The organism is Guyparkeria sp. WRN-7 (genome assembly GCF_001641825.1).
Lineage (GTDB): Bacteria > Pseudomonadota > Gammaproteobacteria > Halothiobacillales > Halothiobacillaceae > Guyparkeria.
On sequence record NZ_LRFH01000017.1, the window covers coordinates 1 to 57,671 of the forward strand.

General features: G+C 65.5%; 48 protein-coding genes and 1 tRNA gene (1 of these 49 running past the window's edge). 17 read left to right on the top strand and 32 right to left on the bottom strand.

Annotated features, from left to right (window positions below):
- The 3 genes from AWR35_RS09810 to AWR35_RS09820 all read left to right on the top strand — a co-directional run.
- Positions 1-1,181: nucleoside-diphosphate sugar epimerase/dehydratase (locus tag AWR35_RS09810; protein WP_156413989.1), on the top strand; the 1,181-nt coding region annotated here is incomplete at its 5' end.
- A 122-nt stretch (positions 1,182-1,303) separates the two neighbouring features.
- On the top strand, positions 1,304-2,587 hold the full coding sequence (locus tag AWR35_RS09815; RefSeq protein ID WP_082664059.1) for an O-antigen ligase family protein: 1,284 nt from the start codon (positions 1,304-1,306) through the stop codon (positions 2,585-2,587).
- A gap of 137 nt (positions 2,588-2,724) precedes the next feature.
- Complete coding sequence (locus AWR35_RS09820; protein WP_058575792.1) at positions 2,725-3,333, top strand: superoxide dismutase; 609 nt, start codon at positions 2,725-2,727, stop codon at positions 3,331-3,333.
- 121 nt (positions 3,334-3,454) lie between these two features.
- Here the strand turns inward: AWR35_RS09820 and AWR35_RS09825 are convergent, their stop codons facing one another.
- Entirely contained in the window at positions 3,455-4,819 is a 1,365-nt protein-coding gene (locus tag AWR35_RS09825; protein WP_058575793.1) for an outer membrane protein transport protein, read from the bottom strand.
- A gap of 669 nt (positions 4,820-5,488) precedes the next feature.
- Between AWR35_RS09825 and AWR35_RS09830 the strand changes: the two genes are divergently transcribed.
- Positions 5,489-6,346 (top strand): fumarylacetoacetate hydrolase family protein, encoded by an 858-nt coding sequence (locus AWR35_RS09830; protein ID WP_231723592.1) that lies wholly within the window; start codon positions 5,489-5,491, stop codon positions 6,344-6,346.
- 25 nt (positions 6,347-6,371) lie between these two features.
- On the opposite strand, the gene AWR35_RS09835 is transcribed toward AWR35_RS09830, so the two are convergent.
- Together AWR35_RS09835 and AWR35_RS09840 are read right to left on the bottom strand one after the other, a co-directional pair.
- Positions 6,372-7,757, bottom strand: coding sequence for an MBL fold metallo-hydrolase (locus AWR35_RS09835; RefSeq protein ID WP_197408196.1), 1,386 nt, complete (start codon positions 7,755-7,757; stop codon positions 6,372-6,374).
- A gap of 130 nt (positions 7,758-7,887) precedes the next feature.
- Positions 7,888-7,974, bottom strand: a tRNA-Leu gene (locus AWR35_RS09840).
- Between the two features lie 135 nt (positions 7,975-8,109).
- On the opposite strand from AWR35_RS09840, the gene AWR35_RS09845 reads away from it, so the two are divergent.
- Both AWR35_RS09845 and AWR35_RS09850 read left to right on the top strand, forming a co-directional pair.
- Positions 8,110-8,445 carry a DUF3301 domain-containing protein gene (locus AWR35_RS09845; RefSeq protein WP_058575795.1) on the top strand — a complete coding sequence of 112 codons (336 nt, stop codon included), beginning with the start codon at positions 8,110-8,112 and terminating at the stop codon, positions 8,443-8,445.
- Positions 8,446-8,457: 12 nt separating this feature from the next.
- Positions 8,458-8,799: a DUF3024 domain-containing protein gene (locus AWR35_RS09850; protein WP_058575796.1), complete on the top strand. Its 342-nt coding sequence runs from the start codon at positions 8,458-8,460 to the stop codon at positions 8,797-8,799.
- A gap of 73 nt (positions 8,800-8,872) precedes the next feature.
- Here the strand turns inward: AWR35_RS09850 and AWR35_RS09855 are convergent, their stop codons facing one another.
- On the bottom strand, positions 8,873-10,603 hold the full coding sequence (locus AWR35_RS09855; protein ID WP_058575797.1) for a DEAD/DEAH box helicase: 1,731 nt from the start codon (positions 10,601-10,603) through the stop codon (positions 8,873-8,875).
- Between the two features lie 313 nt (positions 10,604-10,916).
- Between AWR35_RS09855 and AWR35_RS09860 the strand changes: the two genes are divergently transcribed.
- Complete coding sequence (locus AWR35_RS09860) at positions 10,917-12,824, top strand: mechanosensitive ion channel family protein (protein ID WP_082664061.1); 1,908 nt, start codon at positions 10,917-10,919, stop codon at positions 12,822-12,824.
- An 88-nt stretch (positions 12,825-12,912) separates the two neighbouring features.
- Here the strand turns inward: AWR35_RS09860 and grxD are convergent, their stop codons facing one another.
- From grxD to AWR35_RS09880, 4 genes are all read right to left on the bottom strand, one after another.
- Complete coding sequence (grxD, locus tag AWR35_RS09865) at positions 12,913-13,251, bottom strand: Grx4 family monothiol glutaredoxin (RefSeq protein WP_058575875.1); 339 nt, start codon at positions 13,249-13,251, stop codon at positions 12,913-12,915.
- Between the two features lie 118 nt (positions 13,252-13,369).
- Complete coding sequence (locus AWR35_RS09870) at positions 13,370-14,974, bottom strand: diguanylate cyclase (protein ID WP_058575799.1); 1,605 nt, start codon at positions 14,972-14,974, stop codon at positions 13,370-13,372.
- A gap of 165 nt (positions 14,975-15,139) precedes the next feature.
- A complete protein-coding gene (locus tag AWR35_RS09875) occupies positions 15,140-16,909 on the bottom strand; it encodes an N-acetylglutaminylglutamine amidotransferase (protein WP_058575800.1) in 1,770 nt (589 codons plus the stop codon).
- Between the two features lie 60 nt (positions 16,910-16,969).
- The gene (locus tag AWR35_RS09880; RefSeq protein ID WP_058575801.1) at positions 16,970-17,704 is read right to left on the bottom strand and encodes a SprT family zinc-dependent metalloprotease; all 735 of its coding nucleotides are present in this window, start codon (positions 17,702-17,704) and stop codon (positions 16,970-16,972) included.
- 91 nt (positions 17,705-17,795) lie between these two features.
- On the opposite strand from AWR35_RS09880, the gene AWR35_RS09885 reads away from it, so the two are divergent.
- Entirely contained in the window at positions 17,796-18,251 is a 456-nt protein-coding gene (locus AWR35_RS09885; RefSeq protein WP_058575802.1) for a TerB family tellurite resistance protein, read from the top strand.
- Between the two features lie 55 nt (positions 18,252-18,306).
- Here the strand turns inward: AWR35_RS09885 and AWR35_RS09890 are convergent, their stop codons facing one another.
- From AWR35_RS09890 to guaB, 5 genes are all read right to left on the bottom strand, one after another.
- Positions 18,307-20,223, bottom strand: a complete 1,917-nt coding sequence (locus tag AWR35_RS09890; protein WP_231723593.1) for a methyl-accepting chemotaxis protein — start codon at positions 20,221-20,223, stop codon at positions 18,307-18,309.
- 624 nt (positions 20,224-20,847) lie between these two features.
- Positions 20,848-22,731, bottom strand: a complete 1,884-nt coding sequence (locus AWR35_RS09895; RefSeq protein ID WP_058575803.1) for an ATP-binding cassette domain-containing protein — start codon at positions 22,729-22,731, stop codon at positions 20,848-20,850.
- Positions 22,732-22,756: 25 nt separating this feature from the next.
- Positions 22,757-23,212, bottom strand: a complete 456-nt coding sequence (gene tadA / locus AWR35_RS09900) for a tRNA adenosine(34) deaminase TadA (protein ID WP_058575804.1) — start codon at positions 23,210-23,212, stop codon at positions 22,757-22,759.
- Positions 23,213-23,237: 25 nt separating this feature from the next.
- A complete protein-coding gene (gene guaA, locus AWR35_RS09905; protein ID WP_058575805.1) occupies positions 23,238-24,839 on the bottom strand; it encodes a glutamine-hydrolyzing GMP synthase in 1,602 nt (533 codons plus the stop codon).
- A 112-nt stretch (positions 24,840-24,951) separates the two neighbouring features.
- Positions 24,952-26,406, bottom strand: coding sequence for an IMP dehydrogenase (gene guaB, locus AWR35_RS09910; RefSeq protein ID WP_058575806.1), 1,455 nt, complete (start codon positions 26,404-26,406; stop codon positions 24,952-24,954).
- 213 nt (positions 26,407-26,619) lie between these two features.
- Between guaB and AWR35_RS09915 the strand changes: the two genes are divergently transcribed.
- Entirely contained in the window at positions 26,620-26,958 is a 339-nt protein-coding gene (locus AWR35_RS09915) for a hypothetical protein (RefSeq protein ID WP_058575807.1), read from the top strand.
- 126 nt (positions 26,959-27,084) lie between these two features.
- Positions 27,085-28,593 carry an exodeoxyribonuclease VII large subunit gene (gene xseA / locus AWR35_RS09920; protein ID WP_058575808.1) on the top strand — a complete coding sequence of 503 codons (1,509 nt, stop codon included), beginning with the start codon at positions 27,085-27,087 and terminating at the stop codon, positions 28,591-28,593.
- A gap of 16 nt (positions 28,594-28,609) precedes the next feature.
- Here xseA and AWR35_RS11000 read toward each other — a convergent pair whose 3' ends face one another.
- The 5 genes from AWR35_RS11000 to AWR35_RS09945 form a co-directional block, all read right to left on the bottom strand.
- Complete coding sequence (locus AWR35_RS11000; protein WP_058575809.1) at positions 28,610-31,465, bottom strand: EAL domain-containing protein; 2,856 nt, start codon at positions 31,463-31,465, stop codon at positions 28,610-28,612.
- 2 nt (positions 31,466-31,467) lie between these two features.
- Positions 31,468-32,427, bottom strand: a complete 960-nt coding sequence (locus tag AWR35_RS09930) for an ABC transporter substrate-binding protein (RefSeq protein ID WP_058575810.1) — start codon at positions 32,425-32,427, stop codon at positions 31,468-31,470.
- Between the two features lie 131 nt (positions 32,428-32,558).
- The gene (locus AWR35_RS09935; protein ID WP_197408198.1) at positions 32,559-33,125 is read right to left on the bottom strand and encodes a C40 family peptidase; all 567 of its coding nucleotides are present in this window, start codon (positions 33,123-33,125) and stop codon (positions 32,559-32,561) included.
- 67 nt (positions 33,126-33,192) lie between these two features.
- A complete protein-coding gene (rlmKL, locus tag AWR35_RS09940; protein ID WP_066185142.1) occupies positions 33,193-35,430 on the bottom strand; it encodes a bifunctional 23S rRNA (guanine(2069)-N(7))-methyltransferase RlmK/23S rRNA (guanine(2445)-N(2))-methyltransferase RlmL in 2,238 nt (745 codons plus the stop codon).
- Between the two features lie 73 nt (positions 35,431-35,503).
- Positions 35,504-36,208 (bottom strand): hypothetical protein, encoded by a 705-nt coding sequence (locus AWR35_RS09945; protein WP_058575813.1) that lies wholly within the window; start codon positions 36,206-36,208, stop codon positions 35,504-35,506.
- Between the two features lie 267 nt (positions 36,209-36,475).
- Here AWR35_RS09945 and AWR35_RS09950 point away from each other — a divergent pair, with 267 nt between their 5' ends.
- Entirely contained in the window at positions 36,476-36,931 is a 456-nt protein-coding gene (locus tag AWR35_RS09950; RefSeq protein WP_058575814.1) for a hypothetical protein, read from the top strand.
- A gap of 170 nt (positions 36,932-37,101) precedes the next feature.
- Positions 37,102-38,763, top strand: coding sequence for a dipeptide ABC transporter ATP-binding protein (locus AWR35_RS09955; RefSeq protein WP_231723594.1), 1,662 nt, complete (start codon positions 37,102-37,104; stop codon positions 38,761-38,763).
- 96 nt (positions 38,764-38,859) lie between these two features.
- Here the strand turns inward: AWR35_RS09955 and fabB are convergent, their stop codons facing one another.
- Both fabB and fabA read right to left on the bottom strand, forming a co-directional pair.
- A complete protein-coding gene (gene fabB, locus AWR35_RS09960; RefSeq protein ID WP_058575815.1) occupies positions 38,860-40,077 on the bottom strand; it encodes a beta-ketoacyl-ACP synthase I in 1,218 nt (405 codons plus the stop codon).
- A 7-nt stretch (positions 40,078-40,084) separates the two neighbouring features.
- Entirely contained in the window at positions 40,085-40,603 is a 519-nt protein-coding gene (fabA, locus tag AWR35_RS09965) for a bifunctional 3-hydroxydecanoyl-ACP dehydratase/trans-2-decenoyl-ACP isomerase (RefSeq protein WP_058575816.1), read from the bottom strand.
- A gap of 141 nt (positions 40,604-40,744) precedes the next feature.
- Here fabA and AWR35_RS09970 point away from each other — a divergent pair, with 141 nt between their 5' ends.
- Positions 40,745-41,212: a cytochrome c gene (locus AWR35_RS09970; protein ID WP_197408199.1), complete on the top strand. Its 468-nt coding sequence runs from the start codon at positions 40,745-40,747 to the stop codon at positions 41,210-41,212.
- Positions 41,213-41,289: 77 nt separating this feature from the next.
- Here AWR35_RS09970 and AWR35_RS09975 read toward each other — a convergent pair whose 3' ends face one another.
- The 8 genes from AWR35_RS09975 to AWR35_RS10010 form a co-directional block, all read right to left on the bottom strand.
- Positions 41,290-41,613, bottom strand: a complete 324-nt coding sequence (locus tag AWR35_RS09975) for a DUF423 domain-containing protein (RefSeq protein WP_197408200.1) — start codon at positions 41,611-41,613, stop codon at positions 41,290-41,292.
- A 129-nt stretch (positions 41,614-41,742) separates the two neighbouring features.
- Entirely contained in the window at positions 41,743-41,922 is a 180-nt protein-coding gene (locus tag AWR35_RS09980) for a hypothetical protein (protein WP_058575819.1), read from the bottom strand.
- 367 nt (positions 41,923-42,289) lie between these two features.
- Positions 42,290-42,592 (bottom strand): helix-turn-helix domain-containing protein, encoded by a 303-nt coding sequence (locus AWR35_RS09985; protein WP_058575878.1) that lies wholly within the window; start codon positions 42,590-42,592, stop codon positions 42,290-42,292.
- A gap of 83 nt (positions 42,593-42,675) precedes the next feature.
- On the bottom strand, positions 42,676-43,734 hold the full coding sequence (dusB, locus tag AWR35_RS09990; protein WP_231723595.1) for a tRNA dihydrouridine synthase DusB: 1,059 nt from the start codon (positions 43,732-43,734) through the stop codon (positions 42,676-42,678).
- The gene (locus AWR35_RS09995) at positions 43,721-45,106 is read right to left on the bottom strand and encodes a TRAP transporter large permease subunit (protein WP_058575820.1); all 1,386 of its coding nucleotides are present in this window, start codon (positions 45,104-45,106) and stop codon (positions 43,721-43,723) included. Before AWR35_RS09995 ends, dusB begins: the two co-directional genes overlap by 14 nt.
- Before the next feature lie 3 nt (positions 45,107-45,109).
- Positions 45,110-45,673, bottom strand: a complete 564-nt coding sequence (locus AWR35_RS10000; protein ID WP_058575821.1) for a TRAP transporter small permease subunit — start codon at positions 45,671-45,673, stop codon at positions 45,110-45,112.
- Positions 45,670-46,647: a homoserine kinase gene (locus tag AWR35_RS10005; RefSeq protein WP_058575822.1), complete on the bottom strand. Its 978-nt coding sequence runs from the start codon at positions 46,645-46,647 to the stop codon at positions 45,670-45,672. Before AWR35_RS10005 ends, AWR35_RS10000 begins: the two co-directional genes overlap by 4 nt.
- 42 nt (positions 46,648-46,689) lie before the next feature.
- Positions 46,690-47,409 carry a TIGR00730 family Rossman fold protein gene (locus tag AWR35_RS10010; RefSeq protein WP_058575880.1) on the bottom strand — a complete coding sequence of 240 codons (720 nt, stop codon included), beginning with the start codon at positions 47,407-47,409 and terminating at the stop codon, positions 46,690-46,692.
- A gap of 182 nt (positions 47,410-47,591) precedes the next feature.
- Between AWR35_RS10010 and polA the strand changes: the two genes are divergently transcribed.
- Positions 47,592-50,306, top strand: a complete 2,715-nt coding sequence (gene polA / locus AWR35_RS10015) for a DNA polymerase I (RefSeq protein WP_058575823.1) — start codon at positions 47,592-47,594, stop codon at positions 50,304-50,306.
- Positions 50,307-50,414: 108 nt separating this feature from the next.
- Here polA and AWR35_RS10020 read toward each other — a convergent pair whose 3' ends face one another.
- The 4 genes from AWR35_RS10020 to AWR35_RS10035 all read right to left on the bottom strand — a co-directional run bounded on the left by AWR35_RS10020 (position 50,415) and on the right by AWR35_RS10035 (position 55,293).
- Positions 50,415-52,991 (bottom strand): EAL domain-containing protein, encoded by a 2,577-nt coding sequence (locus AWR35_RS10020; RefSeq protein WP_058575824.1) that lies wholly within the window; start codon positions 52,989-52,991, stop codon positions 50,415-50,417.
- A gap of 78 nt (positions 52,992-53,069) precedes the next feature.
- Positions 53,070-53,531, bottom strand: coding sequence for an HIT family protein (locus AWR35_RS10025; protein ID WP_058575825.1), 462 nt, complete (start codon positions 53,529-53,531; stop codon positions 53,070-53,072).
- Positions 53,528-54,457, bottom strand: a complete 930-nt coding sequence (locus AWR35_RS10030; protein WP_058575826.1) for an OmpA family protein — start codon at positions 54,455-54,457, stop codon at positions 53,528-53,530. The genes AWR35_RS10025 and AWR35_RS10030 overlap by 4 nt, the downstream gene beginning before the upstream one ends.
- Positions 54,454-55,293: a MotA/TolQ/ExbB proton channel family protein gene (locus AWR35_RS10035; RefSeq protein WP_058575827.1), complete on the bottom strand. Its 840-nt coding sequence runs from the start codon at positions 55,291-55,293 to the stop codon at positions 54,454-54,456. The genes AWR35_RS10030 and AWR35_RS10035 overlap by 4 nt, the downstream gene beginning before the upstream one ends.
- Before the next feature lie 148 nt (positions 55,294-55,441).
- On the opposite strand from AWR35_RS10035, the gene AWR35_RS10040 reads away from it, so the two are divergent.
- From AWR35_RS10040 to AWR35_RS10050, 3 genes are all read left to right on the top strand, one after another.
- Positions 55,442-56,257 carry a TatD family hydrolase gene (locus AWR35_RS10040; protein ID WP_058575828.1) on the top strand — a complete coding sequence of 272 codons (816 nt, stop codon included), beginning with the start codon at positions 55,442-55,444 and terminating at the stop codon, positions 56,255-56,257.
- A gap of 15 nt (positions 56,258-56,272) precedes the next feature.
- Positions 56,273-57,010, top strand: coding sequence for a ThiF family adenylyltransferase (locus tag AWR35_RS10045; RefSeq protein ID WP_231723596.1), 738 nt, complete (start codon positions 56,273-56,275; stop codon positions 57,008-57,010).
- A 451-nt stretch (positions 57,011-57,461) separates the two neighbouring features.
- On the top strand, positions 57,462-57,671 hold the start of the coding sequence (locus tag AWR35_RS10050) for a methyl-accepting chemotaxis protein (protein ID WP_058575829.1). The gene runs 1,935 nt beyond the window's last position; only the first 210 of its 2,145 coding nucleotides appear in the window; it begins with the start codon at positions 57,462-57,464; the stop codon falls past the right edge of the window.

The following is a 57,671-nucleotide window of genomic DNA, read 5'->3' on the forward strand; positions in this document are numbered from 1 at the left end:
CCATCAACGACATCCTCGCCGGCAAGGCGACGCTCGACCAGATCCAGGAGATCGATATCGAGGACCTGCTGGGGCGGGAACCGGTGGCTCCGGATGTCGAGCTGATGCACCGCTGCATTACCGACAAGACGGTACTGGTGACCGGGGCGGGCGGGTCGATCGGCTCGGAGCTGTGCCGGCAGGTGATCGCGCAGGGTGCCAAACGATTGATCCTGTTCGAGGTTTCGGAGTTCGCGCTCTATCGGATCGACCAGGAACTGCGCGCTTTGCCGGGGGTGGCCAACGGTGAGATCGAGGTGATCGCGGCACTGGGCAGTGTGCTCGACGAACGTCGCCTGGCGAGGCTGTTCGACCGGTTTGCGGTCGACACGGTCTATCACGCGGCGGCCTACAAGCATGTGCCGCTGGTCGAACACAACCCGGTCGAGGGGCTGTCGAACAATGCGCTGGGTACCCTGATCGCGGCACGGCTCGCGGCGGCATCGAGCGTGTCCCATTTCGTTCTGATCTCCACCGACAAGGCGGTCCGGCCGACCAACATCATGGGCGCGAGCAAGCGTCTTGCCGAGATGGCGTTGCAGGCGCTCCAGCCAAACTCGCCCGACACCGTCTTCAGCATGGTGCGCTTCGGCAATGTGCTGGGATCCAGTGGCTCGGTCGTGCCGCTGTTCCGTCGGCAGATTGCCGACGGCGGGCCGATCACGGTCACGCACCCGGACATTACCCGTTACTTCATGACCATCCCGGAGGCCGTCGAGCTGGTCATCCAGGCGGGCAGCATGGCGCAGGGCGGGGACGTGTTCGTGCTCGACATGGGCGAGCCGGTCAAGATTGCCCAGCTTGCCCGTCGCATGGTGCACCTCAGTGGCCTCGAGGTGCGTGACGAGCGCAATCCGGACGGCGATGTCGAGATCGTCTATACCGGCCTGCGCCCGGGCGAAAAGCTGTTCGAGGAACTGTTGATCGGGGAGGCGGTAAGCGGCACCGCCCATCCGCGCATATTGCGCGCCAGCGAGGATTGTCTGCCCTGGAGCGTGTTCGAGAAACGCCTGGCTCGCTTGCGCAAGGACATGGACCGTTTCGACCTTCCGGCGGTGCGCACTCACCTCGCCGATGTCGTGAGTGGTTACGAGCCTCACCATCGCATCGAGGATCACTGCTGGCAGGACGAGCCGAGCTGATTCCGCCAACCGTGACGGGCCACGGTTGCCCGTGGGGCGCGATTCGCCGCGTGGCACGCGTGCAAATCCGGTGCACGGTACAATGCCTCGTTTCTCCTCTTGTTCACGGACGACCCTGATTCATGCCTTTCCTGCCCAAAAATGACGCTCGGATGCCTTCGGACTGGGACGGCTGGACGTGGGGTATCGTCACACTCTTCTCACTGACGATCTTCGCCTTGCCGTTCGGGCGGAGCGTCAATGCCCCGCTGGCTCTCCTGGCGCTCCTGGCCATCTGGCTGCTCGCGACCCGCGGGAAGGAAATCATCGGCCGACCAGCGATACGCTGGCTGCTTGTCCTGCTGACCGCGATCTGGCTGCCCCAGCTGCTGGCGCTTGCCGGGGCGGCGAATTTCGAGCGGGCATCGAACACGGCCGCCTACTACCCGTTTTACGCGCTGGCCGCATTGCCGGTGATCTGGGCCGCTTATCGGCATGACATCACGCCCTTTCTGCTGAACGTGGTGCTGGGCGTGTGTCTTGTCTGGGCGATCGATGGGCTGATCCAGTTCTTCCTCGGCTCGAATCTGTTCGGTTTTCCGTACAACGAGCGGCGACTGACCGGGATGTTCCACCCCAATCTGACCATGGGCGTGGTGATGGCGCAGTTGCTGCCGCTCGTACTGGAGGCCGTTCGGCGCCTCATGCACCGTCGTCTGGTCTGGGGGCTCACGCTTCTGCCGATCCTGATGACGATCGTGTTGACCGGCTCGCGGTCCGCCATGCTGGTCATGGGCCTTGCCGTGCTCGCCTATGGCGGGCTTGTCGTCTGGCGGTATCGGGTGCGCTGGCAGTGGATGCTCGCGGCATTGCTCGGTCTCGTGCTTGCCATCAGCGCCGTCCTGACGGTCTCCCCGCAGACCCGAGATCGGGTGATGGTCACCGCCAAGGTGTTCGATTTTGACCGCGAGGCATTCAATGCGGCGACGGCCATGCGGGGGGATGTCTGGACTGCCGGTTGGCAGCTGGCCCAGGATGACCCCTGGCTGGGCGTGGGCGTGCGCGGTTTCGAGGCGCTGGCGGTCGATCGTGGATACAGCGAGGTCCGCTACACGCATCTTCATCTGTTTGCTCTGGACGTGCAGGTCAGCACCGGCCTGATCGGCCTGTCGGCCTATCTGCTTGGCTACGTGCTTTTTCTTGTGTTCCTGTGGCGATATGGCGGGCGGGACATGATTGCCGGAGCCGGCGCTCTCGCTGTCGGGCTGGCGCTCTGGCCGCTGAATACCCATTTTGGCTTCTATGCCTCGTACACACTCGCGGTCGTCTGGCCCGTCATCGGCCTTGCGACCGCGCTTGTGGTGGCCGGAGAGCGACATAGGGCGATCGTGAACTCATCGTTGGGTGCTGGTACTGGCGCCGATTGACCCAGTCCACTGCTGGGTTTTTGCATCTAGCCCCGCCAGAGAGCGCCATCGCCTGCTATCCTTTGGTCAGATTTGCACCTCCCGGCTCCGGTCGGGAGGCCGTCTTTTTGTTGAGCAACCAAGAAGGAGATCTCGATATGGCTTTCCAACTGCCTGATCTGCCGTACGGCTACGGTGACCTGGAGAAGTCCATCGACGCACAGACGATGGAACTGCACCACTCCAAGCACCACAACACCTACGTCACCAAGCTGAACGACGCCATCAAGGACACCGAGTGGGACGACAAGCCCATCGACGAGATCATGGCGAACATCTCCAAGCTGCCGACTGCCGTGCGCAATAACGGTGGCGGTCACTTCAACCACGACATGTTCTGGAAGATGATGTCGCCGAACGGTGGCGGTAAGCCGAGCGGTGTGCTGGCGGACGACATCGCCTCGACCTTCGGCTCGTTCGATGACTTCGTCGAGAAGTTCAACAATGCCGCACTTACCCGTTTCGGCTCCGGCTGGGCATGGCTGGTGGTCGATGGCAGCGGCAATCTGCAGGTCACCTCCACGCCGAACCAGGACAACCCGGCCATGGACATCGCCGAGGTCAAGGGCAGCCCGATCCTGGGCCTGGACGTCTGGGAGCATGCCTACTACCTGCGTTACCAGAACCGCCGTCCGGACTACGTCAACGCCTTCTGGGACGTGGTCAACTGGGACGAGGTGGTCAAGCGCTACGACGCGGCCAAGTAAGCCGTCTCACCGCCGCAACGAGAAAAGCCGGGCTTGCGCCCGGCTTTTTTTATGCCGGACTCGTGGTTTCCGGCACAAAAAAACCGCCCCGAAGGGCGGTTCTGTTCGAAGCGGTCGTGGCTTAGAACTTGTAGGTGTAACCCACGGTTGCCTCGTACTGCTTCATGCGGATGGTGAGGTCCTGGGTCGTGGTGCCACCACTGAGCTGGGTCAGGAGCGGGTTGGAGCCGTTGACCTCGACCTCGGGGGCGTACATGAATGCACCGTGCAGCTCGTGGTTCTTGTTGAACGCGTAGCTGAAGCCGGCGGTGTAGTGGTTCTCGACCACGCCCGGAGCGATGGTGTTGAACAGCGCGTCTTCCGAGCTGATCGGGTTGTCGCCACGGTTCCAGCCGGCGCGCAGCTGCAGCTGCGGAGTGGCTTGCCACTGAACGCCCAGCTTGAATACGTCGACATCGCTCCAGCCGAAGCCGGCGCCATCTTCGCCGCCCAGACACTTGCTGGTGTCGCCGCCCATGCACATGAACAGGTATTCATTGGACGGGTTGGAAATCGCCTTCACGCCGTCGTAGTTGATGCGCTGGTAGTCGAAGGTGACGGTGACGTCCTCGTGCACGTCGGCCGCGATGCCGAGAGTCCAGGTGGCCGGGATGTCGAAGTCGCCACCCTCGGCAAACAGGCCGGAGTACTTGTCGAATTCGTCGGTGTCGATCTCGGACTGGTAGCTGGCTGCCAGGGCGATCTTGTCGGTCGGCTTGAAGGTGACGCCGATCTTGCCGCCGTAGCCCCAGACCTTGTCGTGACCGTTGTTGGTCATGTTGGCCGGGTCAACAGTGAACGGCGGCAGCGGGTAGGCCTGTGCGACCGGGCCGGTGCCGTTGAAGTTGCCCAGGCCCTTGGCCTTGAACTTCTGACGGGCGATGACGGCGCTGATGCCGACAGTCAGCTTGTCTTCCATGAACTGACGGGAGTAGGTCGGCGTGATGAACAGCTGCTCGAGGTTCACGCCGGCAGGGCCGTCACCGTAGGGGCCGTCGGCCGGGACGCCCGGGAAGCCCAGGTAGTTGCCGGAAATCGCCGGGAAGTCGGTGTTCATGCCACCGTTGCCGTAGACCGCGATACCGATGCTGTCGTCCTCGGTGAGGGCGTAGCTCATGCCCAGGCTCGGGATGTAGAACGCTTCACGGTCACTGTCGCCTTCGCCGGACAGAGTGCCTGCCGGGCTGGTGGTTTCGAACTCGTAACCACGAACCGGCTTGAACCACGAGACGTCGAAGTGAACCTGATCGCTCACGTCCGCGAGGGCGGCCGGGTTGCTGGCGATTGCCATGACGTTGTCGTTGGCGAAGGCAACGCCGCCGCCTGCCATGCCCATGCTCTTCACGCCGTAGCCGTGCGAGAAGTAGCCGTTGGTGGCGTGGGCGGTGCCGGCGGCGAGAGTCGCGCCGGTGATGGCTGCTGCTAGCAGGGTCCTTTTGAAGGTCATTCCTCTTTCCTCTCCTGTCGTCAATTCCATTGCCTGAAATCGTTGTTGTTTAAATCCATGTCGCCGACAGTCCTGTCGGCATGCAGAGCACGTTGATCGGGCCTGGCTATTTCCTTGCCAAGGCAATCCTTGCGGCCGTCTGCATCGGCCCGCCCGGATCAGCGACGATGATCAACGTATCAGAACCCGTTAATTTTCCCATTCAAAAACATTAAGTGATGATTAAAAAACCTAGTGCCGAGCTGGGAGAGTGATTTCCATATATTAGAGGTCGCTTAATCAGAGTCATTGGTGCATAGGTAAGCTGCTGAATATGCAGTGGTAGTTAGGTATTTTCCGTGGCATTCACGATTCGCGGGGTGGTTTTCTGCAAAACCGTGAATCCTTGAACGACGTGCCTGCAAGAAAAATTCGCAGAGTCGGCTCCATTGTGGCGGACCGCATTGGCGCCCAACGGGCGACGTGGAGCGTGAGGGGGGCGCAACCGGTGAAACGTCGTGATGAGCCGGCGACGTCAAGAGCGCCAACTTGGCGGCCAGCCGGTGTAGGCGGGCCTGCTGCACGGCCGTCTGTGCGATACCGGAACACGTTCGTGGGGCGAATTGCGCTAGGGTTCTCCAGAGGGATCTCATTTTCTCGGATCGAAGCGTGGAGGAACGGATGAAGTTGATGACCTGTTCGATCGATGGTCGGCAACGGATCGCCATGTACGTCGGGGGCGCGACCGTGGCCGACCTGGCTGCGACAACGGATTGTTTTCCCGAATCGATGGTGGCGTTGATCGAGCAGTGGGACGACTGGAAGGGCTCGATCGAGAGTCTGGCCGAGCAGGCGCCACGACGATCTTTGTCGGATGTTCGCGTCGAGGCACCTGTTCCTGTGCCCAAGCGCGATATCTTCTGTGTCGGCAAGAACTACGCGGATCACGTCAACGAAGTGAAAGCGCTTGGCTACGGCTCCATCCCGAGCCACCCGATCGTCTTTTCCAAGGCAACCACGACGGTCAATCGTCCGGATGGCCTGGTGGATCTGTCCGCCGACCCAACCGAGACCACGGACTACGAGGGCGAGCTCGCCGTGGTGATCGGCAAGGGCGGGCGTTATATCGACGAGCGCGATGCCCGTGATCACGTCTTCGGCTACACGCTGATCAACGATGTTTCCGCGCGTGACCTGCAAGGACGTCACGTGCAGTGGTTCCTCGCCAAGAGCATTGACGGCTATGCCCCCATGGGGCCGGTGATCCTCACCGAGGAGGCGGCCGGGAATGTGCGCGACTGGCGGCTGCAGACCCGCGTCAACGGCGAGTTGCGTCAGGACGCCTCGCTCGACCAGATGATCTTTTCCGTGCCCGAGATCATCGCGACGATCTCCCGCTACGTCACGCTGCAGCCGGGGGACATCATCGCCACCGGCACACCTGCCGGGGTCGGGGCAGGGCACGAGCCGCCGGTCTACCTCAAGCCGGGCGACGAGGTGCGGGTCTCGATCGAGGCAATCGGTGAACTGGTGAGCCGCTTCGTCTGAGAGGTGGCGGGTGCCGCCAACGCTCCTAGAGCTCGATCATTTCGCCCTGTTCGGGCATCAGCACCTCGGTGCCGTGCAGGGTCTCGCCAAAGGCCGCCATCACCTCTTCCTCGCCGTGGACCAGGATGGTCCGGTCCGGCTTGATCGCGCCATGCCACGCGAGCAGTTCGTCGCGATCGGCGTGGGCGGAGAAGCCGTTGATGGTGTGCAGTTGTGCCTTGATGGGGATGTCGTCGCCGAACAGGCGGATGCGCTCGGCCCCGTCGATCAGGTGCCGTGCAAACGTGCCCGGTGCGGCCCAGCCGACGAAGATCACGCTCGCCTCGCGTCGCCACAGGTTGTGGCGCAGGTGGTGGCGTACGCGCCCGCCGGTACACATGCCGGACCCCGCCATGATCACCGCGCCGCCACTCAGGCGATTGAGGGCCATCGAATCGGCGGTCTCGCGGGTGAAGTGCACGCCGGGCAGCCAGAACGGGTCGTCGCCGCGCTCGAATAGGGCGCAGGCATCCTCGTCGTAGCACTCGGGGTGGTGGCGGAATATCTCGGTGGCCGAGATGGCCATCGGCGAATCGAGAAATACCGGCAGGGTGCGGGGGATGATGCCCTGTTCCACGCCTTCGCGCAGGTGATAGAGGAGCTCCTGGGCCCGCTCGAGCGCGAACGTGGGGATGATCACGTTGCCGCCACGCGCCATGGTCTCGTTGATGATGTCGTACATCTCCTGGACCGACGGGGCGAGCGGCTTGTGATCGCGGTCGCCATAGGTGGTCTCCATCACCACGGTTTCGGCCGGCGGTGGCGGTACCGGGTCGCGCAGGATAGGGCGATTGCTGCTGCCGATGTCGCCCGAGAAGATGATCGCCTTTTCGTCCGCGCCATCGCGGTAGGTCAGGCGGATGCTGGCTGAGCCGAGGATGTGGCCGGCATCGTAGAAGGTCGCCGTCACACCGGGCGCCAGTTCCAGTTCGCGCTCGTAATGCGCCTTGCGACCGAAAAGATCCATGGTGTTGAGGGCATCGAGTTCGCCATAGAGCGGTTCAAGCGGCTTCTTGCCGCGCCGTTTGGCCTTGCGCGCATGCCGTTCGGCCTCTTCTTCCTGAAGATGGGCCGCGTCCAGCAACACCACGCGGGCGAGTTCTCTAGTGGCCGGGGTGGCGATGATCTCGCCCTCGAAGCCGCGCTTGACCAGCAACGGGATGCGACCGCAGTGGTCGAGGTGGGCGTGGGTGAGCAGGAGGAGGTCGATCTCGGCGGGATCGAAACCGAACGGCGCGGTGTTTTCCTCGTCGATCTCGTGGCCGCCCTGGAACAGCCCGCAGTCGACAAGCACCTTGAGCCCGTCGAGCTCCAGCAAGTGGCAGGAGCCGGTCACGCCCCGGTTCGCACCGTGAAAGGACAAGCGCATCATGGTCGACCTCCCTGGCCGTCGCCGCATCGGTTGATGCCTCTATTCAAGCACGTAAACGTGCTCGTTGTTGCTGCGCCTGAAACGAAAAAAGGCGACACCTGGATGTCGCCTTCAATCGTCGAGTCGGTTCTGGTGCCGAGGGTCGGACTCGAACCGACACGGGTTTTACCCCGGCGGATTTTGAATCCGCTGCGTCTACCAATTCCGCCACCCCGGCAGGGAGGCGAAAGGTAGCGCACCTGTGGTACAAAGGCAAGATGCCGGGCGACCTCGGATGGCGCCGGCAAGCCGACTCAAGCTCATTCGATGACCCCGACCGCTCGGGGTCGTCTCGTCAAGGAACCGTCAATCGATGTGGACCCTCGGGGACCTTTTCATCCTGATCCTGGTGATCGCCGCCGTGGGCATCTGGGTGCGGCACGATCGCTTTCGACGCCGCGCCCTGGCCCTGGCCCGACAGGCGACCGACAAGGCCGACGTTCAGCTGCTCGATCAGACGGTCAGCCTGCGTCGCGTCGGCCTGGCGCGCGATGACCGGGGATGGCCGCACTTGACCCGTCGGTTCGGTTTCGAATTCTCCAAGAGCGGTTACGACCGCTTTCGCGGGCATGTCGATTTTGCGGGCGACCGGCTGGCCGACCTCGAGCTGGACCTGGGCGACCCGCACTGGCGTCACGAACGCGACTGATCGGTGACGGTGATGGCCTGGAACGAACTGGACCGCCGACGGGCGGAGCGGCAGGTGGCGGACTTCGTCGAGTCGAGGCGTCCGCCGGTCGCCCTGCGCGAGCAGCTGGATATCGGCTATCGGCTGGACGGTCGCGAGATCGAGCTGTTCGAGTTCCGTCGTTCGATGCGCGGGCACCGGATCGAGGAGGATTTCGCCCGGCTTGTTTACGTGATGTCGCGCTCGGTGTGGAAGCTCTACTGGAAACCGTCAGGCGCGCGCTGGCGGCGCTATTCCCCGATGCCGGAAGCGGCGCGGCTCGAGGCTTTGCTGCAGGAAATCGACGAGGATCCGAACGCCTGTTTCTTTGGCTAAGGGCCCGTTCGCATGTGGTAAACAAGAAAGGCCGTCCCGGAGGACGGCCTTTTTCGTTGTTCGGTGGCGACTATCAGCGCCGATCGAACTTGCGCTTGGGCGGACGCCCCTTGCCCGGGTGGCCGCCGGGGCGCGGCCGGCGGCGCGGTCGTCCTGCCGGTGCCGGGCCCATGTTCTGCAGGGCCAGCTTGATGCCGAACAGGTGGATGTTCGAAAGCTGCTGGATCAGGCGATCCGGCATGCCCGCCGGCAGGTCGACGAAGGTGTGATCGGACTCGATCTCGATCGCGCCGATCTGCTTGCCGTGGATGCCACCCTCGTTGGTCAGTGCGCCGACGATGTTGCCCGGCGAAACGCCGTGCTCGCGGCCGACGCTGATGCGATAGCGGACCTTGTCGGAATCGTCGCGCGGTCCTCGCTCGCCGCGGTCCCGCTCGCGCATGGCCGGCGGCGGGGTCATCTCCTTGATCTGCTCGGCAATGACCGGACGGTCCTTCTGCAGCAGGAAGGCGAGCGCACCGGCGACCTCGGCCATCTCGATGTCGTGCTCGTTCTGGTACTCGTTGAGCAGCTCGACGAACGGCGTCAGGTCCTCGGCCTCGCGTACCGCGGTGATCTGGTCCTTGAGCTGCGCGCTGCGACGGCTGGCGATGTCGGTCGCGCTCGGCAGACGCATCTGCTCGATCGGCTGGCGCGTGGCCCGCTCGATCGCCTTGAGCATGCGCTTCTCGCGCGGGGTGACGAACAGGATCGCCTCGCCCGAGCGACCGGCACGGCCGGTCCGGCCGATGCGGTGGACGTAGGCCTCGGTGTCGTAGGGGATGTCGTAGTTGATCACGTGGCTGATGCGGGGCACGTCGAGGCCGCGGGCGGCCACGTCGGTGGCCACGACCAGGTCGAGCTGGCCGTTCTTGAGCTTGTCGACGGTCTTCTCGCGCTCGGCCTGACCCATCTCGCCCGACAGGGCTGCGGCGGAGTAGCCGCGCGCGGCGAGGCGCTCGGCCAGCTCGTTGGTGGCCTGACGGGTGCGGACGAAGATGATGCCGGCATCGAAATCCTCAACCTCGAGGATGCGGGTCAGCGCGTCGGGCTTGTGCATGCCCGAGACCGGCCAGAAGCGCTGGCGGATCGACGAGACGGTGCTGGTGGTCGCCTTGATCTTGATCTCCTGCGGCTCACGCAGGTGACGCTGGGCGATCCGGCGGATCGGCTCGGGCATGGTGGCGGAGAACAGCGCCACCTGGCGCTCCGGCGGCACCTCGGCAAGGATGGCGTCAACATCGTCGATGAAGCCCATCCGCAGCATCTCGTCGGCCTCGTCGAGGACGACCATGCGGATCTGGTCGAACTGCAGCGTGCCGCGGCGCAGGTGGTCCTGGATCCGGCCGGGTGTGCCGACGACCACGTGCACGCCGCGGTCGAGCAGCTTGCGCTGCTGGAACATCGCCTGGCCGCCGTAGATCGGCGCGATGTGGAAGTCGGGCAGGTGGCGGGCGTAGTTGGCCATCGCCTCGGCGACCTGGATTGCCAGCTCCCGGGTCGGAGCCAGCACCAGCATCTGCGGGGCGCGGATCGAGGTGTCGATGCGGCTCAAGAGCGGCAGCGAGAACGCGGCGGTCTTGCCGGTGCCGGTCTGGGCCATGCCGATCAGGTCACGGCCTTCCAGCAGCGGCGGAATGCTCTGTGCCTGGATCGGGGAGGGGGTTTCGTAGCCGACGTCCTGGATGGCCTGCTGGATGGCAGGGTTCAGACCAAGATCGGCAAAGCGGACCGAGGCTTGCTCGGCGGCGGGAGTATCGGACATGGGATGCTCACAATGGGCGGCAGGTGCCGCGGGGAACTGGCGGGCGCGGGGCCCTCACACATCAAGAGCGGATCCCGAGTTGTCCGGGGGCTCTTCACTGGCGGGCTCGTGGCTCGGCGGAATCCGGGGGCGCGATTTGGCCGTCGAGGCCGTGCGGTAGTCCCGGGTAGCCGGGCATCATACCCCGGCTGGCCCGTAATGTCCCGGTTTTTTGCGTACTGCCGTCCGGGATCGGGTCCTGCCGGTCGGGGTGCTGCTATGTTGGGGAGGCGTGGTGCCGCTTGCGGCGCCCGGGACCACACAGGAGCTCGTGATGCCCAATGGACTCGACCCGTTCCCCTTTCCGGGGAGGCGAATGATCGCGCACTCGGGGTGCATGGCCCTGAACGCAAGGCGGTTGATCGCCGGCATGACCGTCCTGTTGCTGGCAATCGCGCTCGTCTCGCCAATCGAGGCAGCGCCGGCCGGTGCGCTGTCCTCCGGGGCTGCGCAGGAATCGGTGAGCAAAGAACAAGGCGAGTCGCCACCCAAGCCCGACCTGGACTCCCGCTTGTATGGACCGGATGGGGAATTGCGTCGGGCGGCGATCGGCGATCTCGGCAATCCGCGCGGAACGTTGACGAACCTTCTCGTGGCTGCTGGCGGCGGGGATTATCAACAGGCGGCCAAGTCCCTGCAGTTGCCCGGTGACATGAGTCACACCGAGGCCGCTGACATCGCCGGCAAGCTCACCTACGTGCTGCGGCAGCGGCTCAAGCTTCGAGAGAATGTGTTGCCGGACGAGTCCGACGGGCTTCGCGAGGCGGAGCGCGAGGAGGGGCGGGCGCCACGCCAGTCGATCCTGTTGAGTGCGTTCGAAGTCGATGGCGAAGAAATCCCCGTTCGGCTGGTGCGAACGACCACGGATGACCAGGTCCGCTGGCTGGTCGATGCACAGACCGTGCAGGGCACCGAGCTTTTGTATGACAACACCGGCATGGGTCGGATCGTCTCGGTGTTCCCCTTCTACCGGGTGAAGTACGAGCTGCTCGGCACGGGGGCGTTTCGACTGGCGTTGGCGGGGGCGGCGCTCATGGCCAGCGTGCTTTTGGCGCTGCTGATCCGGCGTGCGGGTTTGCGACTGACCGGGCGCCTCCTGCCCAGCCATGTGGTCAAGAACTGGTTGCCGTTTCTGCAGCGCTATATCGGCCGAGGCTTTCTGTCGTTGGTCTTCTTTCTCCTGCTTGGGTCGGTCTTCCGCCCGGTGATCCTGTTGCCGCCGCAGTGGAACGATCTGTTCGACTCGCTGGTGTTCGTCGGCGTGGTCGCCTCGATCACCTGGCTGCTGATCAATGTGGTGCGGATGTATCTCTCCGCCTACGGGAAGCGCAAGCTGCGGCGGTTGGAGGACAAGAGCGTGTTCCTGGCGCGCACCTACCACACCAAGATGACGGTGCTCAGCCGGTCGCTGATCGGCGTGATCTTCTTCATCGGTGCCGTCGTGGCCCTCTCGACGTTCGACTGGTTCGCCTCCCTGGGGCTCTCGCTGCTCGCCTCGGCCGGTCTGATCAGTGTGGTGATCGGCATCGGCGCGCAGCGCACGATCGCCAACCTGTTCGCCGGACTTCAGGTGGCGCTGACCCAGCCGATGCGCATCGGCGACATGGTGATATTCAAGGGGGAGTGGGGCTACATCGAGAACATCACTTACACCTACGTGGTGATACGCATCTGGGACCTGCGCCGCCTGACCGTGCCGACCACCATGCTGATCGACGAGCCGGTCTACAACTACTCGTATGCCGACGAGGAGGGCGACCTGAACATCTACGGCGAGGTGTATCTCTATCTCGATTACACCGTGCCCATCGAGCGCCTGCGTGAAAAGCTGGCGGAGCTGGTGCGGGACGATGACAATCACGACGGCGAGGTTGCCAGCGTCCTGGTCACCGGGTGTCGTGACTGGACGATCGAAGTGCGGGCACTGGTCAGTGCGACCGACGGGCTCGCGGCGTGGTACCTGCGTTGCAAGGTGCGCGAGGGCCTGATCGCGTACCTGCAGGAGCTTGACGGCGGTCGGTATCTGCCGCGTTCGCGCGTGCTGCTGGAGCGCAGGTCGGACGAGGAGGTGTCGGAAGGCGACACGTCAATGGCCCCGTCGGACTCGCAGCAGCCGCTACGGTCCCAGGAGGAGGAGCAGGGTGTGGGCGAGCGCCCCGAGGACCTGGGCAGGAACGCCTGAGGGGAGTCACGAGTCGCGTGACGGCGGGGCGGACATAAAAAACCCGGCGATGACGCCGGGTCGCGGTGGCTGATTTGCCGTCGGGCAGTTACTCGCCCTTGTCCTGCTCGGCCTTGGCCGCGGCTTCCTCGAACAGCGGCTTGAGCTCGCCGCGCTCGTACATCTCGATGGTGATGTCCGCGCCGCCGATCAGCTCGCCGTTGACGTAGACCTGCGGGAAGGTCGGCCAGTCCTGGTAGCTCGGCAGGGCCTGCATGATTTCCGGGTCGGCCATGACGTTGACGTAGCCAAACGGCACGCCGCAGGCCTTCATCGCCTCCGCGGTGCGGCTGGAAAAGCCGCAGGTCGGAAATTGCGGGGTACCCTTCATGAAGATCAGGATCGGGTTTTCCTTGACGAACTGGTCGATGCGCTCGAGAGCATCCATGGTGATGGCCTCCAAATCGGTGTCGCTGGGAACGAAGTCTTTCGTTGGTCCATATAGGACCATATTGGTACCGATTTGACAAGGCGTCCGGCCCCGTATGGCTTTTATGGCCGGAGGCTCAGTCCGCCTCGTAGTGACGGACGTCGACGCGGTTGCGGCCGGCCTGCTTGGCGCGATACAGCGCACCGTCGGCCGCGTTGATGATTTCCTGCGGCGTGATGTGCTCGGGGTAGCCGGCCACGCCGGCGCTGAACTGGCAGTGGATGGTATCGCCCGCCTCGGTCGTGATGGCCGCCTCGGCGAACTGCTCGCGCAGCCGGTCGATCAGCTGGGCGGCGGCATCGACCGTGGTCGCGGGCAGGACGACCATGAACTCCTCGCCACCGTACCGACCCACGCCGTCATACTTGCGCAAGCGGGTGTTGAGCAGCGTCGAGAGTCGACGGATCACACGGTCGCCGCTGGGGTGGCCGTGCGTGTCGTTGATGTGCTTGAACTTGTCGATGTCGATCATGACGACCGAGAGCGGCTGTTCCTGACGGATCGCGCGGTCGAGCTCGCTGTCGACCCTTTCCGTGATGGCACGGTGATTCAACAGTCCGGTGAGGGAATCGGTTCGCCGCTCGGCGCGCGCCTGGCGGTAGCGCTGGGCGCGATAGCGCACCATGCGGATCAGGTCCTCGCCGGCGATCGACTTGTTGAGGAAATCGTCGCCGCCCTGAAGCTTGGCTTCCAGTCGGTGCTGGTCGCGCTCCTCGGTCGACATGAACAGGATCGGCACGTCGGACAGCTGCGGGTGCTCGCGGAAGATGCGCGCCAGGTCCACGCCATCCATCTCCGGCATGTACAGGTCGAGCAGCACCACGTCGGGTGCCTCGGAAAGCGCCGTGTCGAAGGCCGCCTCCGGACGGGTCTCGAACAGCAGGCGCACGTTGGCGCGGGCGAACTGCTTGCGCCAGTACATGCCGGCCGTGGCCATGTCGTCGACCAGCAGCACGGTGATCTGCTCGTCGTCGCATTCGTAGGCGCGTGCGCCGGAGAGCAGGCTGTTGAGGCGGGCCGAGTCGATCGGGTAGGTGATCACGTGGTCGATGCCGGCCCGGACCGCGGCTGCACGAATGGCGAAGTCGTCGCGCTGGCTGATCATCAGCGACTGCGCGCAGGACGACATCCGCTTCTTCAGTTCGCGAAGCCGTTCGAGCTCCCGCTGATGGTCGGCGCCGTTGGTGGCCAGGTAGATCAGCAGACCGGTGTGCTCCAGCAGGGCCGGATCCGGATTCTCGAGGTTGATCGGATGGGCGCCGAAACCGCTGCGTCGAAGCGAATCGTCCAGCAACTCGGGGACGTCGCGGCTGCCGGTGTACAGCGCGATGGCCTCGGGGGTCTCATCCTCGGTGCGCTCGAGATGATGCACCAGCCGGTCGAAGTAGCGGATCAACCGATTGAGCCGGGAGAGATCGGCGGAACCGCGCGTGTGCTCCTGGTCGATTTCCTGGTCGATGCGATTGAGGGCTCCGAGCAGCACGCGCAACTGCTGATGCCGGGCGCGCTGGATCAGTTCGCGCACCTGGTTCTGCAGGTCGGCGAGACGGGTCGCGCGTCGCGCTGTCGGGTCGTCGATGGTCGAGCGAAGCGAAGCGGCCGCCATGGGCCAGTCAGTCGGGCCGGTCTCCCGATCGCGGGGGTCCATCGTATCGGACTCTGACTGGGCATTCTCGGGCATGGTGGGCTCGTTCCGGTGAGTCGTTTCAGCAAATCCCTGAGCTCGACTCTACCGCAATCGATACCCAACCGATAGGCCGGCAATTTGATCGCACATAAGCATTTGCAGATATTCTGCAAGCAATTGCTTTTCTTATATTTGCCTGGGCGATTGGAACCGGATTGTTCAGTTGATTCCTTGTTCCTGCAGCCACAGCTCGAAGACCGCCAGGTGCCAGATCTTCGCTCCCTGCAGTCGGGTGAAATGCCGGTCGGGTTCGGCGAGAAGTTTGTCCACGTAGGCCGGTTCGAACAGTCCACGTGAGCGCGCAATATCCGAGGAGAGGATCTCGCGCATGAATTCCAGGAACGGTCCGCGCACGAACTTCAGCGCCGGTACCGGGAAGTAGCCCTTGGGGCGATCGATCACGGAGTCGGGAATCCGGCCCCGGGCAATGGACTTGAGAATCCCCTTGCCACCCTGAGACAGTTTCTGGTCCGCCGGCACCCGCATGGCCGTTTCGATCAGCTGGCTGTCGAGGAACGGTACCCGCGCTTCCAGTCCCCAGGCCATGGTCATGTTGTCGACCCGCTTGACCGGATCGTCGACGATCAGGGTGCTGGCATCGAACCCCAGAACCCGGTTGGCGAACGAACCCTGTCCGTTGCCGGCAAGCCCTCGCTTCACCAGCTCGCTGGTCGCGTCCGGGCCGCGAAAACGCTCGGTGACCATCGCCATCAGCTCCTCGTGGCTGCGGTCGAAATAGTAGGGCGCAAAGCGCTCGAGGTCGGAGCCCTCCGCCTCCGCCATCTTCGGGTACCAGAAGTAGCCGCCGAAGACTTCGTCCGCGCCCTGGCCGGACAGCACCACCTTGACCTCGCGCGCCACCTGCTCGGACAGGAGATAGAAGGCCACCGCGTCCTGGCCGAACATCGGCTCGTTCATCTCGCGCACCGCCTCGGGCAGGCGGGTGAGTACCTGCTCGTTGGGCACGTGGAAGCGGAAGTGCTCGGTCTGATAGCGCTCGGCGACCGGGTCGGCGTACTCGAACTCGCTGCCTTTCTCTTCCGGCTGATCCTCGAAGCCGATGGTGAAGGTCTTGGGCGTGACGCCGGCCTCGTGGGCCAGGGCGACGATCAGCGAGGAGTCGAGACCGCCGGAGAGCAGCACACCCACCGGGACGTCACTGATCGAGAGGCGCTTTTTCACCGCATCGAGCAGCCGCTGGTGGATGATTTCCGGCCACTCCTCGGCCGGGACGTCATGATCCTCGGCGGTATCGATCGACCAGTAGCGTTGCAGCTGGCGATTGCCGTTGCGGTCGATGCGCATCCAGTGCCCCGGCGGCAGCTTGTTCACGCCGCGGAAGATGGTGCGCGGCGCGGGCACCACCGCATGCAGGGTGAACTGGTGGTGCAGGGCGGCCGGATCGAAGGCGGTGTCGACGTTTCCTGCGGCGAGCAGGGCGGGGATGCTGGAGGCGAACCGCAAGGGGCCTTCGCCGACGGTGTGGTAGAGCGGCTTGATCCCCTGGCGGTCGCGGGCGAGAAAGAGCGACTCGTCGCGCATGTCCCAGATGGCGAAGGCGAACATGCCGTCGAGTCGTTCGACCGCCGCCGGCCCCCACTGGCGGAAGGCGGTCAGGATCACCTCGGTGTCACCGGTGGAGGCGAAGCGATGACCCAGGCCCTGCAATTCCTCGCGCAGGGCGGGGTGGTTGTAGATGGTGCCGTTGTAGACGATCGCCAGCCCGCGCTCGCGGTCGACCATCGGCTGGTGGCCGTGAAACGAGAGATCGAGGATCGACAGACGGCGGTGGCCGAAGGCCAGCGGGCCGTCCGAGAAGCTGCCCTCGTGGTCCGGCCCGCGGCGTTCCAGCCGACTCATCATCCGCCGTACCGCGGTCAGGTTGCCGTCACGATTGCCGGTTTCCAGCCATCCGCAAATGCCACACATCGATTCGTTCGCCTGTCGTCTGGGTGTTGGGGGAAGGGGAGTCTAGCGCACCCGCGCTTGCTAGAGGCCGATGATGCCGTACTCCGAGAGGCTCGCCTCCCAGTGACGCCAGTCGGGATAGGCCCGGTCCATCACGGCGTAGAAGCGGCGGTTGTGACCGCGCTCGATCAGATGCGCCAGCTCGTGGACGATGACCAGATCGATCGCCCCGACCGGCATGCGTACCAGCTCGAGGTTGAGCCAGATGCGGCACGCGCCGATGTTGCAGGTGCCCCAGCGAGACCTCATCCGCCGTATCCGCGTCTCGGGACGGGGCAGGCCCATGTGATCCGCCCACTGCGGCACGCGAGTGTCGAGCAGCGTCTGAAGCCGGCGACGACAATCCCGGCGCAGGAGATCACGGGCCTTGTCGGTGTAGGCGCAGCGGATGCGGATCGTCCCGTCACCCCGCGTCACCGTTCCGCCACGTGTACCGTCGGTCGCCTCATGGATCAGCGCATGCGCCTCGCCCAGCAGGTGTAGCTGGTCGGGCAGGCGGTCGCCGGTCACCATCGGGGGGCGCTGTGCCAGGCGGTGGCGCTGGCGGTCGATCCAGTCGGCGCGGGCCGTGACGAATGCCCGGATGGCCCGATCGGAGGTACGGCGCGGGGCGTTTACCCGCAGGGCGCCGTCGCCGGGATCGAGTCGCAGGTAGAGGTGCCGGATCGCCTTGCGCTGCACACGGATCTCGCCCAGCGGGTGGTCGAGATGGCTGACAAGTGTCTTGGCCGATCGGTTGGGGAGCAGGCGTTTCATCGTGGGACAAGTCTACCGGAGCGTGATGGCCGGAACGGCAAGGTTCTATGCTGGTCCCAGGTTCATTTCATCAAGATCACGCGTTTCACCCATGCTGAAGACACTGCAATCCCTGTTCTTTCCCGACCAACCGGCCACCGAGGAGGCCCTCGAGACCCGGGTCGATGCCGCGGTGGCCATCCTGCTGATGGAGGTGGCTCGGGCCGACTTCGATGTCGCCGAGGAGGAGCTCGACGTGATTCGTCGCACCCTTGTCGACGATTTCGGCATGGAGGAGGCGGCGGCGGACGAACTGGTCCACCGGGCCGCCGCGGAGGTGGACGACTCGACTGGATTCTTCCCCTTCGTCCGGCTGCTCAACGAACGCCTTGATCAAACGCAGAAACGCCAGGTGATCGAGACACTCTGGCGTGTGGCCTATGCCGATGCCGGCAAGCATCACCTGGAAGAGTCGGTCATCCGCCAGATCGCCGACCTGCTGTACGTGCCGCACAGCGAGTTCATCCGCGCCCGCGTGCGTGCCGAGGAGGCGAGCGCCTCTTCCTGACGGGCACAAAAAAGCCCCGCGGAAAGCGGGGCTCGGTAACAGGCGTAATACGTGATCAGGTGCGGAACTGATCGACCAGTGCCTGAAGCTGGGAGGCCAGTCGGGCCAGTTCCTTGCTGGCCGTGGAGGTCTGCTCGCCACCCTCGGCGGTCTGAGCCGCCGCCTCGTTGATGTTCGAGACGTTGCGGTTGATCTCCTCGGCCACCTGACCCTGTTCCTCCGCCGCCGAGGCGATCTGGTGGTTCATGTCGGTGATCGTCTCGATCGCGCGGGTGATGGTGATCAGGGACTGACCGGCCTCGCGGGCCTGATCCGCGGTCTTGCGGGCATGTTCCTGGCTGCTCTGCATGGCGCCGACCGCCTGCTTCGAGCCGCCCTGGATGCTCTCGACCATCTCGCGGATCTCCTGGGTGGAGGCCTGCGTCTTGCTCGCCAGCGAGCGTACCTCTTCGGCGACCACCGCGAAGCCCCGGCCGTGTTCGCCGGCGCGGGCCGCCTCGATGGCCGCGTTGAGTGCCAGCAGGTTGGTCTGCTCGGCGATCTCGCGGATCACGTCGACCACGGTGCTGATCTTCTCGCTCGCGGTCTCGAGGTTGCCGATGATCGTGCCGGCTTCCTCGATCTCGTCGGCCAGCGCCGCGACGTGGTCGATGGTCTGGTCGACCACACGCTGACCGTCCTTGGCCTCCTCGTCGGCGTTCTGCGCCGCATCGGCGGCGCCCGAGGCGTTCTGGGCGATGTCCTGGACCGTGCTGGTCATCTCGTTCATCGCGGAGGCGACCATTTCGGTCTCCTGGCGCTGTTTCTGGACGCCCTGGTTGGTGTCCGCGGTGATCTGCGACAGCTCCTCGGCGGAGGCCGACAGCTGGCCGGTCGAGTTGGCCACCTCGTGGATCGAATCACGCATCTTGCCGGCGAAGCGGTTGAAGGCGGCGGAGAGATCGGCGATCTCGTCGCGGCCGCTTTCGTCGAGGCGCTGGGTCAGGTCACCGTCACCCTTGGAGATGTCGTCCATGGCCTGGACCGTGTAGCGCAGCGGGCGGGTGATGCTGCGGGTGATCAGCAGGCCGATCAATGCGGCGATGGCAATGGCCACGGCCATGACCAGGATCACCTTGTTGCGGGCATCGGCAAGCCGGGCGACGTAGTCGCTTCGATCCAGGGTCACGGCGAGCACGCCGATCGGGTTGCCGGAGAAATCCGCCACGGTATGGGCGTAGGTGACCGTCGGCGTTTCGCCGATGGTGTGCTCCCAGATCGTGGTCTCGTTCCGAGCTGAGGTCAGCTGTTCCGCGCCGAGTGCGCCCGGCTGTTCGAGGGTCGAGCCGAATGCCTCGAAGGCGCCGTCGGCGGGCAGATACAGGCCGATGTCGACGCCGTAGTTTTCCTTGAACTTGTCGAAGAACGGCTGGCCGAAGCTCATTCCGAACTCGACGCTACCCTGGTGCTCGCCCTGATGGCTGATCGGCGAGATGCCGCGCATGCCGAGACCGGCCACGCCGCGTTCCAGGCCGCGGACCCGCTCCTGGCGGTTGTTGGTGGCCAGCACCGTCTTGCGGAAACCGGAGAGGTCATCGCCGAACTTGCCGGGCTTGTGGACGCGGAAGAACGACACCGCCGGCGGCAGATGGAAATGGAACTGGCGTGCGCCGAAGTCGTCCCGCAGCGTCGGGTAGATCGGCTGGGTCATCTCGGCGAGCCGCTCGCGATTGCGTTCGGCCATGGCCTGTCCGACGTCCGGGATCTTGGCGATGGCCACGCTCATGGCCTCGGCCAGTCGGCCCTCCGCGCGGATCTCCGCCTGGGCGCTTTCGAACAGCCCCTGCAGCTCGCGTTGCTGGGCCTGCTTGATGGTGGAGGAGAACTCCGTAATCACCAGCGGGATCACCAGTGCGGCGATGAATACGATGACAAGGGCAAACCCGAGGGCAAGCCGGGCACCGATGGACAGGTTCTTGAACAGGGCAGGCATGCGTTCTGTGACTCCGCAATTTTTTGTTTCTGGACAGCAGAAGAATCGCTTTCCGGGTCGGTTAATCGGCGGGGACGACGAAACCTTTAACCCAAGTAGTTTGGTCGGGTAATGATTCGTCGACGACCGAATCACGCGGCGGACCGCTGCACCGGAAGGGTGCGCAGACTACCGGAATGAATACGCCAGTGCTAAATCTTCGCCACGCAGGTTGATCGTGCGAGCTCCAACGCCTTGCCGGCTGGCTTGTCGAGGCGATCAGAGCAGGGGAGAGCGACATACGCATGGGCGCGTGTCATTGGGTTGGCAGTGGCGCTAGCCGGCGTGAGCGGCTGTGCCCACCGCTGGATACGGGTATGGCTGCCGTATCCAGCGGGCGGTGCCGTTCCCGAAGGCGGGCATTCCCTCCCGGGCGAATGTCGCATCTGGTACCCGGATCGTCCGGCAGGTCAGCAGCTGCCGCCGAGGCCCTGTGACGGGCCCCGTCGCCATGTTGCTGTCAGGAACCGAACTGATCCGCGGTTGAATCGTGTGCGGGAGTCCCCGCGTCACCCATCGTCGGACCGATGTGGTTGGGCGAGCGTGCCTGCCGGTTGCCGTAATGGCGACGAGGTAGCGGCCGGTTCAGTCGCTTTCCAGTTCCATCCAGCGCTCGAGCGCCTGCTCGAGCTCCTGTTCGAGTTCCGTCACGCGAGCGAGTGAGCGTTCGATCTCGGCCGGTTCCCCCTGGTAGAAGCTCGGATCGTTGATCACGTCCTGCAACTCGGCCTGTTCGGCCTCCAGTGCCTCGATCCTGGTGGGAAGGCTGTCGAGTTCGCGCTGGTCCTTGTAGGACAGCTTCTTCTTGCTTTCCCTTTTGGGTTTGCCGGCCGTGGGCTTGGCCGTGTCCGGTTTCGCGGCCGGGACCTTGGCTGGGGAGGTCTGGTCCGCCTGGTCCAGGTAGTCCTGATAGCCGCCGACGACATCCTCGATCTCGCCGTCGCCCTTGAACACCAGCAGGCTGGTGACGACGTTGTCGAGAAATGCCCGGTCGTGGCTGACCAGCAGCAGGGTGCCCTTGTAGTCAGCCAGTGCCTGCTCGAGTACTTCCAGGGTCTCGAGGTCAAGATCGTTGGTGGGTTCGTCGAGCACCAGCAGGTTGGCGGGCTTCGCGAACAGCTTGGCCAGCAGCAGGCGGTTGCGCTCGCCGCCCGAGAGCGACTCGACCCGGGTGCGGGCCCGGTCCGGGGTGAACAGGAATTGCTGCAGGTAGCCGATGCCGTGGACGTTGCTTTCGCCCACCTGCAGCCGGTCGCCGCCGTCACACAGATTCTCGATGGCCGTCCAGTCGTCACGTAGTTGAGCGCGGTGCTGGTCGAAGTAGGCCACCTCGAGCTGCGAGCCGCGCTTGATCTTCCCGTCGGTCGGCTCGATCTGGCCGAGAATCAGCTTGATCAGGGTCGACTTGCCGGCGCCGTTGGGGCCGACCAGCCCGACACGGTCGCCGCGCAGGATGGTGGTAGTGAGGTCACGAATGACGGTCTTGTCACCGAAGGACACGCTGGCGTGCTGCATCTCGGCGATGATCTTGCCGGAGGTCTTGCCCGAGCTTGCCGAGAGTTCGACCTTGCCGGCCTTTTCCCGGCGCGCGGCACGCTCGGCACGCAGGCGCTCGAGATTGCGCACCCGGCCTTCGTTGCGGGTGCGGCGGGCCTTGATGCCCTGGCGGATCCAGACCTCTTCCTGTGCCAGCGTCTTGTCGAAGCGGGCGTTTTCCTGCGCCTCGGCGTTGTCGCGCTCCTCGCGTCGCCGCAGGTAGTTGTCGTAGTCCCCCGGCCAGAGGGTGAGATGCCCGCGGTCGAGCTCGACGATGCCGGTCGCCAGCCGTTGCAGGAAGGCGCGGTCGTGGGTGATGAACACCACCGCGCCGTTGAAGCGGCGCACTAGGTCCTCGAGCCACTCGATCCCGGCGATGTCGAGGTGGTTGGTCGGCTCGTCGAGCAGTAGCAGCTCCGGTTCGATCACCAGCGCCTGGCCGAGCAGCACGCGGCGGCGTTCGCCCCCGGAGAGCCCGCGGACCGGCACGTCCGGATCGAGGCCGAGACGGGTGACTACCTCGTCGATCTTCTGCCCGGCCAGCCAGCCATTGCGCACCTCGAGTTCCTGTTGCAACTGGGACAGGCGTTCGAGGGCCGCGTCGGAGTCGGCGTTCTGTGCCAGCCGGTGGTATTCGGTCAGCACGTCGTGCAGGTCACCGAGGCCCTCGGCAATGACCGAGTAGACCGTCTCGTCGGTATCGAGATGCGGGTCCTGGGGGAGGTAGGCGACCTTCGCACCCGGCTCCAGGCGAATCTGGCCGTCGTCGGCACGCTGAATGCCGGCGAGCATCTTGAGGAAGGTGGACTTGCCTTCGCCGTTGCGACCGATGAGGGCGAACTTGTCGCCGCGCTCGACGGTCAGGTTGACGTGATCGAGCAGGGCACGTTCACCGAGCGAGAATTGCAGGTTGTCTACTGTCAGCAGGGGCATGAATGATCCGGTGAAAGGCGGGCGCTCAGCGCCGCGCCTGGAAGAATTGGGTCAAAAGATCGGCCGCCTCGGTCTCGCAGGGGCCGGTGTCGATAATGGGGCGGAAGTGATGCCAGTCGGCCCGGTTGAGATCGATGGCACTGCCGCAGGCGCCGGCGCGCGGGTCCGGGGCGGCGTACACGATCCTCGCGATACGCGCATGCGAGGCGGCGGCCAGGCACATCGGGCAGGGCTCGAGCGTGACGTAGAGCGTGCAGTCGTCCAGCCGGTAGTTGCCGAGGGTCTGGCCAGCCTCGCGCATGGCGAGGATCTCGGCGTGCGCGCTCGGGTCGTGCAGGCCGACCGGGCGATTGTGGCCGTAACCGATGATGTTGTCGTTTGCATCCACCACCACGGCGCCGACCGGTACCTCGCCGAGCATGATCGAGCGCCTGGCCAGCGCCAGACACTCCCGCATGTGTTGTCGGTCGCGTCCGCTCATCGTCTGCCGTGTCGACGGGCAGGGCTTATTCCCACTCGATCGTGCCGGGCGGCTTGCCGGTGACGTCGTAGACCACCCGCGAGATGCCGCGGACCTCGTTGACGATGCGCAGCGAGACCTTTTCCAGGAACTCGTATGGCAGGCGGGCCCAGCGGGCCGTCATGAAGTCGATGGTCTCGACGGCGCGCAGCGCGACCACGTAGTCGTAGCGGCGACCGTCGCCCATCACGCCCACCGAGCGCACCGGCAGGAACACGGCAAACGCCTGCGAGACCTGGTCGTAGAGGCCGGCCTCGCGCAGTTCGTGGATGAAGATCGCATCCGCGCGACGCAGCAGGTCGGCGTACTCGCCCTTGACCTCGCCGAGGATGCGTACGCCCAGCCCCGGTCCGGGGAACGGGTGGCGCATGATCATCTCGCTGGGCAGGCCCAGCTCGAGGCCGATCTCGCGCACCTCGTCCTTGAACAGCTCGCGCAGCGGTTCGACCAGGCCGAGCTTCATGTGCTCGGGCAGGCCGCCGACATTGTGGTGCGACTTGATCACGTGCGCCTTGCCGGTCTTGGACCCGGCCGACTCGATCACGTCGGGGTAGATGGTGCCCTGGGCGAGCCACTGGGCGTTCTCGCGCTTGCCGGCCTCCTCGTCGAAGATGTCGATGAAGGTGTTGCCGATGATCTTGCGCTTGATCTCCGGGTCCGGCTCACCGGCCAGCCTTGAGAGGAACTGCTCCTCGGCATCCACGCGAATGACGCGCACGCCCAGGTGCTCGGCGAAGGTGCGCATTACCTGGTCGCCTTCGCCCTGACGCAACAGGCCGTTGTCGACGAAGATGCAGGTCAGCTGGTCGCCGATGGCGCGGTGGAGCAGGGCGGCGACCACCGACGAGTCCACCCCGCCGGACAGGCCCAGGATGACTTCCTCGTCACCGACCTTCTCGCGCACCTGCTCGATCATGGTGTCGATGATGGCCTCCGAGCGCCACAGCCCCTGAGTGCCGCAGACCTCGCGTACGAAGCGCTCGATGATGCGTGCCCCCTGGCGGGTATGGGTGACCTCGGGGTGGAACTGCACGCCGTAGAAGTGGCGCGACTCGTCGGCCATGCCGGCGATCGGCGCGTTGTCGGAGGAGGCCATCAGCTTGAAGCCCTCCGGCAGGTCGACGACGTGGTCGCCGTGGCTCATCCAGACGTCGAGCATGCCGAAGCCTTCCTCGGTGACCTCGTCCTCGATGTCTTTGAGCAGCGCGGTGTGGCCGCGGGCGCGCACCTTGGCGAAGCCGAATTCCTGATGACTGGCATTCTCGACGGTGCCGCCGAGCTGGGCGGCCATGGTCTGCATGCCGTAGCAGATGCCGAGCACCGGCACATTGAGGGTGAACACCATCTCGGGGGCCGAGGGAGCGTTCTGCGGGTCGATGACCGACTCGGGACCGCCGGAGAGGATGATGCCGGTGGGAGCGAATTCGCGCACGAAGGCGTTGTCGACATCCCAGGAATGGATCTCGCAGTAGACGCGTGACTCACGCACCCGGCGGGCGATGAGCTGGGTGTACTGCGAGCCGAAGTCGAGGATCAGGATGCGCTCGGCGTGAATGTCCTGGTGCGGGATGGTCGAGGAATCGGTCATCGTGAAATCCGTATTGTTCAAGCAAGGGCCTCATGACCCTTTAACAAGTCGACCCGGCAGGCAAGGCCGGGTCGATAGGCTGGTCGGCTCCCCGCTGGGCGCGGGGCGCGAATCAGGTGCGGTAGTTCGGGCTCTCTTTCGTGATCGACACGTTGTGAACGTGCGATTCGAGCATCCCGGCGTTGGTGATGCGCACGAACTGCGGCAGCTTGCGCATGGTGTCGATGTCCTTGGCGCCTACGTAGCCCATCGAGGCACGCAGACCGCCGACCATCTGATGCACGATGGCGACGAGGGAGCCCTTGTAGGGCACGCGACCCTCGATGCCTTCCGGCACGAGCTTCTCCGCCGACTCTTCGGCCTGGAAGTAGCGATCCGACGAGCCTTGCTGCATCGCCCCCAGGGAGCCCATGCCGCGGTACGACTTGTAGGAGCGTCCCTGGAACAGTTCGACCTCGCCGGGGGATTCCTCGGTCCCTGCCAGCATGGAGCCGACCATGACCGAGTGTGCGCCGGCAGCGACTGCCTTGGCGAAATCGCCCGAGAAGCGCACGCCGCCATCGGCGATCACGGGCACGTCCTTGCCCTTCAAGGCCTCAGCCACGTTCGAGATCGCGGTGATCTGCGGCACGCCGACGCCGGCGACGATGCGGGTGGTGCAGATCGAGCCCGGGCCGATGCCGACCTTGACCGCGTCGGCGCCTGCTTCCACCAGGTCGAGGGCGGCCTGAGCGGTGGCGATGTTGCCACCGATTACATCGACCTGCGGATAGCGGCTCTTGATCCAGGCCACCCGGTCGAGCACACCCTGGCTGTGGCCGTGGGCCGTATCCACCACGATCACGTCGACCCCGGCGGCCACCAGGGCCTCGATACGTTCCTCGGTGTCACCGCCGGTACCGACCGCCGCACCCACGCGCAGTTGCCCGGAGGCATCCTTGCAGGCGTTGGGGTAGTCGGTGGACTTCTGGATGTCCTTCACGGTGATCATGCCGCGCAGCTCGAAGTCCTCGTTGACGACCAGCACCTTCTCGATACGGTGCTTGTGCAGCAGGGCCTCGACCTCTTCACGACCGGCGCCTTCCTTTACGGTGACCAAATGCTCCTTGCCGGTCATGATGTTGGAAACCGACTGGTCGAGATTCTGCTCGAAGCGCAGATCGCGGCTGGTGACGATGCCGACGAGATGGCCTTCACTGACGACCGGCACGCCGCTGATGGAATGGTCGCGGGTGATCTTGAACACGTCGCGGATGCTGGTCTCCGGCGTGACCGTGATCGGGTCCTTGATGACACCGGACTCATGCTTCTTCACCTGGCGGACGTGCTCGGCCTGCTGGGCGATCGACATGCTCTTGTGAATGATTCCCACGCCCCCTTCCTGCGCGAGCGCGATCGCGAGTCGCGCCTCGGTCACCGTGTCCATCGCCGAGGAGATCAGCGGGATATTGATTTCGATATTGCGGGTCAGGCGCGTGCCGAGCGAGACCTCCTTGGGCAGTACCGAGGAGCGGGCCGGGATAAGCAATACGTCGTCGAAGGTGAGACCTTCCTCGAGGATTCGCATGATTTCGGGGACTCTTGCGGATGGTAGAAAGTGTCCGCGCAATTATAGTGGCGTCCGAGCGGCGGGTAAATGTCCACATGGACCCGCCAACGGTGATGGTCGGTGCGTGAAGCGTATTCCGGACGCGGGTTGGCGGGGTGTTGGCATCCCGTTCTTGATTGCGCTAAAGTCGAACCCGCTACCAGAGCAAACCACCTAGGAGGCAGATAAACAATGATTAAAGCCAAGCACCTGATCGCCATGGGCGCCGGCGCGGCACTGTTCGCGACCACCGGCATCGCAAGCGCAGCCAGCATGGAAGAGTACAAAGAAGCTCGTTCCGCGGCGATCGAAGCGGCTGAGTCGGTCGAGAGCATGGGCGAAGGCGCGTTCGCCATGAGCCCGACTGGTTCCAAGTGGAAGAAGTCCCTGATGCACGGCGCTGACAAGATGGCCGACAAGGGCAACTACGAGGAAGCCATTGCCGAAGCCAAGCGCATCGAGATGCTGCAGGGCCTCGCCGAGAAGCAGTACAAGAGCCAGCCGAACCCGGGTCCGTACAAGGCCTGGTAAGGCATTGACCGGCCCACCGGCCGGAAACAGCATGAACATACCGGCCGCGGACGTGAGTTCGCGGCCTTTTTCGTGTCGGCCCGCTCGTTCCCGGTGCGATCGGGCGGGTAATCACGCAGGTAAGCGATGACATTATCCAGTGGACAGACCGCGCTCTCGGTCACGCAAATCAACAAGCAGGCCGGTGATCTCCTTGGGCAGGTGTTCGGCACGGTAGAAGTGATCGGCGAGGTAAGCGAGCACAAGCGTGCCGCCTCCGGCCACCACTATTTCGCGCTCAAGGACGACCAGTCCCAGTTGCGTTGCGCCTTCTTCCGCGGCAATGCCATGCGCTGCCGCTACCCCCTGCGCGAGGGGGAGGAGATCGTGGTGACCGGTCGACTCGGCATCTACGCAGCGCGCGGGGCGTATCAACTGATCGTCCAGTCGATCGCCCCCGCGGGCGAGGGGCGTCTGGCCGCGGAATTCGAGCGACTCAAACAGCGCCTGCTTGCCGAGGGGTTGTTCGACAGCGAGCAAAAGCGGCCCACGCCGGTGCTGCCACGCCATATCGCGGTGATCTCCTCGGATACCGGGGCGGCAATCCACGACGTGCGCGTCACGCTCGCACGTCGTTTGCCGCTGGCCCGGGTGACGCTGTTCCCGGTCCGGGTGCAGGGCGCGGAGTCCGCTGCCGAGCTCCGCCAGGCGGTGTCCCAACTCGGCGAGGGTGACTTCGACGTCGCGCTGGTCGTGCGGGGTGGTGGCTCCCTGTCGGACCTGTGGTCCTTCAACGACGAGGCGCTGGTGCGTGCCCTGCGGGCGTGTCCGGTGCCGGTGATCAGTGGCGTCGGGCACGAGACCGACACCACGCTGTGCGACCTGGCCGCCGACCGGCGTGCCGCCACGCCCACCGGGGCGGCCGAGCTGGCAACGCCGATCACCGCGGTCGAGCTGCGTCGCCAGCTGGTCGAGCGGGTCGGCCGGGTTGCGGCGTCGTGGCAGGCACGGCTGCAGAACGAGGCCCAGCGCGGCGACTGGCTGGCGCGGCGTCTCGAACGGGCCGGCCCTGTCGAGCGGTTGCGACTGGGTCGTCTGCAACTGGCCGGCCTGGAGGCCCCCCTGCGGCGCTCACTGGAGCGACGAGTCGCCAACGGCCGGCAGCGTTTGCAGACCATCCGGGGCGTGCTCGAGCGGCGTCACCCGCGGCAACGGCTTGCCGCTCTGCGAATGCATCTGGACGAGCCAAGGCGCCAGCTGACCCAATCGCTGCGTGCCAAGCTGGCCGGGGAGCACGACCGCGTCGTGACGGTCTCCCGGCGACTGCTGATCGCACGTGAGCGGATGTTGCCGCGCTGGTCGGCCCGCCTGGAGTCGACGCGGCTGGATCGCCAGATCCTTTCGCGACGACTGCAGGATCAGCGCGTGCGACTTGAGGGGCTGTCTCGCCAGCTCGAGGCACTGGGGCCGGTCCAGGTGCAACGACGTGGCTATGCGCTGGTACAGACGCGCGACGAGCCGGCGGCCTTGATCAAGCGGGCCGCCGAGGTCGAATCCCGCGGTCGGGAAGCAGGACACCTGCCGTTGACGCTGCGCTTCATCGATGGCGACGTGCCGGTGCAGTGGCGCGCGGACGCGGCCGGCGAGCGAGACTGATCGCGGGCTCCCCCGCTCAGGGCGAGCTCTGTTCCTCGAGGTGTTGGGCAACCCAGTCGCGCGCCGGGGTGGGGCGGGCGAAGTAGAACCCCTGGAATCGCCCACAGCGGTTCGCCTTGAGGTAGGCGAACTGTTCGCGGTTTTCCACGCCTTCGGCGACCACGTCGATGCCCAGTCGATCGGCCATCGCCAGGATGGCCTCGACCATCGCCGTGTCGCCCGGGGTTCCCGGCACGTCGTCGACGAAGCTCTTGTCGAGCTTGATCTCGTTCAGGGGCAGGTGCTTGAGGTAGGCGAACGAGGAATAGCCAGTGCCGAAATCGTCGATCGAGAATTTCACGCCCAGACCGGCGAGTGCGCGCATGCGGGTGATTGCCTCGGAGGCCTGGGTGACGAGCAGGTTTTCGGTGACCTCCAGCATCAGCCGCGACGGGTCGATGCCGGTTTCCTCGATGATCTCCTGAACCCGGTCGACAAAACCGGGCGTGCGGAACTGTCGTGGACTGACGTTTACCGAGATGCTCAAGGGGCGGGAGGAGGATTCGGCTCGGGACTCCTGCAGGCCGTGGAGCAGGTGGCAGGCTTCTCGCAGCGCCCAGTCGCCAATGGCGACGATCTGGCCGGACTCCTCGGCGAGCGGAATGAACTCGCCCGGTGACACCAGGCCGCGCACGGGGTGACGCCAGCGCAGCAGCACCTCGGCGCCGACGGGGTGCTCCGCCCGATCAAACTGGGTTTGCAGGTGAAGCTCGAACTCGTCGTTTTGCAGCGCCTGCTTGAGCTCCTGTTCGAGGCGGTAGCGACGCGTGACCGTCTCGGCCATCCCGGACTCGAAGTTGACCTGGTTGTTGCGCCCGGCGCGCTTGGCCTGGTACATCGCGATGTCCGCCTCCCGGACGAGTTCCTCGGCGTGATCGACTCGGCCGGCAAACAGCGTCAGGCCCACGCTCGCCGTCGCCAGGTGGTGGAATTCGTCGAAGTGGAACGGCTGCTCCATGGCGTAACGCAGCTTATCGGCCAGCGCCAGCGCAGCACGGCGCGCGCTGTCGACGTCTTCACCCATTTCCGGCGCCAGTACGAGGAACTCGTCGCCACCCAGCCGGGCGACGGTGTCGGTGTCGCGCACCAGGCCGGTCAGCCGGCGCGCCACCTCGATCAGGACTTGATCGCCCCGGGCATGGCCGTAGAGGTCGTTGATCTGCTTGAACTCGTCGAGATCGACGAAGAACAGGGCGCCGACGCCACCGCTGCGCTGACGGTGGCGGATCGCCTGGTCCACCCGATCGAGCAGCAGGGCCCGGTTGGGGAGGTTGGTGAGCCCGTCATGGTAAGCGAGTCGTTCGAGTTCGGCGGCCGTTTCCTTGTCCGTGGTGATGTCGAGGCACTGGCCCATGAAGCCGACGAACTGGCCATGGCTGTTGAAACGGGGCGTGCCCTTGACCAGCAGCCAGCGGTATTCGCCGCTGCGGTGACGCAGTCGGTACTCGCGCGTGAAGGCGATCCGACGACGATAGGCGCGATCGATGGTGGTCAGGAGGATGTCACGGTCGTCCGGATGAATGGCCTCAAGCCAGCCCTTGCCCAGCGCCTGGTTACGTGTCAGGCCGGTGAAGGTCAGCCACGGCTGGTTGTGATAGTCGCGGTTGCCGTCGGTATCGGTGGTCCAGATCAACGCCTGACCGTTGTCAGCCAGGGTGCGGAAATGCTGTTCGCTTTCCGCCAGCGCCTCGCGCAGGCGATATTCCTGGCTCATGTCGTGGAATGCCAGTACCACGCCGATCAGTTTGCCGTCTTCCTGCTGGATGGGGGCCGCACTGTCGGCGATGTGGTAACGCTTGCCCATGCGGTTCGTCAGGACGGTGTGGTTGGCCAGACCGACCAGGGTGCCTTCCTCGAGTACCCGGCGGATCGGCACTGCGGTCGGTCGATGGTCGCCGGCGTGACAGATCACGAACACGTCCTCGATACGTCGGCCGAGCGCCTCGTCTCGCGACCAGCCGGTAAGGCGCTCGGCCACCGGGTTCATCAGCGTGATGTGGCCGTCGAGATCGGTGGCGATTAGCCCGTCGCCGATCGAATCCAGGGTGACGCTCAGGCGGCGTTCGCTTTCGAGCAGCCCCTTGCGTGCCTCGCCGACGGCATGGGCCATGGCATTGAAGCCCTGTGAGACCTCCATGATCTCGCTGCAGCCGTTTTCCGGCAGGCGGACGTCATAGTCCCCCTGGCGCATGTGCTGTGCCGCTCGGCGCAGGCGCTCGAGCGGCCGGGTGATCTGCGTGTTGAGCAGCCAGCCGGTCAGCAGGAGGATCACCAGCATCACGCCGACTTCGGGCAGGCGGCTCAAGATGGCCTCGTTACGGATCCTTGCCAGCGAGTCGGTGAGGTCGAAGCGAGCGCAGACCACGCCGCGACCCTCGCTGCCATCAGCCTCGGGCGTGGCCTCGAACGACTGCATCGCCTCGATGACGTCCTGGTCGTCGATCGGCTCGAGGTAGGGAAGACGCTCCTTCTGGCGCTGACGGAAGGTGGTCTCGTCGAAGTCCTCGTCGGCCGCGTCGGCGGGTATTCCGGTCAGACTCGGATTCGGAGCCATCAGGATGCGTTTGTCCGGGCCGATGACGAAGAGCTCCTGCAGGCGCGGGTCGGCCATGATGCTGCTGATCCGGCTGCGCAACAGTCCTTGGCTGTCCGGGCCGCCTTGCTCGATGATGCGCGCCACCTCGGTGGTGTAGCTCATCAGTTCGCTTTCGGACTCCTCGATAAACAACTCGTAGCGATCGTGGATCCCGCTGATCAGCGATACTGCGGTGATCAGCAGAAAGACCGCGGCCAGTCCGAGCGGCACCATCATGCGCAGCGAGAAACGCGACACGGTTACGGCCCCTCCGGCAGGAAACGTGCCGTGGCCACTGCGCTCAGTGGTGGCGTGTGATCGACCAGGGCATTTGCCTGCATGATGCGGGCGACGTCGGTCGCCGCTTGGCGAAAGGGTTGCGCCGAGGCATCGAGCCACTCGCGGTTCGCGCTTATGTCAAACAGCCGAATCCCCTCGAACGCCCGACGCGCCTCCTCGGTGGTAAGTCCCAGGCGAGGGGCCATCAGGCGGTAGGCACGCCCCGGGTTGGCGCGAAGCACGCTTAAGGCCTCGAAGTGGGCGTTGAACAGGGCTCGCAGGGCCTGTGGCTGTTGGCTGAAGGCACGTTCATGCACGGCCAGCACGTCCACGATCAGGCCGGGGAAGGCGCTGCTGTCATGGAGCCGCCGCGCGCCGATGGATTCGAGCCTCGAGGCATAGGGTTCGTAGCTGATCACTGCATCGACCCGGCCCGATCGGAACGCGGCGAGGTGTTGGCCGCCTATCAGCGGGACGCGGATCACGTCGTCGGGGGACAAGTCAGCGGCCTCGAGCGATTTTCGCAGCATCAGCGCGCCGGCCGCGGTTTCCTCAACCCCGATACGCCTGCCGGCGAGCTGCGAGACCGTGGTGATCTCCGGGCGAGACATGACCACGTCTGCCCCTTGCGAGGTATCGAAGACCAGGGCGACCTGTACGGGAATGCCGCCGGCCCGGGCGAGGATGAACTCGTCGAGGGTCAGGGTGGCCGCCTCGACTTCGCCGGTGGCGAGTTGCATCAGGCTGTTGGTGTTCGAGGGTGAATCGATCAGGCGGATACGGTCGGGTGGCAGGAGCTGCAGCTGGCGGGCAAGGAAGAGGGGTTCGTAGCCGACCCAGGTGATTCCGGAGACACGCAGAAGCGGCTCGCGCTCCTCGCAGCCGAGCAGGCCGGCCAAGGGCGCGAGTGTCCCGATGCTAAGAAAGCGCCTCCTCTCCATGGCCGCCCTCCCGGGGGCTGGGGCATTCGCGAGCTGGGGAAGGAGCGATCATCGTGACTCTCCCTGTCACACCCGGTCTCGTCACCCACGATTCGATTAAGTTACCGCCGTTGACGACAGGATATACGGTTTTAGCGATCTTCCGGTCGATTCCCCGCCAACTGTAGTTCATTCGCCTCGGGGGCGCGTCCCCCGCCGACATAGCGTCGCGACCAGAAGCCTTTGTCCAGGCGGGCGAAAGAGACGGTCTTGCCGCGCGAGGGGGCATGAATGAAGCGTTGCCCACCCACGTAGATGCCGACATGGTCGACCCGACCCCCATTCAGGCGAAAGAACACCAGGTCGCCGGGGCGGAGATCGTCGCGTGCGACCCGCCGGGTCGCCCGGTACTGCAAATAGGAGGTGCGCGGCAGGGACAGATCGGCGGCCTGGTAGGCGTGCTGGGTCAGGCCGCTGCAGTCGAAGCCCTTGCTGGCGGATTTGCCGCCCCAGCGGTACGGGGTGCCGAGTTGGGCGACCGCCTGGACCACGGCTTCGCTGGAACGGCTATGCATCCCGGAGCGGCTGTCGATCGTGTCCAGCGGCCGGTGGGGCAGCTCGAGCGCCGATACGGCGGGGTGCGGGTTGTCCCCGCTCGTGGTCGTGCCGGCGGTCGGCGACCCGGTCATCTGGCTGGCGCAGCCGCTCGTGAGTGCCACGGCCAGAGCCAGTGTTGCGGGACGAAAAGTCGCCGCAGCCCGCCGGCTGACGGGCCTGGCGCATGCCTCAACGATGACGGATTTCGCAGACAAAACGTCGCTCGGGCGTCCGGGAAAAGTCCTTGGGGAGGGTTTTTCTTGAGATATCATGCGGTTGGAACCAGCTCTCCACGCTTTGACTCAATGTAAACCCTTTGCGGTTGTTTGAAAAGACGAGTACGCCTTGCGGCGACAGCAGGCGCATGCAGGCCTCGATCAGCGCCGGGTGGTCGCGCTGGATGTCGAGGTCGTCTTCCATCGACTTGGAATTGGAGAACGACGGCGGGTCGAGAAAGATCACGTCGTACCGGGCGGGCTTGCCGGCGGCCTGATCGAGCCACCGCAACACGTCGGCGCGGATCAACTGGTGATCCCCGTCCACGGCGATGCCGTTGAGTTCGAAATTGCGCTCGGCCCAGTCGAGATAGGTATTGGACAGGTCGACCGAGGTGGTCGATCGCGCCCCGCCGACGGCCGCACGGACCGAGGCACTGGCGGTGTAGCAGAACAGGTTCAGCAGGCGCTTGCCACGGGCCAGTTCGACCAGACGGTCCCGGACCAGGCGATGGTCGATGAACAGGCCGACGTCGAGGTAGTCGGTCAGGTTGATTAACAGCCGGGTGTCGCGCTCGCGGATCACGCGCTCGATGTGCTCGCCGCCGAAGCGGCCGTACTGCTGGCGCCCCGACTGGCGGGCACGCTGGCGGACGACGACACAGTTGTCGTCGATATCGAGTGCGTCGACGGCGGCCGCCACGGCGGCAGCGAGGCGGGCGCGTGCCTTCTGCGGATCGATCTGGCGCGGCGCCTGGTATTCCTGGATGTCCAGCCATGCCTCGCCGTCCTCGCCGCGGTAGTAGTCGACCGCGAGCTTGAAGTCGGGCAGGTCGGCATCGTACAGGCGCAGCGCATTGTCTCCCTGCTTCAGCAGGGATCGCCGCTGCTTCCAGTTCTTTTTCAACCGGTTGGCGAAATCTTCCGCGCTGCGTTCGCCTGCGCGTCCCTGGGCGATCAGCCGCCCGGCAAGGGCATGCGGCCCGGCCGGCCGGCGCAGGCTCTTCTCGCTGAACTGGCCGCGAAGGAATTCCGCCTCGGCGCCGCCGTGGATGACGGTAAGGCGCTTGTCGAAGCGCAGCGGCCAGGTCATCTCCGTCTCGCCACCGCGCAGGATGCCCCAGTACCAGTTCGGCAGGCACTGGATCCATTGCGAGCACAGACGCAGCCAGTCGGCCTCCTCGCCGGCGGATTCGACGCGCTGGCCGAACGGCACATTGCTGATCAGCAGGCCGGTCTCGAGTTCGGCGAGCACGTCAGGGCAGGGCGCTTTGAAACTGTCGGCGTGGTGGATCTCGACGGCCTCGCCCAGGCCGGCCGCCTCGATATTCGCGTGGGCGGCGGCAAGCTGCAGTGGATCGCGGTCCTGACCGAAGAGGGTGAGCGCGCCGGGTGTCGGGGGCTCGTCGAGCCAGCTGCGTGGTCCGGCCTCGAGGATCTTGGCGCGGGCGGCCTGGTCATGGCCACGCCAGCCGGGCGAGCCGAAGCGTCTCTGGCGCATCGCCGGTGTCATGCCCCAGACGGCGAGAGCCGCCTCGATCAGGAAGGTGCCCGAGCCGCACATCGGGTCGAACAGGCCGGCATCGGTGCCGGCCACCTGTGGCCAGCGTGCCCGCCACAGCAGGCCGGCGGCCAGGTTCTCGCGCAGCGGGGCCTCGCCGCCGTCGACACGATAGCCGCGGCGGTGCAGCGAGCCGTCGGAGAGTTCGATCGCAAGGCTTGCCTCGCCCTGGCGGGGAACGTGGCAGTGGATGCGCAGACCGGGCGCCTCGCTGTCCACGTCCGGGCGTCGCCCGGTGGCGTCACGGAACTGGTCGACGATGGCATCCTTGATGCGCGTGGCGATAAAGCCGGTATGCCGCAGTGCGTCGTTGCCGCCGGTCGCGGTGATCGACAGGCTGTCGTCGACGTTCAGGTGCGCCGACCAGTCGATGGTCGCGGCGAGGTCGTAGAGCTGGTCTGCCTGCGCGGCCGGGCCTCGGCCGACCGGCAGGTAGATGCGGGCGGCGATCAGGCTATCGGCCAGGATCCGGTAGACGAGCTCGGCGGGGAGCTCGGCACTCGCGCCGTAGGGACGGTCGCTGACGGCCTCGCCGGTGAGGTGGCGCAGTTCCTCGGCCAGGGCGGTTTCCAGCCCGGGTGGGGCGATGACGTCGATGGACCAGGGGGTGCCCGGTTCGGCGTGGCCGGCAGGCGTCGAGGCAAGGGACATGGCGGCATCCGTCATGGCAAAACGCGCGAGTCTACCCGATCGTCCGGTCCGGGGCGACGACTGCGTCGATGGCTTATCGGGGGGCGGCGGAAACGGCCGGTCCCGGTGTGAGGTGCAATCGCGAGATCAGTCGTCCCTCGAAGTGCGCTTCGAGGGTGACGCCGCCGCGGTCCGTCTCGATGCTCAGGCCGGGTTGCGCCTCCGGAACGCTGCCTGCCAGTTCGAGCAGGCCGGTCGGCCAGTCGATGCGCAGCTGTACCCGCATCGGGTAATAGCCGTCGAGAAAGCGACGCATGAAAGGGCCGTTTTCCACCAGATACCCGTCGGCCTCCGGGTGCGGCACGATCGCGAGGACCTCGGCGCTGACGCAGATCCGGGCGCCGCGTTCGATCTCGCGCATCTGTACGCTCGGCCCGTCGACCCTTGCCATGCCCACCCCGTCACGCCGAGTGATGCGGATGTCGCGGGTGCGTTCGTCGTTGTAGACGATCTGCACCGCCGGCGCGGGGTCGAGGTTGTCGTGGCATTGCCTCATCTTGGCCCAGCCGGTCTCCAGGCTGTGGCGATCGAGCAGGATGCGCTTTTCCATCCGTGCCGCGTCGGGGTCGGGCGGGGCGGTCAGGAAGACCAGGTCGCCCTCGTTGACCTGACGGGCCTTCTCCAGCAGGCGCTGCTCTTCGGCCGCCCGTTCCTCGGCCTCCTGCCACGCCGCGTCCCAGTCGAACGCCTCGCTGGCTTTGGTTGTCGCTTTCGTGTCGGCCGGAGAGGGCACGGTCATCCCGATCCCCAGTGCGCCGGCCAGTGCCGCGGCAAGAGGGGCGGAAAACCGCCGGTGCGGAGGGATGCCCGTAAGCCGGTCGTCACGGAGACGGGTGTGGGCTGATTCAAGGCGTGGCGACATGAGGTGCCCCGTGGCGGTTGGTGGAGACATGACCAAAATAGACCAGCGGCACGGTCGAGGGCGAACTGCTCATGGGCTAGGTTGTCTGTTGATGGTGGGGCCGCGGTCGGCCCGCTGAGACCCCGTGTAGGGAAGGAGTTTGTCATGAAGCAATCGATCTTTTCCGTGGCCGGTGCCGTGCTTGCCCTGGGCCTGATGGCGCCGCTTGCCGCCTCGGCCCAGCAGAGCGGCAACGATGCGCCGATCTATGGCAGCGAGTTAATGACCCAGCAGGAGCGACTCGAGTACCGCGAGCGGCTGCGTGACGCCGACGGCATTCAGGAACGCGATCGTATTCGCAGCGAGCATCACGAGCAGATGCTGGAGCGGGCACACGAGCGTGGGGTCAGCTTGCCGGATGCACCGCCGCGCGGTGGCGCCGACATGCGGCAGGACGGCATGCCCGGCATGGGTTACGACGGTCGCGAGCGCATGGAGCAGCAGCGGGTGGAACCGCGCGAGCGTGCCGAAGAGCGGATGGAGCACCGCGACCGCATGCGTGATTCTAACGGTGACTACCGGCGTGGTTCCGGCATGGGCGGTGGCGGCAATCGCAACTAGTGCCTGTATCGCCGGCCCCAATCCGAACTCACCAGCCCCCGCTCGACCGGGGGCTTTTGCGTCTTGTACGGATGCCGAGAGGGTTTCGGGGTCGCCGAGCGGGTGGCAATTGGATTATGGTTGCCGACGTGATCCGGAGCCGCGAAGGCCATACCAACGCAGGAGTCAGCATGCCGCCAGCCCACGCCGCGATGGAAACGTCGACCAACCCGGGATCGGGGCAATCTGTCGACAGCATCGGTAAGCAATCGATCAGTCCGCTGCTCGCCATCGACGATCTCAATGTCGCCGTCAACGGCACGGCGATCGTGCGTGACGTGTCGCTGCGACTCGATCGTGGCGAACGGCTGGCACTGGTGGGCGAGTCTGGCTCCGGCAAGACGGTCACGGCGCTGTCGATCCTGCGCCTGTTCGAGGCCAGCGGGGCGGTCACCCGCGGTACGATCCGGTTCGAAGGCGAGGACGTGCTCTCCATGAGCCAGCCCCGCGTTCGCAATCTGCGGGGGGCGCGGGTCGGGATGATCTTTCAGGAGCCAATGACCGCCCTCAACCCCTTGAAGACGATCGGCGCGCAGATCGCCGAGGTGCTCTCGCGGCACCTGGGCCTGCGGGGCGAGGCACTGCGGAATCGGGTCCGGGAGCTGCTGGGACAGGTGCGCCTGCCCCAGCCGGAGCGGGTGATGCGCGCCATGCCGCACCAGCTGTCGGGCGGGCAGCGCCAGCGTGCCATGATCGCGATGGCGATTGCCTGCAATCCGAGCCTGCTGATTGCCGACGAGCCGACCACGGCACTGGATGCCGGCCTGCGCAAGACCATCATGGACCTGCTGGTCGAGTTGCAGCAGAAACTGGGCATGAGTCTGTTGCTGATCACCCACGACCTGCCGGTGGTGCGACGCTATGCCGATCGGGTCGCCGTGATGCGCGATGGCCGGATCGTCGAGGCCGGCGCGACCGAGGCCATCTTTGCTCAACCGGGGGACAGCTACACGCGCACACTGCTGGAGGCGCGGCAGGTCGCGCCGATGATCGATCCGCCGCTGCCGTCGGCCGAGGAGCGTTTGCGCTGCCAGGATCTGCGCGTCATGGTCGGCAAGCGCCGCTGGTTCGGTCCGGATACCCGCAGCGAGATCCTCAAGGGGGTGGATCTGTCATTGCACGCCGGCCAGACGCTGGGGGTGGTGGGGGAGTCCGGTTCCGGCAAGACCACGCTGGCCTTGGCGCTGCTGCAGTTGACCGATGGCGCCAGCGGTGCCGTCTGGCTGGCCGGGCGACGCGTTGACGAGCTCGCCGAGAAGCGCTTTCGCCCCTATCGCCGCGGACTGCAGGTGGTGTTCCAGGACCCCTTCGGAGCGCTCTCGCCGAGGATGAACATCGCGCAGATCGTCGGTGAAGGACTCGACGTGCACGAGCCCGGTCTGACTCGCCGTGAGCGTAACGAACGCATCGAACAGGTGCTGACCGAGGTCGGGTTGAGCCCGTCGGTGATGTCGCGCTATCCGCATGAGTTTTCCGGCGGGCAGCGCCAACGTATCGCCATCGCCCGGGCGCTGATCCTGCGCCCCAAGGTGCTGATACTCGACGAGCCGACCAGTGCGCTCGATGCCGCCGTGCAGTTGCAGGTGCTGCGGTTGTTGCGCGATCTGCAGATGGAGCACGGCCTGACGTATTTGCTGATCACGCACGATCTGGCCGTGGTGCGGGCACTGGCACATCACGTCGTGGTAATGCTTGATGGCGAGGTGATCGAGAGCGGAGCCACCGAGCCGCTGCTGGCCGAACCGAGGCAGCAGTACACGCGTGAACTGATCGACAGTGCCCTGATGGCCTAGTCGCCCGGCTCGACTCGGTCGGAGGAATCGGGCGAGCAACAAAAAAGCCAGGCTGTCACGGCCTGGCTTTTTTTACGTTGCGCTGGTGGGCGCCGATCAGTCCTTGAAGCGCTCCATGACGAGCGAGGCGTTGGTGCCGCCGAAGCCGAAGCTGTTGGAGAGGATCGTGTTGATCTTCTTGTCTTCGAGCTTCTCGGTGGCGATGTTGGCGCTTTCGGCCTCGGCTTCGAGCGTCTCGACGTTGGCCGAGGCGGCAATGAAGTCGTTCTGCATCATCAGGAGCGAGTAGATCGCCTCATGAACGCCGGCGGCACCCAGCGCGTGGCCGGAGAGCGACTTGGTCGAGGTGACGATCGGCTGGTGGTCGCCGAAGACCTCGGTCATCGCCTGCAGCTCGCGCAGGTCGCCGACCTTGGTGCTGGTGCCGTGGGCGTTGACGTAGTCGATCGGCGAGTCGACCGTGTCCAGGGCCTGCTGCATGCAGCGCACCGCGCCTTCGCCCGACGGCTGGACCATGTCGTAGCCGTCGGAGGTCGCGCCGTAGCCGGTGACCTCGGCGATGATGTTCGCACCGCGGGCCTGGGCGTGTTCGAGCGACTCGAGCACGACCATGCCGCCACCGCCGGCGATGACGAAGCCGTCACGGTCCACGTCGTAGGGGCGCGAGGCCTTCTCCGGCGTGTCGTTGAAGTTCGAGGACAGCGCACCCATCGCATCGAACATCGCCGACAGCGACCAGTGCAGCTCCTCGCCGCCGCCGGCGAAGATCACGTCCTGCTTGCCGAACTGGATCTGCTCGACGCCGGCGCCGATGCAGTGGGCGGAGGTCGAGCAGGCCGAGCTGATCGAGTAGTTGATGCCCTTGATCTTGAACGGCGTCGCCAGGCAGGCCGACGTGGTCGAGCCCATGGTGCGGGTGACCATGTAGGGGCCGACACGCTTGATGCCGCGCTCGCGGGCGACGTCGGCGGTCTGGACGATGTTCTCGCAGGAGGAGCCGCCGGAACCGGTGATCAGGCCGGCGCGCGGGTTGGAGACCTGCTCCTCGGTGAGGCCGGCCTGCTCGATCGCCTCCTGCATTGCCAGGTAGTTGTAGGCGGCCGCTGAGCCCATGAAGCGCAGCAGCTTGCGATCGATGTGCTCGGAGGGATCGATCTTGAGGGTGCCGGCGACGTGCGAGCGGAAACCGTGCTCGACCTGTTCCGGATTGCGCTCGATACCGGAGCGACCTTCCTTCAACGAGGCGAGCACCTCTTTGCAGTTGTTGCCCAGGCTGGACACGATGCCCATACCGGTAATGACGACTCGGCGCATTGAGTGCTTACTCCGAAAGTGCTTCTGTGCTGGTGAACAATCCGACGCGAAGGTCCTTGGCCTCGTAGATGACCGTACCGTCGCAGAGCATCTGCGCATCGGCAATGCCCATGGTCAGCTTGCGCATGATCACGCGCTTCATCTGGACGCGGTATTCGACCTTCTTGTTTCTCGGCAGAACCTGTCCCGAGAATTTTACATCACCAACGCCCAGTGCGCGTCCGTGGCCCTTGCCACCACTCCAGCCGAGGAAGAAGCCGACCAGCTGCCACATGGCATCGAGGCCAAGGCAGCCCGGCATGACCGGATCGCCCTCGAAGTGGCACGCGAAGAACCACAGGTCCGGGTCGACGGTCAGTTCCGCGTGGATCTCGCCCTTGCCGAACTCGCCGCCCTCGTCGGTGATGCTGTTGATGCGGTCGAACATCAGCATCGGCGGCAGCGGCAGCTGCGCATTGCCCGGGCCGAACATCTCGCCCTTGGCGCAACGGATCAGATCATCGTAGTCGAAGCTGGATTGGGACATGCGTATTCCTGGCGCAAAAACGCGAATGGTACCGAAATCGAGCGCCGGACGCAGCCTGTGTCAAATCACACGGCGCCAGATTGTCGGGGCTGTTCTATCCTCGCAATGAATCGCGGCCCACGTAATGGAGGTGAACCGGCCATGAAACGACCTACGATGCCGCGCGGCGGCGCTCTTTTCGTCTTGCTGATGGTGCCGGCCCTGCTGGCCGGCCCGGTCGGCGCGAGCGAGGACGAGGATGACCACGGTGGGGTGCACGAGTTTCACGAGATAATGGAGGAACTCGGCGAGCACACGCAACGGATCGTTCAGGCGATCAACCACGAGGACTGGGCCTGGGTGGCCCGTGAGGCACGGTTGATCGCGGACCACCCGCGGCCGCCGGCCGAGGAGCGCGCCAAAATCAAGGCGTTTACCGGTGATCGTCACGCCGAGTTCGCGAAATATGACAAGGCCGTGCATCAGACCGCGGCGGAACTGGCCGAGGTGGCCGAACAGGAAGACGGCCGCGAGGTGATCAACGCCTTCGCCCGGTTGCAGTCCTCCTGCCTCGATTGTCACGCGAGCTTCCGTGACGACTTTCGCCAGCATTTCTACATGAAGGACTAGCCGCCGGTTCTCTATCGAGCGGCGAGACAGCCCGGCGGACCGCCATCAAGCGGACGCCGGGTTTTTTGTTCGTTGTGTCAGCGAGTCCGGTCTGCGCCCAGCGTGGCGACGAGCCAGGCCAGCCACCCCAGCATCAGCAGCAGGCCACCCAACGGCGTCAGTGCACCCGGCCAGGGCGTGGCGAACAGCGTCAGACCATAGAGACTGCCCGCGAACAGCACGATGCCGGCAAGCCAGCTGAGGGCGATGCCGCGTCGCCAGCGCCGGCCCGATGGCCACAGGGCAAGGATCATCAGTGCCAGGCTGTGAACGAGGTGGAACAGGGTGGCGATATCCAGTTGGCGCTGCGTAACGGGGTCGGCGGGTGCGAGCGGTCCGTGTGCACCGACCGCAGCAAACATGACCGCCACCAGGCCGCTGACCAGTCCACCGGCCAGTACAAGACGGTCGGTGGTCCGAGGGGAATCAGTTGGCGCATCGGTCATCGGCAATTCCGGTCAACGGGGTGGGGGTGGCCGGTTTCGATGGTCTCAGAAATCGTCGTCCATCGAGGCGCGCAGTCGTCGCTCTTCCAGCATGTCCTCGAGACGCCGGCGGGCATCCTTGTGGCCGGCGATGCTCTCCAGCAGGTTGTCGTTTTCCACTTCGTCGGTCGAGTCGTCTTCGTCCCAGGCATCGTCGAGATCCTGGTAGTCGGTTTCCTTGCTCATGTCGGTCTCCCCGAGATCAATACGTTCAAGGCGGGCGGCAAGCCGCGTCGCGTTGGCATCGATCGACGGTCATGGCAAAGGCGTCGAGCGCCGGAATCCCTTCAGGCCATCATGGAACCCGGAGGCAGGCCGCAGCCCATCGTGCCTTCCGGGCCGGCACCCCGACTCCCGGGGCTGACCAGCCGATTTCCGGCGGTTTATACCGCGTTTTCTCGGGGTGGCAAAGCGAAATTTCGATCCGGTCCGGGGTGTGGTCGGGCGGCCTTTTGCACGCATGCAACAGCTGCCGGTCGGTGGACCGTTTGGCGTGTCGTTTGGGGCGGGGCAGAGCGGATAGACAGATGGCCGGACAGCGGTTGCTGGTCGCTCAGATCAGGTCGTGGTCGCGCAGTTTCTTTCGCAGGGTGCTGCGGTTGATGCCCAGGCAGGCCGCCGCGCGGCTCTGGTTGTGATCGCAGCGTTCGAGGACCCGGGCCAGCAGCGGACGTTCGACCTGGCCCATCACCAGCTGGTAGAGATTGCTCGGCTGATCTTCTTCGAACGCGTCCCAGAGGATGTCGAGCGCGTCGATGATGGTCTCTTGCACGTCATGATGGCATTCGGCCGCTCGGCGAGCGGTTCCGTTGAGGGCGGGAGCGGTGTCGGCGGATGTGCTGGCGGAATAGGTCATGGTGATGGAACGCAACACGGCTTGGCGGAGACCCCGGCCAGCGCGGCGAATCGTGTTCGCGGGCTGGCCGACCTGTCGACCGATCAGCGTTGATCGGTCGGTTCGGGATGCCGTTGCGACAAGCCTTGAAGATCGGCTTCCCGCCGGTCGAGCCAATCTCGCTGGGACTCGATGGTCTCCAGTCGATTGAACTCTTTGCGCATCCCTACCTCAATCGGGAGCCGAGAAGAATACCACCCCCAGTGCTTCCTCGCGATGCGAACACCCATCATATTTCCGTAATGGGAATAAATATTCTCGAATTGCTCTCGAACGAACCCCATGATCTCGCGCGGATCGGGCTCGGCGGGCACCGGTCGACCCTCGAGAGCGGCGCGCAGCTGGGCGAATAGCCAGGGGCGACCGAAGGCTGCCCGGCCGACCATGAGACCGGCCGCCTGGGTTGCTTCGAGGACCGTGAAGGCACGATCCACCGAGTCGATGTCACCGTTGGCAAGTACCGGGATGCCGCGCTCGCCCACCACTCTGGCGATGGTCTCGTATTCCGCCGACCCGGCGTATTTCTGTTCCCGGCTTCGGCCGTGGATGCTCAGCATGGCGATGCCGGCATCCTCGGCGATCCGGGCGATTTCGGGCGCGTTGCGATGCGAGTCGTCCGGACCGGTGCGCATCTTGAGCGTGACCGGGCAGGGCACCGCCTCGACGGCGGCCTCCAGCAGGCGGGCGACGGTGTCGGGCTCCGCCATCAGGGCCGAACCGGCCGCCTTGCGGCAGACCTTCTTGGCCGGGCAACCAAAGTTGAGATCGATGATCTGCGCGCCGTCTGCATGGGCCTGCCGCGCCGCCTGGGCGAGATCCGCCGGGTCGTTGCCCAGCAACTGCACGGCGCGCGGCTCGGGGTCGTCGCGGCGCAGCCGGCGTTGTTCGCTCTTGCGCGTGTTGCGCAGCTCGGGCTTGCTGCTGACCATCTCGTTGATCACCAGCCCGGCGCCCTGATCACGGCACAGTTGGCGGAACGGGCGGTCGGATATCCCGGCCATCGGCGCCAGCGCCAGCGGGAAGTCGACACGGACCCGCTCGTCGCGGCCGATCAGCTCGATCGGCTGCAGTCGTGAGCCGGTTGCCGGCTTACTGGTGGCCACGCACGTCAAGGCTTTCCGGCAACCAGGTCACGAGATCGGGGAACAGCACCAACAGGGCGATGACCGCGATCTGGATGGCGATGAACGGCAGCACGCCGCGATAGATCTGGCGTGTCTCGATGCTGGCCGGCGCCGCGCCGCGCAGGTAGAACAGCGAGAAGCCGAACGGCGGCGTGAGAAAGCTCGTCTGCAGGTTCACGGCTAGCAGCACGCCCAGCCAGACCGGGTCGATGCCCATCATCAGCAGCACCGGGGCGACGATCGGCACCACGACGAAGGTGATCTCGATGAAATCGAGCATGAAGCCCAGCAAAAAGACGATCACCATCACCAGCAGCAGCGCGGTCATGGCCCCGCCCGGCAGGCCGGAAAGCAGGTCGTGGACCAGCGCGTCCCCCCCGAAGCCGCGGAAGACCAGCGAGAAGATCGAGGCACCGATGAAGATCATGAACACCATCGCCGTCACGCGCAGGGTCGCGGTCAGGCTGTCGTGAAGGACCGCCCAGGTAAGCCGTCGCTTCGCCAGTGCGAGCAGCAATGCGCCGACGGCGCCAACGCCGGCGGCCTCTGTCGGGGTGGCGATCCCGCCCATGATCGAGCCCAGCACCAGCACGATCAGTAGGATGGGTGGGGCGAGTGCCAGCAGCAGGCGTCCGATCGGCGGACGCTGGGCGAGCTCCGCCTCGGTCAGGCCCGGCACGCGTTCGGGCTGACGCCAGGCAATGAACAGGATGTAGGCGGCATAGGCGCCGACGAGAATCAGGCCCGGAATGAGCGCGCCGCTGAACAGGTCACCGACGGCGACCGTTTCCGGCGAGAAGATGCCCTGTTCCAGCTGGGCCTGTGTGTAGGCGTTGGAGAGCTGGTCGCCGAGCAGCACCAGGATGATCGACGGCGGGATGATCTGGCCGAGGGTGCCGGCCGCAGCTACCGAGCCGCTGGCCAAGCGCGGGTCGTAGCCGCGGCGCAGCATGACGGGCAGGGCGATCAGACCGAGCGTGACGACGGTCGCGCCGACGATGCCGGTGCTGGCAGCGAGGATCGCCCCGACCAGCATCATCGACAGGCCCAGCCCACCGGGGCGCCGGCCGAACAGCGCGCTCATGTTCTCGAGCAGATCGTCGGCCACGCGCGCCTTTTCCAGCAGCACGCCCATGAGCACGAACAGCGGCACGGCCACCAGCGTCTGGTTGAGCATGATGCCGAACAGCCGGTTCGGGGTCGCGCCCAGCAGGGCGTAGTCGAACTGGCCGAGCAGGGTGCCCAGCCCGGCGAACAGTAGCGAGACGCCGGCGAGCGTGAAGGCGACCGGAAAGCCGCTCAGCAGGGCGGCGAACACGGTCAGGACCATCAGGAGAAGCAACCACTCCATGGCTTACATTCCCTCCTCGATCGAGCCGTGGTCCGGTTCGGTCGGCGACTGGTGGCGCAGTTGCACCACGTGTCGCAGCAACTCGACCAGTCCTTGCCAGAACAGCAGCGCCGGCATCACGATCAGCAGGGTTTTCAATAGATAGAGCAACGGGATGCCGCCGGGCTCCGGCGAGCCCTCGCGCATCGCCCAGCTGTTGCCGACGTACTCGAGACTGCTGATGGCGATGAACAGGCATACCGGCCACAGCAGCAGCACGATGCCGACGATCTCGACCCAGGCGCGCCGGCGCGGTGAGGCATTGCGGGAGAGGACGTCGACCCGCACGTGACCGTCGTGGCGATAGGTGTAGCCCATGCCGAGCATGAACATCAGCGCGAACCAGTAGTAGATCGATTCCGAAAGCCACTGGTTGCTGTCGGACAGGCCGTAGCGCAGGGCCACCACGCCGAACACCGTCAGCGTGAGCAGCAGGCCGAGCCAGGCGGTCACTCGCCCGACCCACTCGTTGACGCGGTCGAGGCGGTCGACCAGCGCAGTGAGGCGGCTAGGGCGTGCCTCGCTCATGCGTGCGACTCCCTCGGCTGGTTGCTCGAGATCCAGTCGTCGGTGTTGGCGCCCGCTTCACGGTGGGCCTCGAGGATGCGGCGGAACGGTGCCGGGTCCTTGATGTAGGTCATCTCGGCGGCACGCGGGAAGTACTGGTCCTGCATACGCGAGACCCAGAAACGCAGGGCCGCGGCACGCAGCAGTCCCGGCCAGGCCGCCTGTTCGGCGGCGGTGAACGGACGTTCGGCGAGGTAGGCGGCGAGCAGGGCGTCACGCTCGGCCGGACGGGAGTGGCCGCTTTCGTCGACGCACCAGTCGTTGAGGGTGACGGCGAGATCGTAGGCGAAGGCGTCGGTGCAGGCGTAGTAGAGGTCGATGATGCCGGTGAGTTCGCCGTCCTCGAACAGGGCATTGTCGCGGAACAGGTCGGCGTGGATGGCCCCGCGTGGCAGCCCGTCACGGGACTGACCGCGCTGAAAGGCGAGTTCGTCGGCCAAGAGGGCGCGCTCGTCGTCTTTCGCTCGTTCGTCGAGTTGTACCGCGACCTGTTCGGCCCAGGCCAGGTCGCGGTCCGGGGCCCGGTATTCGGGGAAGTCGGCCGAGACGCGGTGGAAACGCGCCAGCGTACGCCCGATCTCGGCACAGGCGGCCGGGTCCGGGTGGTCGAGCGAGCCGCCGGTGAGGCGCTGGACCAGTGCCGCCGGGCGGTCATTCAGCTCGGTCAGGTAGGCTCCGTCACGCGTGGGCACCGGATGGGCCGTCGGGATGTCGTGCTCGGCCAGATAGGCCATCAGGTCGAGGAAGAACGGCAACTCGTCGGCACCGTGGTTCTCGAACAGGGTCAGCACAAAGCGCCCGCCGGTGGTGGTGACGAAGTAGTTTGTGTTTTCGATGCCCGCGGCAATGCCCCGGTGCTCGATCAGCTCGCCGCAATCGAATTGTTGCAGAAAGGTTTGAAGCTGATCGGTATCGACCTTGGTAAAAACCGACATGACGGTCTCGTCTGCTGTGGAAAGTTTGCTTCGGGGCCCGGGTCAGAGATCGAGCAGCTTCTGCTGTTCTTCCTCGGTCGCCGTGACGCCGCGGTTGCGATAGAAATCGAAGATCGCGTCCACCGCCTCCTCGGCCGTGTCGCAGAGGGTGAACAGGTCCATGTCCTCTTCGGCGATGGTCTTCTCGCCGAGCAGCTGCGCCCGGAACCAGTCGATCAGGCCCTGCCAGAAGTCCGAGCCCACCAGGATGATCGGGATGCGGCGCGACTTGCCGGTCTGCACCAGCGTGAGGATCTCGGCCAGCTCGTCGAGCGTGCCGAAACCGCCCGGCATGACCACGTAGGCCGATGCGTGCTTGACGAACATCACCTTGCGGGCGAAGAAGTGCTGGAAATGCAGCGACACGTCCTGGTAGGCGTTGTCCTTCTGCTCGTGGGGCAGGGCGATGTTCAGGCCGACGCTGGGCGCGCCGCCGGCCTGGGCACCCTTGTTGGCCGCCTCCATGATCCCCGGCCCACCGCCGGAGATGACCGAGAAACCGGCATTGGACAGCTTCTCGGCCACCTCGACGGTCAAGCCGTACCAGGGGTTGTCCTCGTTGTAGCGCGCCGAGCCGAAGATGCTGACCGCCGGCTCGATGCTTGCGAGGGTCTCGTAGCCGTGGACGAACTCGGCCATGATCTGGAAGACCTTCCACGATTCCTGGGAAAGTCGCTGCTGCTGATCCAGCCGGGTCGGGTGATTGGGTAGCTTTCTGCTCATGGACGGAGGCTGTTGGCGATCGGGTTCGAACCGGGTCGGGTCGGCCGACGACAGGCCGGCCTGTGGCATAGTATCGGCATCCAAGGACACCGCCTGCGCGAGTTCCGTCGATGCGCCGAAAGCCGCGTCCGGGCTCGCGGCCGGCCATCCCAACCCACGGTTTCAAAGGGGCAAATCCTACCATGTCCGATCGCAACGGACCCGTGATTCTCGTCGACGGCAGTTCCTTCCTGTTCCGCGCCTTCCACGCCCTGCCGCCGCTCAACGCGCCCGACGGTACGCCCACCGGCGCGATGCACGGCGTGATCAACATGCTGTTGAAGATGCGTCGCGAGGCCGATCCCAGCCACATGGCAGTGGTCTTCGACGCCCCGGGCAAGACCTTTCGTGACGACATCTACCCCGAGTACAAGGCCCACCGGCCGCCGTTGCCGGACGATCTGCGGGTGCAGATCGAGCCGGTCCATGCCCTGGTGCGTGCCCTGGGTTTCCCGCTGCTGTGCGTCGAGGGAGTGGAGGCCGACGACGTGATCGGCACCCTGATGCACGAGGCGCGCGAGAACGACGAGGAGGTGATCGTCGCCACCGCGGACAAGGATTTCGCCCAGCTGGTCGCCCCGAGCGTGACGCTGGTCAACACCATGAGCAACAAGACCACCGACGTCGCGGCGGTCGAGGAAAAGTACGGCATCAGCCCGGCGCAGTTCATCGACTTCCTCGCGCTGGTGGGCGACAAGGTCGACAACATTCCTGGCGTGCCCGGCTGCGGGCCGAAGACGGCCACCAAGTGGATCAACCAGTACGGCTCGCTCGACGAGATCATCGCCCATGCCGAGGAGATCAAGGGCAAGGTCGGGCAATCGCTGCGTGATTCGCTCGAATTCCTGCCCACCAGTCGCGAACTGGTCACGATCCGCACCGATTGCGAACTGCCGGTCAAGCTCAATGATCTGGTGATCGAGGCCCCGGACGTGCAGACCGGATTGGCCATGGCCGACCGTTACGGCCTGAATACCTTGCGGCGCTGGTTCGGCGAGCAGGGGCTTGCCGAGGGCGAATCACCTGCGGAAATCGCCGAGCGTCCCGAGGTCGACTACCGCACGGTGAGCGACATGGCGGCGCTGGACGAGTGGATCGAGAAGATCGAGGCGGCCCCGCGTGTCGCCTTCGATACCGAGACCAACTCGCTCGAGCCGATGCAGATGGCGGTCGTGGGCCTGTCGTTCGCTGTCGAGCCGCACGAGGCGATCTATGTGCCGCTGGCTCACGTCGATGCGCATGGCGAGCGGGTCGAGCCGCAACTGGACCGTGAGGCCGTGTTCGCCCGCCTCAAGCCGTGGCTCGAGGACGATCGCCCCACCAAGATCCTGCAGAACGCCAAGTTCGACATGCACGCACTGGCGAATCACGGCATTACGCTGCGCGGGCTGGTCGACGACAGCATGCTCGAGTCCTACGTGCTCGACCCGACCGCCTCGCGCCACGACATGGACACGCTGGCCGCCCGCGAGCTGTCGCACCAGACCACCACCTTCGAGGAGATCGCCGGCAAGGGCGCCAAGCAGCTGACCTTCGACCAGATCGAACTCGATGTCGCCTCGCCGTATGCCGCCGAGGATGCGGACATCACTCTGCAGCTGGCCGACCGGTTGCGGGCGAAGCTCGCCCAGGAGTCGTCCCTCATGTCGGTCTACGAGGAGATCGAGCGGCCGCTGGTATCGGTCCTGTTCTCGATGGAGCGCGCCGGTGTCGCAATCGACAGCGAGGAACTGGCGCGCCAGGGCGAGGCGATAGGAGAGCGGATTACGGCAATCGAATCGCAAGCGCACGAGATCGTCGGCGAGGCGTTCAATCTCGGTTCGACCAAGCAGTTGAAGGCGATCCTGTTCGAGCGCATGGGTCTGCCGGTGAAGGTCAAGACGCCCAAGGGCGAACCGTCGACCAACGAGGAGGCGCTCTCGGCGCTGGTGGAGGATCACCCGCTCGCGCAACTGATCCTCGACTACCGCGGCCTGACCAAACTCAAGAGCACCTACATCGACCGGCTGCCCGAGCGCATCGATCCGACCACCGGGCGTGTGCACAGCATGTTCCACCAGGCGGTCACTGCCACCGGCCGCTTGTCGTCATCGAACCCCAACCTGCAGAACATCCCGATACGGACCGAGGAGGGGCGGCGGATCCGCAAGGCGTTCGTCGCCTCGCCCGGTCACAAGCTGATCTCGGCGGACTACTCGCAGATCGAGTTGCGCATCATGGCGCACCTGTCCGGCGACGAGGGCCTGCTGACGGCCTTCGCACACGGCGAGGACATCCATCGGGCAACCGCCCGCGAGGTGTTCGCCGACGGGGGCGAGGTCAGCGACGAGCAGCGCCGCGCGGCCAAGGCGATCAACTTTGGTCTGATCTACGGCATGTCCGCTTTCGGTCTGGCGCGCCAGATCGGCGTGGGGCGTACCGAGGCGCAGGACTACATCGATCGCTACTTTGCCCGTTATCCCGGCGTGGCCCGCTACATGGACGAGACGCGCAAGCGGGCCCACGAGCGCGGCTATGTCGAGACAGTCTTCGGTCGGCGTCTGTATCTGCCGGAGCTCAAGAGCCGCAACGGCCAGCGTCGACAGTATGCCGAGCGAACGGCGATCAACGCGCCCATGCAGGGCACGGCCGCGGACATCATCAAGCGGGCGATGCTCGCGCTGCAGGAACAGGTGGTCGACGCTGGCAAGGCCCGTATGATCATCCAGGTGCATGACGAACTGATCTTCGAGGTGCCGGCCGAGGAGGCCGAAACGCTGGCTCGGGAGATCGAACGGACCATGATCGCGGCCGCCGACCTGCGGGTGGCGCTGGAAGTGGGCATCGGTATCGGCACGAGCTGGGACGAGGCGCACTAAGAACGGTTCGCCCAAGCGTTGCCCAAAAAGAAAAGCCCGCCTGGATGCCGTCCGGGCGGGCTTTCTTCGTCAAGGGGGCGGCTGGCCCGGGAGAGGGCGGCGGGTCGCCTATTCGGTTTTTCGGCTCGGCTGGACCTCCGGTACCGGGTAGTGAGGTGCCTTGCCGTGCATGAATTCGCCGTCCCAGTAGTCCTCGTCGAAGGGTCGGGAGAAGACGAAGCCCTGGATCTGCAGGCGGCTGCCGAACTTGCGCAGCTCGACCAGTTGCTGCGGTGTCTCCACGCCCTCGATCACCACCTCGAACTCGAGCTTCTCGGCCATGGCGAGGATGGAGCCCAGGAGCTTGCGGGCGTCCTCGCTGCGTACGATCTCGTCGACGAACTGCTTGTCGACCTTGAGCTTGGAGATCGGCAGGTTGTTGAGGTAGGCGAGTGAGGAGTGTCCCGTCCCGAAGTCGTCGATTGCGATCGAGAAGCCCTGCATGGCCAGCGAGTGCAGCTGTTCGGCCAGCAGGGTCGGGTCCGAGCCGAAGTCACTCTCGGTGATTTCGAGAACGACCGAGGAGGTCGGCAGGTTGGCCTTGCGGGCGATTTCGACCAGGCGCTCGCCGATCCGGTCGAGCAGCAACAGCTGCGGCGGCATGTTGATCGAGATGCTGAATTCCTGGCCTGCCTGGCGCTGCCAGTCGGCGATACGGCGGCAAGCGTTGTTCAGGGCCCACTCGGTGAACTCGCCGATGAGGTTGTGTTCCTCGGCCAGCGGGATGAATTCGGCCGGCGAGATCCAGTCACCACGATAGCGCCAGCGCATCAGGGCCTCGAAGCCCAGCAGGGCACCGCTGGCCAGGGATACCTGCGGCTGGTAGTGCACGCGCATCTCGCGGTTGCCCAGTGCCTTGCCCAGCGCCTGGGTGAGTTCGAAGCGGCGCTCCGCGGCCTGGGTATGCCCCTCGGCGTGACCGACGATGCGATTGCCACCTTCGCTCTTGGCCTGCGAGAGCCCGTTGTCGGTGATCCGCAGCAATTCCTCGGCCGTCTTGCCTTCGGCCGGGTAGTGGGCGGAGGACACGCTGGCGCGGATGTCGAGACGGTAGCCGGCCAGCTCGACCCGTTTGGTGACGTGGTTGTGGGCCGCCTCCATGGCGACATCCACCCGCTCCTCGAGCGTGGCGGAGTCGTCGGCGAATACCAGGAAGGCGAACTCGTCGCCGTCGATGCGCGCCAGCTGCGAGCGCGGTTCGGTGATCTCGGCCAGTCGGTCGCCCATCACCCGCAGGATGCGGTCGCCGAAGCGCCGCCCCAGTGCTTCGTTGAAGGCCGTGAAGCCATCCAGGCCGATGGAGACCAGGGCGAACGGCTGGTCGGGTTCGGTGCGGATCAGCATGTCGACCTGCTGGACGAAATAGCCCCGGTTGAGCCGGTCGGTGACTCGATCGAGCCGGGCCAGGGCGAGGATCTCGCGCTCACGGGCGCGGATTTCGGTGTGATCGTTGATCACCACGATGACGTGGCCGCGACCTTCGCGCGGTTCACCGACAAGGCGGATCGATACCAGGGCAATCAGGGGCTTGTCGTCGTCATCTCGCGTGAACTCGATCTCGCTGCGCCATTCGCCCTTTTCCAGGACATGCTTCCAGATCGGCGCGATCACCTTGCCGGGCTGGTGCAGCAGGATCTCCAGCAGCGGTCGCTCGGAGAGCTGCTGGGTGGTCATGGCGAGCAGCTTCTCGGCCGCGGGATTCGAGCGGGTGACGTAGCCGTGGATGTCGGTAACCAGAACGGCCTCCTGGACCTCGTCGAAGACCGACGCGGTCAGCGCCAGGGAGCCCTCGGCACGGCGACGGCTGAGGGCTTCCTTGTCGTGCTTCTTGAGCATCGCCTGGAGCTGTTCGCGCGAATTCGACAGGCTGACCAGTGAGCTGCGGAACTGCTGCACGGCGCGCGCGATGCGACCCAGCTGGTCGCGACGCTTCTGCTGCGAGCCGGCGGAGGCCTGCTTGCCGGCGACGATCCGCTCGGTGATATCGGCCAGCTGGCGGATCTGGCGGTTGGTCAGCCAGAGGACCACCATCAACAGCAAGGCCTGCAGCCCGACGAACGCTATCAGTACCAGTTGATAGTTGCCGGTGACTGCGGCATTGGCGCCACGAATCGCCCGCATGGTGGTTTCCAGCTCCTGGTTTGCCGCCTCGATCAGTTCACCGAAACCCGCGCTCATGATGCGGGCGCGCTGATCGGCAAGCCGTGCCTGGATGCGCGCCACCTCGGCACGATCCGCGGAGGGAACGTTCTGACTGGCCTCGACCAGTGCGTCGGCCTGGGACTCGATCGCGTCGGCCAGGCGATTCACCGCGCCGGGGTGATTGTCCCGAAGTGGTGCCAGCGAGACGCTGCCGCGAACGGTCGTAGCGATCTGGTTGAGCTCGCTGCGCAGTTCGGTGACATCGTGCCGGCCGCCCGGCTGGAAGCCGGCGACGGTTCGTTCGACCTTGGCGGCGACACTGGCGTAGTCAGCGCGGATCTGCTCGATCGACTTCTGGGTGTCGACGAAGCCGCGGCTCGCTTCGGCAAAGGTCTCGACGTTCGACTGGGCAAGATTGCCGAGATAGAACACCAGCCCGGCACTCAGGGCCAGCTGCAGGAAGATGAAAAGCAGAAACTGTAGCGGCAGGGGGAGCAGTCGCATGCGGGTCGTCCTGGTTCCGTGGTCTATCGCAATCCGTTGTACCGGTCCGGGTGCGGACCGACGAGCACCAGCGTTCGACTATGCGGTGCGCTCAAAGTTTCGCGCAAGGCGTGCGGCGAGTCCAGCCGCTATCGGCTGGATCCGCCCGAGCAGATCGAGCGGCTGGAGCGGTTCCCGCTCGCCCGCGCCCCAGACCACGCCCGGCCAGGCCGCATCGTCGCGGAAACGTGCCACACAGTGTACGTGAAGCTGTGGCACGAGGTTGCCGATGGCGCCGACATTGATGCGTTCCGGCTGGTAGAGCGCCTCGAGTGTGCGGCTGGCCGCGTCCAGGGCGGCGAGGGTGTGCTCGCGCCAGGACGGCGGCAACTCGTGCAGTTGCTCGGCATGTTCGAGCATGGGGACGATCAGCAGCCAGACAAAACGGCGGTCGTTGATCAGGCGAAATTGTAGGCCGTTGTGGGCGATGACCGGGAAACTGTCGGCCTTCAGGCGCGGATGCAGTTCCCAGCCCGGATCGGGGACGAGAGGCGTGCTCACGGTGCGTTCTCCTTGCTCGCGGGCAGTTCGAGGACCAGATCGACCCGACGGTTCTCGGCTCGGCCGGCGGCGCTATCGTTGCTCGCGATCGGCTGGGTATCGGCCAGGCCGACGGCGTGCAGTCGCTGCGGGCGGATGCCTGCGTCGATCAGTTGCCGGACGACCGCAGCCGCTCGTGCGGCGGAGAGCTCCCAGTTGGAGGGGTAGCGCCAGGTATCGATCGGTCGGTTGTCCGTATGCCCCTCGACCGTGATGCGGTAGTCACTGCCGACCAGCCGGCGGGCGAGCCCGCCCAGCAGTGATTCCCCGGCACCGGAGAGGCTTGCCTCGCCGGTAGGGAAAAGGATGTTGTCCTTGACGCGCAGCTGTACCCGGTCGGCGATGGTCGAGACCTCGACGCTTTCCCCCATGTCCGCGAAACGACCGGCCAGTCTCTGCGCGCGGTCGCCGTCGTTGGAGCCGCCCATGTCTTCGCCAGTGGCGCGCGCGGCGTCCTCGTTCGATTCTCCCAGCATCCGGTCGGTCCGGTCGCCAATCAGGGCAGTGCCGCTGGCGGTACGGGCGTCGGGATAGGGTCGGTTGCCACCGGTCACGGCATTCGGCGGGTCCATCTGTCCACTGGAGTCGCTGGCCGCCGGCCGATCGGTATTGGCGGGATGGTCGACCTGGGCCCCGCTGCCCGGGGCGATCGGGTTCTCGGCCTTCTGCTGGTAGGCATAGGCGGCCAGCAACACGAACAGTGTCAGGAGCAGGGTCATCAGATCGACCATGGTCAACAACCAGTAGGACTGGTCGTCTTCGACCTGGCGGACGTCCGGCTCCCAGCCTTCGCTCCAGGGGCGGCCCGATTCGCGCGCTGCCGCGGCTACGCGAGCCTCCTGAAGCTCGATGTCATGCGGGCTCGGATCGGCGTTGACCGTGGTCATTCGCTGGCCCGCCTGGGTCGATGTCGTGGCGAGGCCGGCCGCGAGTTGCGCTCGTGACGGCGATCGCCGTCACGCAATTCGTCTTCGCTCTGGGCGAGGAACGAGCTCAAGGTCTCGCGGATGAAGGCGGGCGAGCGCTCTTCCTGCATCAGGAGCACGCCCTCGACCATCATGTTCATCAGCATCACGCGTTGCTCGGTACGCCGCTCGAGCTTGAGGGCGATCGGCTTGAAGAACATGTTCGACAGCAGGATGCCGTAGAGCGTCGTGATCAGTGCCAGAGCCATGTTGGTGCCGATGGCGCCGAACTGGTCGGCATCCATCGCGCTCAACATGTTGATCAGGCCGAGCAGGGTGCCCAGCATGCCGAACGCCGGGGCGAAGGTCGCCATGGTGCGGAAGATCTGCGCCTCGGCGCGTTCGCGGGCCCGCATGCGGGAGATGCGCCACTGCATCAGGGTGATCAGATCCTCGCTGGAGGCCCCGTCGAGCACCATCTGCATGCCGGAGCGGAGAAAGGGGTTCTTGATCCGGTTGAGCTTTTCGTCGGCGCGATTGATCTGGCCCTGAAACTTGAGCTTGGCGACCTCGACCAGCTCGTTGATGTCACGCTCGGCGTACAGGCGTTCGTTCTTCAGCACGATGCCGAAGACGCGGAAGACCCGCAGCAACTCGTGCAGGGGGTAACTCACCAGGGTGGCCGCGACCGTGCCGCCGACCACGAGCAGAAGGCCCGGCAGATTGAGAAAGTTCGCCGGGTCTTCCGCCGACAGGCCGATGGCACCGACGACGATGGCCAGGCCGATGAACATGCCGAGTAGCGTACTGGGATTCACGGGTCAGAAGTCCTCGGGATCAGAAGGCTCGCAATGGAAACGATAGCATTAGCAGCCTGGGGCGGAATGGCGTTGCTTAGCCATTATCATCGGCCGGAGAGAGGCATTCTTGATAGGGGCCCGGTTCGGATTGGAGGACGGAAACGCCATGGAGTTGATCGATACCCATTGTCACCTGGAGGCAGCCGCCTTTCGTGACGATCTGGCCGCCGTGATCCAGCATGCCGTCGAGCACGGCGTTAATGGCATGGTCGCCGTGGGCGTCTCCCCGGCCGACTTTGCCGCTCAGCGTCGGGCGGTGACCGGGGCGCGTCGGGAGGGGCTTTCGGCCTGGGCGGCGTTCGGCACGCACCCGTGGTGGGCAGAGCGCGTGGACGCGAATGCGGCGATCTCGGCGCTTGAGGCCTCATGGGGCGATGATGAGCGCCCGGTGGCTGTTGGCGAGATCGGTCTGGACTTCGCGCGCGACGACATTGATGCCGAACGGCAGAACGCGTTGTTTACCGCCCAGCTCGACTGGGCGGCCGAGCGGGACCTGCCCGTGATCCTCCACGAGCGCAAATCCGCCGACCGGTTGCTGTACTGGCTCCGGCGACGGCAACACGCCGGTGGGGTGGTGCATGGCTTCACCGGGTCGCGTCAGCAGGCTGAGCAGTTCATCGAACAGGGGTTATTCATTGGTGTGGGCGGGGCGATCACGCATCCCGGCGCACACCGCATGCATCGGATGATGCGAGAACTGCCGCTCGAGGCGCTGGTGCTGGAGACCGATGCGCCCAATCAGCCCGGTCACGCCCACCGAGGCGAGTGCAATATGCCCGGTTACCTGCCCGAGAACCTGAGCGCGCTGGCCTCTCTGCGCGGTCTGGACAGGGACGAACTGGGCGAAACGATTGAGCGCAATGTCGAGCGGCTGTTCAAGGGTCGACTTCGCTACAATGCCGTCGACCGACCATTCACTTAATCGGACCGAGATCGCGTGACTGCCATCAATCCCGTCGACGAACGAACCGAACTGCTCATCGGAGACGAGGGCATTCAACGACTCAGACAAGCCACGGTGCTCGTGGCCGGGCTGGGCGGTGTCGGCGGGGCGGCCGCCGAGTCGCTGGCGCGCGCCGGGGTGGGGCGGTTGATCCTGCTCGACCATGACACCTTCGCCGCCTCGAACCTCAATCGCCAGCTGCTGTCGACCGGCGACGTGCTCGGGCGCGGCAAGGCGGAGGTGGCGGTCGAGCGCCTCGCCTCGATCCGCGACGACATCGAGCTGGTCGCCAGCCCGGAATTCCTCGATGTCTCGGGGGTGGAGGGATTTCTCGAGCGACACCAGCCGCAATTCGTCGCCGACTGCATCGACTCGATCGCCGTCAAGGCGCGTCTGCTGGCTGTTGCTCGCGAGCAGGGTCGCGGCACGTTCACCGCGCTCGGGGCCGGCAATCGCATCGACCCGCGCAAGATGCACGTCGGTCGGCTCGATCGGGTACACGGCTGTGGTCTGGGTGCGGTATTGCGCCGCAAGCTGAGGAAGGCGGGCGCGCCTGTCGATTTTCCGGTGGTCTACTCGAGCGAGCCGCCGCGCAAGCCTGCCCCGCACCAGCCGACCGAGGACGGCAGCCAGCCACGCGCCGTCAACGGCACCATCAGCTACCTGCCCAACCTGTTCGGTCACATGGTGGCCGGCGAGATCATCCGCCGACTGCTCGAGGGCGATGCCTAAGGCCGGGCCCTCGCCCCTTCCCCGGGGCATCTGCCGGCAGTAGCGGTCCGCACAGAGCGACCGATCCCCCAGGCCTCGCACGGCCTTGATGCCCCGCGTCCGCGCGGCGCGCTCCTCGCTTCCCAATTGATACCACTTCGTGCCGCGCATGCACCGGCATGAGCCTCCTCTTCAAAAGCAGGGTTCCCCTGACTTGTCCGCCGGCGTCGACTTGTCCCGCCTGACAACACTGGCGATATCCGCCCGAGATGGTGCGACGCGGCCTTGTGCCCCGGCACAGGCCACCCCCGTTGGCGTGGTAATGCACCAGTGCGGTGCGCCGCGGAGAGGCGTTTGTGACAAACGCACTTGGGTGGTGCGTATTCGGTCCGAAATGTCGCTATGGCGCGCTTTTGCGCTGGCTTGGTTCTTGCCTAAAGGGGGCGCCTTTACACCGGAACCTAGCAAACGTATGCATCTCAAAAGTCACTCGATGAATCTCTCTTCTGCCGAACGTCGCTGGCTGCCGTGGTTCGGCGGAACCGGCAAGCTGGCCATGGGCTGGTCCTGCTTTCTCAACCGCAAGATGTATCCGGCGGTCGAGCAGACGTTCGAGGGCGTTGCCGCGACGCGGAAAAAATTGCTGCAACTCTGGGCCCGGAACCAGTGGGATCATATGAGT

Bases quoted from the DNA above. Each gene is read 5' to 3' on its own strand.
- AWR35_RS09815 (WP_082664059.1), top strand. From the start codon at position 1,304: ATGCCTTTCCTGCCCAAAAATGACGCTCGGATGCCTTCGGACTGGGAC.
- AWR35_RS09820 (WP_058575792.1), top strand. From the start codon at position 2,725: ATGGCTTTCCAACTGCCTGATCTGCCGTACGGCTACGGTGACCTGGAG.
- AWR35_RS09825 (WP_058575793.1), bottom strand. From the start codon at position 4,819: ATGACCTTCAAAAGGACCCTGCTAGCAGCAGCCATCACCGGCGCGACT.
- AWR35_RS09830 (WP_231723592.1), top strand. From the start codon at position 5,489: ATGACCTGTTCGATCGATGGTCGGCAACGGATCGCCATGTACGTCGGG.
- AWR35_RS09835 (WP_197408196.1), bottom strand. From the start codon at position 7,757: ATGATGCGCTTGTCCTTTCACGGTGCGAACCGGGGCGTGACCGGCTCC.
- AWR35_RS09845 (WP_058575795.1), top strand. From the start codon at position 8,110: ATGTGGACCCTCGGGGACCTTTTCATCCTGATCCTGGTGATCGCCGCC.
- AWR35_RS09850 (WP_058575796.1), top strand. From the start codon at position 8,458: ATGGCCTGGAACGAACTGGACCGCCGACGGGCGGAGCGGCAGGTGGCG.
- AWR35_RS09855 (WP_058575797.1), bottom strand. From the start codon at position 10,603: ATGTCCGATACTCCCGCCGCCGAGCAAGCCTCGGTCCGCTTTGCCGAT.
- AWR35_RS09860 (WP_082664061.1), top strand. From the start codon at position 10,917: ATGCCCAATGGACTCGACCCGTTCCCCTTTCCGGGGAGGCGAATGATC.
- grxD (WP_058575875.1), bottom strand. From the start codon at position 13,251: ATGGATGCTCTCGAGCGCATCGACCAGTTCGTCAAGGAAAACCCGATC.
- AWR35_RS09870 (WP_058575799.1), bottom strand. From the start codon at position 14,974: ATGCCCGAGAATGCCCAGTCAGAGTCCGATACGATGGACCCCCGCGAT.
- AWR35_RS09875 (WP_058575800.1), bottom strand. From the start codon at position 16,909: ATGTGTGGCATTTGCGGATGGCTGGAAACCGGCAATCGTGACGGCAAC.
- AWR35_RS09880 (WP_058575801.1), bottom strand. From the start codon at position 17,704: ATGAAACGCCTGCTCCCCAACCGATCGGCCAAGACACTTGTCAGCCAT.
- AWR35_RS09885 (WP_058575802.1), top strand. From the start codon at position 17,796: ATGCTGAAGACACTGCAATCCCTGTTCTTTCCCGACCAACCGGCCACC.
- AWR35_RS09890 (WP_231723593.1), bottom strand. From the start codon at position 20,223: ATGCCTGCCCTGTTCAAGAACCTGTCCATCGGTGCCCGGCTTGCCCTC.
- AWR35_RS09895 (WP_058575803.1), bottom strand. From the start codon at position 22,731: ATGCCCCTGCTGACAGTAGACAACCTGCAATTCTCGCTCGGTGAACGT.
- tadA (WP_058575804.1), bottom strand. From the start codon at position 23,212: ATGAGCGGACGCGACCGACAACACATGCGGGAGTGTCTGGCGCTGGCC.
- guaA (WP_058575805.1), bottom strand. From the start codon at position 24,839: ATGACCGATTCCTCGACCATCCCGCACCAGGACATTCACGCCGAGCGC.
- guaB (WP_058575806.1), bottom strand. From the start codon at position 26,406: ATGCGAATCCTCGAGGAAGGTCTCACCTTCGACGACGTATTGCTTATC.
- AWR35_RS09915 (WP_058575807.1), top strand. From the start codon at position 26,620: ATGATTAAAGCCAAGCACCTGATCGCCATGGGCGCCGGCGCGGCACTG.
- xseA (WP_058575808.1), top strand. From the start codon at position 27,085: ATGACATTATCCAGTGGACAGACCGCGCTCTCGGTCACGCAAATCAAC.
- AWR35_RS09930 (WP_058575810.1), bottom strand. From the start codon at position 32,427: ATGGAGAGGAGGCGCTTTCTTAGCATCGGGACACTCGCGCCCTTGGCC.
- rlmKL (WP_066185142.1), bottom strand. From the start codon at position 35,430: ATGTCCCTTGCCTCGACGCCTGCCGGCCACGCCGAACCGGGCACCCCC.
- AWR35_RS09945 (WP_058575813.1), bottom strand. From the start codon at position 36,208: ATGACCGTGCCCTCTCCGGCCGACACGAAAGCGACAACCAAAGCCAGC.
- AWR35_RS09950 (WP_058575814.1), top strand. From the start codon at position 36,476: ATGAAGCAATCGATCTTTTCCGTGGCCGGTGCCGTGCTTGCCCTGGGC.
- AWR35_RS09955 (WP_231723594.1), top strand. From the start codon at position 37,102: ATGCCGCCAGCCCACGCCGCGATGGAAACGTCGACCAACCCGGGATCG.
- fabB (WP_058575815.1), bottom strand. From the start codon at position 40,077: ATGCGCCGAGTCGTCATTACCGGTATGGGCATCGTGTCCAGCCTGGGC.
- fabA (WP_058575816.1), bottom strand. From the start codon at position 40,603: ATGTCCCAATCCAGCTTCGACTACGATGATCTGATCCGTTGCGCCAAG.
- AWR35_RS09970 (WP_197408199.1), top strand. From the start codon at position 40,745: ATGAAACGACCTACGATGCCGCGCGGCGGCGCTCTTTTCGTCTTGCTG.
- AWR35_RS09975 (WP_197408200.1), bottom strand. From the start codon at position 41,613: ATGTTTGCTGCGGTCGGTGCACACGGACCGCTCGCACCCGCCGACCCC.
- AWR35_RS09980 (WP_058575819.1), bottom strand. From the start codon at position 41,922: ATGAGCAAGGAAACCGACTACCAGGATCTCGACGATGCCTGGGACGAA.
- AWR35_RS09985 (WP_058575878.1), bottom strand. From the start codon at position 42,592: ATGACCTATTCCGCCAGCACATCCGCCGACACCGCTCCCGCCCTCAAC.
- AWR35_RS09995 (WP_058575820.1), bottom strand. From the start codon at position 45,106: ATGGAGTGGTTGCTTCTCCTGATGGTCCTGACCGTGTTCGCCGCCCTG.
- AWR35_RS10000 (WP_058575821.1), bottom strand. From the start codon at position 45,673: ATGAGCGAGGCACGCCCTAGCCGCCTCACTGCGCTGGTCGACCGCCTC.
- AWR35_RS10005 (WP_058575822.1), bottom strand. From the start codon at position 46,647: ATGTCGGTTTTTACCAAGGTCGATACCGATCAGCTTCAAACCTTTCTG.
- AWR35_RS10010 (WP_058575880.1), bottom strand. From the start codon at position 47,409: ATGAGCAGAAAGCTACCCAATCACCCGACCCGGCTGGATCAGCAGCAG.
- polA (WP_058575823.1), top strand. From the start codon at position 47,592: ATGTCCGATCGCAACGGACCCGTGATTCTCGTCGACGGCAGTTCCTTC.
- AWR35_RS10020 (WP_058575824.1), bottom strand. From the start codon at position 52,991: ATGCGACTGCTCCCCCTGCCGCTACAGTTTCTGCTTTTCATCTTCCTG.
- AWR35_RS10030 (WP_058575826.1), bottom strand. From the start codon at position 54,457: ATGACCACGGTCAACGCCGATCCGAGCCCGCATGACATCGAGCTTCAG.
- AWR35_RS10040 (WP_058575828.1), top strand. From the start codon at position 55,442: ATGGAGTTGATCGATACCCATTGTCACCTGGAGGCAGCCGCCTTTCGT.